At 68.4% G+C, this 57,671-nt stretch carries 30 protein-coding genes and 1 tRNA gene (2 of these 31 cut by a window edge); 16 read left to right on the plus strand and 15 right to left on the minus strand.

The features are described from left to right. The 5 genes from LLH23_13390 to LLH23_13410 all read left to right on the plus strand — a co-directional run. On the plus strand, window positions 1-213 hold the final stretch of the coding sequence (locus LLH23_13390; GenBank protein MCE5239464.1) for a DUF4838 domain-containing protein. Its footprint begins 3,261 nt before the window's first position; the window shows 213 of its 3,474 coding nt (coding positions 3,262-3,474); the start codon falls outside the window, past its left edge; the stop codon is at window positions 211-213. Between the two features lie 148 nt (window positions 214-361). After that, window positions 362-1,498, plus strand: coding sequence for a radical SAM family heme chaperone HemW (hemW, locus tag LLH23_13395; protein ID MCE5239465.1), 1,137 nt, complete (start codon window positions 362-364; stop codon window positions 1,496-1,498). A 143-nt stretch (window positions 1,499-1,641) separates the two neighbouring features. After that, window positions 1,642-2,853 carry a PKD domain-containing protein gene (locus LLH23_13400; protein ID MCE5239466.1) on the plus strand — a complete coding sequence of 404 codons (1,212 nt, stop codon included), beginning with the start codon at window positions 1,642-1,644 and terminating at the stop codon, window positions 2,851-2,853. A 72-nt stretch (window positions 2,854-2,925) separates the two neighbouring features. After that, complete coding sequence (locus LLH23_13405) at window positions 2,926-4,215, plus strand: dihydroorotase (GenBank protein MCE5239467.1); 1,290 nt, start codon at window positions 2,926-2,928, stop codon at window positions 4,213-4,215. 111 nt (window positions 4,216-4,326) lie between these two features. Further along, window positions 4,327-5,352: a rod shape-determining protein gene (locus tag LLH23_13410; GenBank protein ID MCE5239468.1), complete on the plus strand. Its 1,026-nt coding sequence runs from the start codon at window positions 4,327-4,329 to the stop codon at window positions 5,350-5,352. Window positions 5,353-5,473: 121 nt separating this feature from the next. On the opposite strand, the gene LLH23_13415 is transcribed toward LLH23_13410, so the two are convergent. The 3 genes from LLH23_13415 to LLH23_13425 all read right to left on the minus strand — a co-directional run bounded on the left by LLH23_13415 (window position 5,474) and on the right by LLH23_13425 (window position 13,188). Continuing rightward, window positions 5,474-7,141 (minus strand): alkaline phosphatase family protein, encoded by a 1,668-nt coding sequence (locus LLH23_13415; protein ID MCE5239469.1) that lies wholly within the window; start codon window positions 7,139-7,141, stop codon window positions 5,474-5,476. A gap of 274 nt (window positions 7,142-7,415) precedes the next feature. Next, window positions 7,416-9,803 carry a BNR repeat-containing protein gene (locus LLH23_13420; protein ID MCE5239470.1) on the minus strand — a complete coding sequence of 796 codons (2,388 nt, stop codon included), beginning with the start codon at window positions 9,801-9,803 and terminating at the stop codon, window positions 7,416-7,418. Between the two features lie 16 nt (window positions 9,804-9,819). Beyond that, window positions 9,820-13,188: a DUF6259 domain-containing protein gene (locus LLH23_13425; protein MCE5239471.1), complete on the minus strand. Its 3,369-nt coding sequence runs from the start codon at window positions 13,186-13,188 to the stop codon at window positions 9,820-9,822. A gap of 169 nt (window positions 13,189-13,357) precedes the next feature. Between LLH23_13425 and LLH23_13430 the strand changes: the two genes are divergently transcribed. Further along, the gene (locus LLH23_13430; GenBank protein MCE5239472.1) at window positions 13,358-17,293 is read left to right on the plus strand and encodes a hypothetical protein; all 3,936 of its coding nucleotides are present in this window, start codon (window positions 13,358-13,360) and stop codon (window positions 17,291-17,293) included. Window positions 17,294-17,388: 95 nt separating this feature from the next. Here LLH23_13430 and LLH23_13435 read toward each other — a convergent pair whose 3' ends face one another. The 3 genes from LLH23_13435 to LLH23_13445 all read right to left on the minus strand — a co-directional run bounded on the left by LLH23_13435 (window position 17,389) and on the right by LLH23_13445 (window position 23,884). Further along, entirely contained in the window at window positions 17,389-18,831 is a 1,443-nt protein-coding gene (locus LLH23_13435; protein ID MCE5239473.1) for a hypothetical protein, read from the minus strand. Between the two features lie 81 nt (window positions 18,832-18,912). Further along, entirely contained in the window at window positions 18,913-22,638 is a 3,726-nt protein-coding gene (locus LLH23_13440) for a beta-galactosidase (protein ID MCE5239474.1), read from the minus strand. 91 nt (window positions 22,639-22,729) lie between these two features. Next, entirely contained in the window at window positions 22,730-23,884 is a 1,155-nt protein-coding gene (locus LLH23_13445; GenBank protein ID MCE5239475.1) for a hypothetical protein, read from the minus strand. A 130-nt stretch (window positions 23,885-24,014) separates the two neighbouring features. On the opposite strand from LLH23_13445, the gene LLH23_13450 reads away from it, so the two are divergent. Next, window positions 24,015-26,612: a DUF4838 domain-containing protein gene (locus LLH23_13450; GenBank protein ID MCE5239476.1), complete on the plus strand. Its 2,598-nt coding sequence runs from the start codon at window positions 24,015-24,017 to the stop codon at window positions 26,610-26,612. A 292-nt stretch (window positions 26,613-26,904) separates the two neighbouring features. Beyond that, window positions 26,905-28,242, plus strand: coding sequence for a GDSL-type esterase/lipase family protein (locus tag LLH23_13455; GenBank protein ID MCE5239477.1), 1,338 nt, complete (start codon window positions 26,905-26,907; stop codon window positions 28,240-28,242). Between the two features lie 94 nt (window positions 28,243-28,336). Here LLH23_13455 and LLH23_13460 read toward each other — a convergent pair whose 3' ends face one another. The 3 genes from LLH23_13460 to LLH23_13470 all read right to left on the minus strand — a co-directional run bounded on the left by LLH23_13460 (window position 28,337) and on the right by LLH23_13470 (window position 37,326). Continuing rightward, window positions 28,337-29,935, minus strand: a complete 1,599-nt coding sequence (locus LLH23_13460; GenBank protein ID MCE5239478.1) for a DUF4091 domain-containing protein — start codon at window positions 29,933-29,935, stop codon at window positions 28,337-28,339. 191 nt (window positions 29,936-30,126) lie between these two features. Beyond that, complete coding sequence (locus LLH23_13465; GenBank protein MCE5239479.1) at window positions 30,127-33,522, minus strand: DUF5696 domain-containing protein; 3,396 nt, start codon at window positions 33,520-33,522, stop codon at window positions 30,127-30,129. 246 nt (window positions 33,523-33,768) lie between these two features. After that, the gene (locus LLH23_13470) at window positions 33,769-37,326 is read right to left on the minus strand and encodes a heparinase II/III family protein (GenBank protein MCE5239480.1); all 3,558 of its coding nucleotides are present in this window, start codon (window positions 37,324-37,326) and stop codon (window positions 33,769-33,771) included. Window positions 37,327-37,412: 86 nt separating this feature from the next. On the opposite strand from LLH23_13470, the gene LLH23_13475 reads away from it, so the two are divergent. After that, window positions 37,413-39,401, plus strand: coding sequence for a hypothetical protein (locus tag LLH23_13475; protein ID MCE5239481.1), 1,989 nt, complete (start codon window positions 37,413-37,415; stop codon window positions 39,399-39,401). Window positions 39,402-39,531: 130 nt separating this feature from the next. Here LLH23_13475 and LLH23_13480 read toward each other — a convergent pair. Further along, a tRNA-Leu gene (locus LLH23_13480) sits at window positions 39,532-39,617 on the minus strand. Window positions 39,618-39,685: 68 nt separating this feature from the next. Between LLH23_13480 and LLH23_13485 the strand changes: the two genes are divergently transcribed. Beyond that, window positions 39,686-40,783, plus strand: a complete 1,098-nt coding sequence (locus tag LLH23_13485) for a hypothetical protein (protein ID MCE5239482.1) — start codon at window positions 39,686-39,688, stop codon at window positions 40,781-40,783. A gap of 72 nt (window positions 40,784-40,855) precedes the next feature. Here LLH23_13485 and LLH23_13490 read toward each other — a convergent pair whose 3' ends face one another. The 5 genes from LLH23_13490 to LLH23_13510 all read right to left on the minus strand — a co-directional run bounded on the left by LLH23_13490 (window position 40,856) and on the right by LLH23_13510 (window position 50,192). Then, complete coding sequence (locus tag LLH23_13490) at window positions 40,856-42,616, minus strand: hypothetical protein (GenBank protein ID MCE5239483.1); 1,761 nt, start codon at window positions 42,614-42,616, stop codon at window positions 40,856-40,858. 208 nt (window positions 42,617-42,824) lie between these two features. Then, window positions 42,825-45,896, minus strand: a complete 3,072-nt coding sequence (locus tag LLH23_13495) for a PAS domain S-box protein (GenBank protein MCE5239484.1) — start codon at window positions 45,894-45,896, stop codon at window positions 42,825-42,827. 50 nt (window positions 45,897-45,946) lie between these two features. Next, the gene (locus tag LLH23_13500; protein MCE5239485.1) at window positions 45,947-46,147 is read right to left on the minus strand and encodes a hypothetical protein; all 201 of its coding nucleotides are present in this window, start codon (window positions 46,145-46,147) and stop codon (window positions 45,947-45,949) included. Window positions 46,148-46,157: 10 nt separating this feature from the next. Continuing rightward, window positions 46,158-48,305 carry a hypothetical protein gene (locus LLH23_13505; protein ID MCE5239486.1) on the minus strand — a complete coding sequence of 716 codons (2,148 nt, stop codon included), beginning with the start codon at window positions 48,303-48,305 and terminating at the stop codon, window positions 46,158-46,160. A gap of 18 nt (window positions 48,306-48,323) precedes the next feature. Beyond that, window positions 48,324-50,192, minus strand: coding sequence for a YihY/virulence factor BrkB family protein (locus LLH23_13510; GenBank protein MCE5239487.1), 1,869 nt, complete (start codon window positions 50,190-50,192; stop codon window positions 48,324-48,326). Window positions 50,193-50,300: 108 nt separating this feature from the next. Here LLH23_13510 and LLH23_13515 point away from each other — a divergent pair, with 108 nt between their 5' ends. From LLH23_13515 to LLH23_13540, 6 genes are all read left to right on the plus strand, one after another. Continuing rightward, the gene (locus tag LLH23_13515) at window positions 50,301-50,906 is read left to right on the plus strand and encodes a GyrI-like domain-containing protein (GenBank protein ID MCE5239488.1); all 606 of its coding nucleotides are present in this window, start codon (window positions 50,301-50,303) and stop codon (window positions 50,904-50,906) included. A 97-nt stretch (window positions 50,907-51,003) separates the two neighbouring features. Continuing rightward, on the plus strand, window positions 51,004-55,026 hold the full coding sequence (locus tag LLH23_13520) for a hypothetical protein (GenBank protein ID MCE5239489.1): 4,023 nt from the start codon (window positions 51,004-51,006) through the stop codon (window positions 55,024-55,026). Window positions 55,027-55,241: 215 nt separating this feature from the next. After that, on the plus strand, window positions 55,242-55,805 hold the full coding sequence (locus LLH23_13525) for a sigma-70 family RNA polymerase sigma factor (protein MCE5239490.1): 564 nt from the start codon (window positions 55,242-55,244) through the stop codon (window positions 55,803-55,805). Window positions 55,806-55,842: 37 nt separating this feature from the next. Then, the gene (locus tag LLH23_13530) at window positions 55,843-56,316 is read left to right on the plus strand and encodes a zf-HC2 domain-containing protein (protein ID MCE5239491.1); all 474 of its coding nucleotides are present in this window, start codon (window positions 55,843-55,845) and stop codon (window positions 56,314-56,316) included. Window position 56,317: 1 nt separating this feature from the next. Beyond that, the gene (locus LLH23_13535; GenBank protein ID MCE5239492.1) at window positions 56,318-57,454 is read left to right on the plus strand and encodes a hypothetical protein; all 1,137 of its coding nucleotides are present in this window, start codon (window positions 56,318-56,320) and stop codon (window positions 57,452-57,454) included. Between the two features lie 97 nt (window positions 57,455-57,551). Beyond that, window positions 57,552-57,671, plus strand: partial view of an SGNH/GDSL hydrolase family protein gene (locus tag LLH23_13540; protein ID MCE5239493.1) — the start only. 603 nt of this gene lie beyond the right edge of the window; 120 of the gene's 723 nt are visible here — the first part of the coding sequence; the start codon lies at window positions 57,552-57,554; its stop codon lies off the right edge, out of view.

A 57,671-nucleotide genomic window follows, 5' to 3' on the forward strand; every position in this document is an offset into this window, starting at 1 on the left:
GAGGACGAGATGCCGGCGGGCCAGTGGGAGATCGTGGATGCCGGCACGGGCCTGACGCTCATCAACCGGTTCGAGCGCGCGGACGTCGCTCAGGCGCTGCTCAACCGCGCCGGCCACCAGTCCCGCGTGAACCTGGAGCTGTTCGGCCGCGAAGTGACGCTCAAACCCCAGGAGAGTGTCAGCCTGCGCCAGAGCTTCGAGATCAGGAAGTAGGGGCGGCAAGCGGCAAGTGGATAGGCAAGGAGTGAAATAGCCAGAGCCGTGGGGTGTCCGCCGTAGCCCGTAGGGCCGAAGTGGATACCCCACGACTCCCATCGCGTCAGCGACTCATCGACTCAACGATCCGTCAACCCACCGCACCATGACCCCCACCTCCCTGTACATTCATCTCCCCTTCTGTCTCTCCAAGTGCGCGTATTGCGACTTCAACTCGATCGTCGCGGACGAGCGCCAGCGCGAAGACTACTATGTCGCGCTGCTGCGGGAGATACGGCGTTGCGGCGGGCACTACAACGAGCGCCTGTTTCACACCGTGTACCTGGGGGGCGGCACACCTACCGTGTACGACCCGGGGCACCTGGGCCAGTTGCTGGACACGGTGCGCCGCTCGTCCCATGTCGCTCCGGACGCGGAGATCAGCATCGAGGCCAACCCGGGCACCGTGACCGCCCAGGGGCTGCAGTTCCTGCGTGAGATGGGGTTCAACCGGCTGAGCCTGGGCGTGCAGTCCCTCGACGACGCCGAGTTGCGGCTGCTGGGGCGACGGCATAGCGCCGAGCAGGCGCGCGAGGCTGTGGCGGCCGCCCGGGCGGCGGGCTTTGACAACCTGTCACTCGACCTCATCAACTGTCTGCCCGGTCAGAGCCCCCAGGCCTGGCAGAAGACGCTGGATGAGGTCGTCTTCTGGGGCCCGGAACACGTGTCGTGCTACGGCCTGAGCATCGAGGAGGGCACGCCGCTGCAGCGGCAGGTGTCCCAGGACCACCTGGAGCCTGCCGGGGAGGCCGTGGCGACCGAGATGTACGAGCGCACCCACCGGACCCTCACGGCCGCGGGGTACGAGCACTACGAGATCTCCAACTACGCCCGGCCCGGCCGGCGCTGCCGGCACAGCGAGAACTACTGGCGCAACGGCGAGTACGCCGGCCTGGGCGCCGGGGCCACAAGCTACCTCAACGGCTTCCGCATCAAGAGCGAGCCCGATCCGCGGCGCTGGGCCGAGCGCGTGCTGGCGGGCCTGCCGCCCGCACTGGTGCAGCGAGAGGCGCTGGATGAGCGCCGTCGCGCCCTGGAAGTGCTGATGCTGGCCCTCCGGACCAGCGACGGGCTGGACCTGCACACTTTCTGCCACGACTTCGGGTTGGATCCCAGCCGCTACGAACTGCGGGTGCAGGCGCTCATCGAGGCGGGGCTCGTCGAGCCGGAGCGAGAGCGGCTGGTGCTCACCCCGGTCCAGGGGTTCCTACTCCACAGCGAGATCGTACAGATGTTCATGTGAGGTGCGTGGGGTGCATGGGGGGAGTGGGCAGGAGAACGAGGCAAGCCCGCGGAACAAACCAGGCTACCTCTGACTCTACAATCTTGACAGGTGTCGCCGATTCCGCCACACTACTTGTGATCCATCCCAAAGAGGGTGTCCACATGGTCATGCCACAGAAGCTCTGGGTCGTCGCCATCGCCATCGGTGCCATGGCGCTGGCCGCTGTCTGCTACGCCGACAGCGAACTCACCATCTACGGCGGCAGCCTTGACAAGGTGACTCTGGCCCCCTGGGGATCGGGGAAGATCAAGCAGGACAAGGCCGAGAAGCTCTTCTCCAAGGACAGCCTGCGTGTGGACACAACGGGCTACCACGAGGGCGGGTCACTGCGGCTCAAGGAAGCCTCGGACATCACCCCCTTCCTGGGCAACCGGGAGGGATCGTTCCTCGTCCTGACCGTCAAGCCGCACGAGACGCCCGTGGCGACCCAGCCGCTGCCCGGCGCTGGCGGCATGCCGGGGATGCCTGGCGCCGAGGGCATGCCGGGGATGCCGGGCGCTCCCGGAATGCCGGGGATGCCGGGGATGCCGGGGATGCCCGGAGCGCCGGGGATGCCCATGGAGCCAGGTATGCCGGGTGCCGGGATGCCCCCCGGAATGCCGGGTGCCCCTGGGATGCCGGGTGCCGGGATGCCCCCTGGAATGCCAGGAGCCCCCGGGATGCCCGGGGCGCCGGGGATGCCCATGGAGCCGGGTATGGCGGGGATGCCCGGGATGCCGGGAATGCCCGGGATGCCGGGAATGCCCGGAATGCCAGGCATGGAGGGGCAGATGCCCGGCATGGTCCAGCCCCAGGTCGAGACCAGCCCCGCGATCACCAAGGTCCGCGTCGTTCTGGTGACCGACAAGGGGCAGATCGCTTCCGAACTCGTGCCGATTGACACCACCCAGGAAGTCACCGACGGGTGGTACCGCGTAGCCATCCCGTTCGCGAAGATGGGCGGTCCCGGCGCTGCCGACGCCAAGGAGTTGCAGGCCGTGGCGATCTTCGGCGACGCGAAGGACTACATGTGGGTGGGGCGGGTGCAGATGCTGAGCGAGGCCCAGCCGCTGAAGGCCGAGATCGGCGAGAACCGCACGGTGAAGATGAAGGAGGAAGTCAGCTTCACCGCTGCCGACCAGCCGAACAACGCTCCCGCGCGCTACCGCTGGGATTTCGACGACTGGGACGGCATCCAGGATGACGCCACCGGCCGCACAGCGACCTGGAAGTTCATGGAAGAGGGGTTCTACACCGTGACCCTGACCGTCACCGACCCCGGCAACCAGAAGCTCACCCAAGTCGCCCATGTGGACATCCTGGTGAAGAAGTAGACAGAAGACCGCGGTCCCGGTAGACACCACTGAAGCCCTCCCTTCCCGGAGGGCTTTTGCTTGAGGCGCCCCATGCACGCACTCACGCTCACAGGCGGCTTCGTCGTGGATCCGGGCAGCGGCTTCGCCGCTCCGGCCGATGTGTTCATCGCCGACGGTCGTGTCGCCGCGGTGCGTCCGCCGGGCGAGCAGAGGCCAAACGGGGAGACGCTCGACGTCGCCGGGCGGGTCGTGGCTCCGGGGCTGGTGGACATCCATGTCCACCTGCGCGAGCCCGGTCAGACGCACAAGGAGACGATCGCCAGTGGCACCCGGGCCGCCGTTGCCGGGGGCTTCACCACGGTCTGTTGCATGCCGAACACTGACCCATCTCTGGACCGCCCCGAGCGCGTTCGGGAGGTGCAGGAGATCATCCGTCGCGATGCCGCCTGCCACGTCCACGTCATCGGGGCGATCAGCCTCGACAACGACCCCGACCGCCCCTCCGACGCCCTGGCCCTCAAAGCCGCCGGCTGCGTGGCGCTCACCGACGACGCCTTCCCGCTGCCCGAGCAGAAGCACCGCCGGCAGGCCCTGGCGGCCGCCGCTGCCGCCGGACTGCCCTTCATCGCCCACTGCGAGGACAAGTCCCTCAGCCGTGGCGCGCCGATGAACGAGGGCGCGGCGAGCCACCGCCTGGGCGTTGCCGGCCAGCCGGGACGCGCCGAGAGCCTCGCGGCCGAGAGCTGGTTGGAGCTCCACGACCTCGGTGCCCGCCTCCACCTGGCTCATGTCTCCACGGCAGAGACCGTCGCGGCGCTGCGCCGGGCCATGCCGCACTGGCAGGGGCGTCTCTCGGCCGAGACGGCCCCCCACTACTTCGCCCTGACCGATGAGGCAGTGCTTGAGCACGGGACCGACGCGAAGATGAACCCGCCGCTGCGGTCGGAAGCCGACCGCCAGGCTGTGGCGGCGGCTGTCGCCGAGGGCCTCCTGTCGGTGATCGCCACCGACCACGCCCCGCACACGCCGGCCGAGAAGGCCCTGGGGCTTGAGCGGGCGCCTTTCGGCGTGGTAGGCCTGGAGACGGCGCTGGCCGTGACCCTCACGGCCCTGCCGGAGGGCCTGGGGCTGCCGCAAAGGCTGCTGCCGCTGACAGCTACACCGGCGCGGGTGCTGGGGCTGCCCGCCGGAGGGCTGGTCCCGGGAGCTACTGCGGACCTGGTCATCATTGATCCGCACGCCTCCTGGACGGTCCAGCCCTCCGCTTTCCTGTCCCGCGGGCGGAACACACCGTTCGCCGGCGAGACCCTTACCGGCCGGGTCTGGGGCACGGTTGTGGGTGCATCGGTGGTGTACCACGACGGCAAGGCCGTGCCGTGATCCGGCCCCGAGGATTGCCTTTTGGGGGTGTCTTGTACTAAAATATCCGTCTAGCGGGGGCGTTCCCGGGGCCTGTGAGGTCGTAGCCTACCGAATTGCCTTGGAGGGTGCATGAATCTGCCGTGGGCTGAAGAGCTGGCCATAGACGTCGGCACCGCGAACCTCCACATATCCCTGAAGCAGGGGGGAGTGGTGGTGCGGGAGCCCGCTCTGGTGGCCTACGCTGAAGGCCGGCGGCGGCCGGTCGCGTTCGGTCTGGAGGCCCGGCGGCTGCAGGAGCGGGCAGTGGAGGGGGTGCGCGTCGTCCAGCCGATCCGGGAGGGCGTGATCGCGGACTTTGACGCCGCCGTCATGCTACTGCGGCACTTCATCCACCAGGCGTTGGGGCGGCGCCCGATGCTCAACCCCGTCGTCGTGACGGCCTGCCCCACGGGGGCGACGGCCGTGGAGCAGCGCGCCCTGCAGGACGCGATCCGCGCGGCCGGCGGAGGTCGTATCCTGGTCATCCAGAAGGCTCTGGCAGCGGCCATTGGCGCCGGCGTGTCATTGGACACGATTGAGACACAATTCGTCGTGGATATCGGCGCCGGGGCAACCGACATCGGCGCCGTCTCGATGGGGCTCTTGACGGCGGGCGCCTCGCCGCCGGTCGCCGGCGACCGGATTGACGAGGCCATCGTGCGGCACGTCAAGCGTACTCAGAGCATCCGCATCAGCACCACCACCGCCGAAGAGATGAAGATCCAGGTCGGCGCCGTGGACCCCCTGCTTAGCGGCAACAACAGCGGCTTCTCCACCTCAACCGACGAGCTGCAGGCGTACGACGTGAGCCTCGACGACATCCCCGCTGTGGTCGCAGCGACGCTGCAGCCGGTATACGACGAGATTGCCTGGCTCATCGAGGAACTGCCGCCCAAGCCGCGGGCCGAGCTGGGGGCCAATGGCATCGTCCTCACCGGTGGCACAGCGCTGCTGAAGGGCCTGGCTGAGCACATGGCCGAGTGGCTGGGGCTGCCTGTGCGTGTGGCTACCGACCCCATGTCCTGCACCGTCCTGGGGCTGCAGTCCATCGTCAATGACATGCAGGCCCTGTCGCTGGGCGGGCGTCGGTTCGGCACTGTCTCCTCGATGTTCTAGGTCATCGCTCCACTACCGCTGCAGCACCCCACCCCGCAGACAAGAGCCGCACCGGCAGCAAGGGCCGCGCACGTGCATCTACGCCTTCTGGCGGGTGCCATTGCGCTGAGCGGCAGGCCGCTCAGATGTACCCCAGCCCCGACAGGCGGCTCTCCACCCGCGCCAGCTCGGGCGACGTGTATCCGGAGTCCGTGGGCGCCGCAACCGAGGGTGGCGGCGGCGCATAGTGCTTGGGTGAGAGCGGAGCCAGGGCCTCGCTCAGAATCCGTCCCTCCATGTACCGCGGCACCGGTAGCCCCATGAGCGCCAGGGCAGTCGGGGCCAGGTCCCTCAGCGTGCCCGACACCGGTTCCGGGCGACAGGCAATCGCTGGGCCACAGGCGACAAGGGACCCATAGGGCCGGTGGAAGCCCTGCACGATCGGGGGCCTCAGGATGGGCGTGGGCTCGATCTCCCGCCCCTCGAAGCGCGTCCTCACCCCTTGCACCGGAGCATCCGCGTCGAACTGCACGTGCAGGTCGGCCATGATGTCAGCATGCGGGCCGTCGAACATTTCGTCGCGCCGCCATACCTGCGCCACGAGCGGCCGGCCCGTAGCAGTGTCGTGCAAGCCCACGAACATCTCGATGATGGCGTCTTCCAGTTCCTCCTGGGGTGCGCCCGGGGCGACCATGCCCAGCGGCTCGCGGCCCTGTAGGTTCAGCCAGACCTCGCCGCTAGGGTTCACCGTGTAGCTGAAGGCCCGACTGCGGGCGAAGTCTATCTGTGAGATATGCGACTGCGTGAACCCAAGCGACCAGGTGGCGGCGTCCAGAGGCCGGAAGCGACGGCGCAGGTGCCAGGGGATGCATCCGGCGACCGCGTTGCGCGCCCGTCGCCGCCAGCCGAGCGCCTGGGGTGGGGGCGCGGGCTGGCGGACCATGAGGCCCGCCTCCTCGAGGAGCGGCCGCAGATAGTCGGGCGCCTGCGGGTGGTCGCCCATGCCGTGGTCCGACACGATGAGCAGGTTGGCTCCCGGCGGCATGTGTTCGAGCATCTCGCCGAGGCGTCGGTCCACACGCTGGTAGACCTGCAGGATCGCTCCGGACAGCTCCTCGCCCAGGTCCGGGTCGCGCTCGTCGCGCCGACCCACCAGGTAATCCCAGAAGGCGTGGCCGGCGATGTCTGTCTCGCGGACGACCCCGAAGAACAGGTCGGCCTGCTCACGCGCGAGCAGGTAGTCGAAGAACTCGAAGTTCGTGTCCACGCTGTCGAGGAGGCCCTGGAGGATGTGGCGCTGACTGCGCGAATGCAGCAGGTCAACGGGCTCCAGCCAAAAGGCCGCGTTGTAGCGTCGCTGGAGATCGCGGGCGAGGGTGTCGGGGTAGGCGAAGCCGGGAGCGTGGGGAGACGGGGCCAGCCAGTCGGACACCTGCAGGCCGCGCACGGGGCGCACGGGGTAGCTCATCGGCACCCGGGCCGCAATGACGGTGCGCCCAGCCGCGCTCGCGGTCTCCCAGAAGGCAGGTAACGACCGGTCCAGAGCCGTCGGCAACCGCAGACGGTATTCGCCTGGCACCCGCTCCTGGAAGTTGTAGACGCCGTGGTGCGCGGGGCCGCAGCCGGTCGCGGCCGTGACCCACGCCGAAGACGTCAGTTGGTTGGGCGTCGACAGCAGACGACCGTGCGATCCCCGGCTCATGCACGAGGCGAGGGTAGGCAGATGCCCCTCCGCAGCCCAGCGCTGCAGGAGGGATGGTTCGAGACCGTCTAGGCCGATGATCCAGAGCGGATGATGATGGGCCGGCAAGGTGACACCTCGCGTCGTCCCCCAGCGCCTCCCGCCCCGAACAGGGCGGGCCCGATCTGTCACCAGCGGGGAACTTGGCGTGAGGCCCGGCGCAAGGTCACTTGCCTGCCGATACCACGACTGTGATCCTTGTCGCCTCGCCAGCGCTTACTGACAGGGAATGGAAGTACGTGCATAGCGACGAGGCGTGCTCCACCTATATTCCCCCTTTCTGGGGTCTCCGAAACCGGATTCTTGAGGAAAAAGATGGGGTCGTGTTGAGCCAATGCAGAGGCTACGGACGCAGGGGGGCGGCGAGGTCGTCGGTGGTGGCCAGCTTCCAGGTCTTGCCGCCGTCCGCCGACATGACGAGGGCGCGGTTGTGGTACAGGTCCGGCCAGTCTTCCTGGTACACATCGTTCGTCCAGTGGCTGTAGGAGAGGAACAGGCGTCCGCGCCGGTCTATCGTCAGCTTGTGGTAGTAGATCGAGTAGCCGGGCACGGGCGGCACGACCATGGGCTGCGCCGGCCCCCAGGGACCTTCCTTGGGTTTGCTCTGGACTGACAGGGCCGCGTAGATCTGATCGGGGTGGAACGGGTCCGCGTTGCGCCGCCACTGGCGGTAGGCGATGTACAGCGTGTCGTCGGGGCCGCAGACGAGCGAGCAGTAGGTTTGGCGTCCCTGCCCCTGCGGGCCCGTCTTGTCGTCTACGTAGCCGGCCGACAGCACCGGCTCCGGCTTCGTCCAGGCGCTGGCGTCGTTGGGGCGCAGCGACCGCACGTACTGGAAGGGCTGGCCGTGCGAGCCGAGGATGACGTGGATGTACCCCTGGCTGTCCTGGCAGATGGCGGGGACATTGTGGACGTCATTGACCGGCGGCGCGTACCCCAGGAGCACCTTCTCGCTGACCTTGCCCGTCGCCTGATCGTACGTGGCTACGTACGTCGGCACCCCCGGCGCGTCGTCGGGCGCGATCTCCCCCCACACGATGTGGGTCTTGCCGTCGCGGGTGGACGTCGAGGCGGGGCCGCCGGAGTGCTGGCACGACCCCACGCAGTTCTCCGCCACCTTGACCGGGTCGCCGAGCACGATCCTGCCGCCCTGCAGACGGGGTAGGTACAGGAACAGGTCGTGGTAGGCTGCGAACGTTGCCGGGTGTTCCTTGACGAACACATACGCCAGAACCGGCGGGGTCTGTTGCAGCGCGTTGTGGCCCGTGAACTGCTCGATGTCGAAGGCCGAGCCGGGCACCTCGGCGACCTGCCACGAGCGCCCCATGTCCGGCGTGGCCAGCAGCAGGAGGCGGTTGCCACCCTCGATGCCGATACGCAGCATGGTGTGGGCCCAGCCGGCGCCGTCGAAGGCCACCTTGGCGCCCAGGAAGCCGGACGCACCGTACATGCCCTTGTACGTGGGATAGGCGGCCTTGATCGCGTCCATGAAGGAGCGCTCGACGAAGCGCCCGTTCTCGAGCACCTGCAGGCCCGTGGACAGTGTGCGGTGCTCGGTGCGCTGGCGCATCACGGGGCTGTTGTGCAGGTCGAAGTACACCTCATTGGGCTCGAAGTCCGGGGCGTAGCCGAACTGGAAGCTCTCGTGCTCGTACGGCTGGAGGGCGATGGGGAGGGCGAGACTGCGCCCTACGGGGGACGCGCCAACGCGCACCTCCACTCCGGCGCTGGTGATGACCGCCGGGTTGGCCACAGCCTGCGCCGTAACGGTGACCGGGAACACTGCTCCGGCCTTGGCTTGTGGCGCCAGCGTGACCTGCAGCGTCACGGCACACTTGTCGCCCGGCTTGACCGTCACGGGCAGTGACGGCCCGGCAACGCTCACCTTGACCTCGGGCGGAGCCGACGCGCGGACGGCGAAGGCTGCCTCGGCGGCAGTGCTGTTGCGCAGGGCGACGGTGACGGCGGTGCTGCCGCCCGGCTGCAGGTAGCGGGCCTGGCGGTACGGGACCAGCATCCAGCGGGTTGCAGACGCCTCGAACCAGGCGCTGGTGTCGAGTGTCCACAGGAACGCCTTGCTGGGGACGATCTTCACGTGCATGTGCGCGATGTCGAGCCGCCACAGGCCGGTGCGCTCCCCGGCGGGCGCCTCGAAGACATCATCCACCCCGGTCTTGCCCAGGTCGAACGTCTTCAGCGTCTGTTGCCTGTCGTCGAGCAGGGGCATCTGCTGACGGCCGGGGTCGTGCAGCGCCTGGGCCTTGATCGTGAACTTGTCGGCCGGTGGCGCGAAGAGCAGCCGCCCGGCGATGGCCCCGTCGTTGAGCGTGATGTCGCCCTGCACGACGGCCCCCGGCGCGTTCGTGTCCAGGCCCCAGACACAGTCGCCGCTGCCGCTGATCTGCAGCCGGTAGACGCCGGGGGCTGCATCCGGCAGCTTGACCTCGGCGGACTGCAAGGCCTCCGCGGCCTTCCCGCGCGGCTGGGCGCCATCGGGCAGGTCCAGAGTGGCGACCATCCGTCGCTGCGGGTCATAGAGGGCGGCGTGTAGCGTGTCCTCGCCCTCGTAGATGTTCAGGTCGCGCTTGTAGAGCTTGAGTTGGAGCGCCCCCGCGTCCACGCGCAGCCATACGCCGTGCCCCCCGCGCACGACCGGCGGCAGTGTGGCCGCCACCGCGAAGGACGACAGCACCACCCCCAGGGTCAGGCAGACAACTGCTGTGGCTCGCATCGCAGGCTCCTGTTCTCTACTGTGGCGTGATGACCAGGGCCGTGGCCTCGGCGGGTCCGAGCTTGATCGGCAGGACGAACTTGCCCTGCTTGCTCAGGGTCTCGGCGACGCCGCCAGGCGTCATGCGCTCGATCCTCACCTGCGCGGTGGACTTCAGCCCATAGGCGGTGGGCTCGAAGCGCAGCGTGAGCGTCCGGTCCTGCTTGGGCAAGTTGACCAGCGCGATGAGCAGGCGACCGTCCTCCAGCCGCCAGGCCGTGGCCCATAGTTCGGGGGTGTGGATCGCGATGAGCGTGTTCCCCCACTGACGCCACGGGGTCTCCAGTGTGGGGATCGGCTCGGCGAACGCCGGCGGGGCGGCCATCTGCCCGTGGACGAAGAACTCGTTGACGCGCTGGCGCAATTGGGCGACGTCGCGCAGCCATCTGGTCGCCTGCTCGTTCTTGACGATGTTGGGGTCGCTCCACCACAGCTGTGCTCCGAACGCGAAGAGCTTGCCCTGCCGCACGGCCATCAGCGTCAGGTCCTGCCAGTCCGAGTTCGCCATGTACGTCCCGAACATGAGGATCTTGCCGCCATACACGGCCGGGAAGAGCGGCACGTCGTAGTCCGAGTTGTCATTGCACATCAGGTAGGCATCGAAGTACTTCGCATACGACTCGGCGTTGGACTCGGTGGTCAGCATCTTGTCGGGGTTGACGCGCGCGATCTCCTGCTGCAGGGCCCCGAGCATCTTCCAGTAACCGTCCACCCACCAGTGGCCTCCCGCCAGCGGGTGGCCGTGGCTCTTGTCGTAGCACAGCACGGCATGGGCGGCCGCCACCTGGTCTATGTAGACGGCATCCACGCCCTCTTCGCTCACGAGCTTCAGCACGATCTCCCGCACCTTGTCCTGCCAGTACGCCGTGTGGACGCACATCGGGGCCAACTCCTGCTTGGAGCCGTAGACCTCGATGTAGGGCTTGCCGTCCTCGCGCTTGGTGGCGTACTTGAAGGCCTCCGCCTTGAAGTCCTCAGTGTCAGTGTCCCACAGGCGGCCGTTGATGTACGGCATGACGCGAATCCCGGCCTGCTGCAGCTCCCGGACGCCCTCGCGGAAGCCGGGCTTGGTCGGGAAGTAGTGCGGGTAGTCGTTGTCAAACGGGATCTGGTGCCAGTTGTACCAGTGGATGGCCGTGGGGGTGCCCATCGCCTCGGCGAAGGCCTTGGTCTGCGGCACGGTCTTGTCCGCGTAGCCCGCGCCCCACTCCACCCAGGTCTGGATCTTCGTCAGCCATGTCGGGTAGTCCGAGCGGGAGAACTTGCCCGGCTCCGGCCACCACGGGGCGTTGCGGTCGAGCCAGCGGCGGTACAGGCGGCAGGCCGGGAAGTAGCCCCCGTCCACGACCGCGAGGACGAACTCGCCGGGCACGGTGAAGTTGTTGCCGGGCACGGTAGCGTTCGACGCCGGGACGATGATGCTCAGCGGCGTCCGCGGCTCCCCGGCCGTGCCCTGGGTGTCCAGGAACTTCGTGGACGCCGTCGCGTCGTGGGCGCCCACGTACAGGCCGCTGGCGCCGTCCGTGACGGCCATCCACTGCATGGCGCAGTTGCCGCTGGGGTAGTTGCCCCGGTAGCGGGTGCCGTTGAGCGTGGGGTAGGCGCGCCCGAAGCCGTTGGGCAGCAGCAGCCGGTCATCGCCCGGATCGCCGCCCAGGGCGCCGACTTCCACCACGGGTGACGTGACGCTCAGCAGGCTCCAGCCGGACGGTACTCTGTTCACCGCCAGCGACCAGGAGAGCCGGTCAGCGCCGAGCGTGGGCCGGATGACCACCTCCAGCCCCGGGAAGCTGTCGCGCTTGCAGCGGAAGCGCAGGTCGAGCGGCGCGGGCGGCAACTTCGGCGCCGTCGGCGGGAAGGGCTGCGGGACGGGCGCGGGGATCGCGAAGTCCATGCTGTCGAGGGTGCGCCTGGTCCCCTCGGCGTTGGCCAGCTCCAGACGGAACCACAGGGCCGGCGCCGACAGCAGTTCGCGCCCGTGGTCGAGGTCGTAGAGGCTGATGAGGTGGCTGTGGTCCGGCGCCGCGGCAAGGGCCAGACGCTGCCGGGCCGCCAGCAGCATGGAGCGGTCGCCCAGTGTCAGCGGCTCCCGCGCGTCCGCTTTGCGCACGAGAATCCCGTCTGCGGCCCGCTCCGCTTCGCTCAGCACGATGGCGTGCTGCCGCATCGCCCCTTCGAGCAGGGACAACATCCAGCCCAGGCGTGGTTGGGTCTGGCTGCGCTGGCGGATCGTCGCCACTTGCCCCAGCAGCTTCGCGGAGTAGACGGTGCCGCTGAGCAACGGCTGTCGGGCCTGCGCGGCGCTGGCGATGGCCCGGGCCGGGTCGTCGGCCGCGCCGATCCACAGGTCCAGGACAAAGGCCTCCGTGGACCTGTTCCAGCCCACCCACGGGCCGTGCAGGTAGCGCCCATAGTCGTTCTTGCCGTCGTAGATCCGGGGGAAGCCGAGCAGGGCGATGGCGTTCTTGCCGTCCACGAGCGCGCCCCACTGGGCACCCCCGTGGCTCTTGGCCTCGTCCTTGAACGGGGCCAGGGGCTCCGTGTCGCTGACATAGTGGGTGAACGAGTCGTCCTTGAAGAACAGCTCGAAGCAGTGCAGCTCGTTCCAGTCGAAGGTCTCATCCTGGGCGATGCTCGCCGTCAGGCGGATGTTGGGCAGGCCGGCGAAGTAGCTGTAGGTGTAGACGGCGCGGGCCTTGCCCGGCGGCTCCTTGGCGCCCTGGAGGTAACGGGCCTTGACCCGCATCTCTGCATACAGCGGCCCGGCGGCAGTGACGGTGACTTGTGGGGCCTTGTCATCCCCCAGGCGGAAGCCGCCCATCCCCGGCTGCTTGCTGTGCAGGCGGTCGTTGAGCTGGAAGCTGTCGAAGACCTTGCCGGTCTGCGGGAAGACGATCCGGGAGGGCAGGCCGCCGTTCTTGGCGGGATCGTGGGTGATGACGTAGGTGGCGTTGGTAATCGTCACAGCCTGGCCATCGCGGGTGACCTGTAGCGTCGCCTCCGTTGGCGTCGTCGGAGGCTTGACGGGGGCGAGACGGATGGTGCGTTCGCCCGCCGGCTGGGAGGGCAGCAGCAGTGCGATCTGCGCCTGCTGGCCGACGATGTCCAACTGCGCCGGGACGGCCCGCACTTGGTCACCGAGGCGCTCGGCCGCTCCGATCAGGCCGCTGCGAGGCTCCACGCCCCAGGCCCGGCGCGCATCCCCGAGCGGAACGGAGGCGATCACGGGAAGCACCGGGGCCGACACCCCCGAAGGCGCCTGCACACGCACGGCCAGGAACGGCTCCTGGGCGCAGGCGGCGGTGACGACGAGGAGCGCGAGGGCGGCGGGAGCCAGTCTCTGCATGGGGTCTTCTCCGTGCGGACGCGATGGCCCCATGTTCGCCCTCGCGGTGTGTAACGCCTGCCTCGCAGGTTGGCATCCGTCGAAGCGCGAACCTGATAGTGGCGCACACGCACGCCGCGACGCCGTGATCCTGGACGCCACCCAAGTCTCATCCCATAGGTGACACACCATGCGCACAGTGACCCTCGCCCTTTTGACTGCCCTGCTGGCCACCAGCCTCGCGCTGGCTGCCGACACCGACGGCGACGGCATCTCGGACGAGATCGAGACGCAACTGGGCCTGCTGCCCCAGGTCAAGCAGAACCTCGTGCTCATCCAGAGTAGTCCCGACCAGAAGCTCACCGACGAGCAGGCCAAGACGGCCGCGCCCGACATCCTCAGCCTCGAGGGCTGCCACGTCGGCGGCCAGCGGGTGCTGCTGAAGCTCACCTTCGCGCGCCCCGTGGACTTCATGGGCTGCACCTTCATCATCTATGCCGACCTGGACAACGACCCGAAGACCGGGCGCGTGGACCAGTACCACGGCGGCGTAGATACCATGTTCATCTTCGCTGACCGGAACCTCAGCTTCACCTTCTACGGCGGCCACGACAACGGCAACACCGGCGCCCGGATGGCCAGGGACGGCAATGTGCTCTACGTCGCCATTGACGCCCCCTTCAAGCAGGCGGCGGATGGCAAGCTCCCGGTCGGTCTGCATCTGCTGAGCCAACGCGAAGGCGGCCGAGGCGACGGCACACCCCATGTCGTCGCGCCGTTCGCGCTCTCCACGGCAACCGTGCCGAAGCTCGCGCTCGGACGTGGCGGCATCAGCCGCAGCCCGTCCGAGTACCGTTACTTCGGCGACAAGGTCTTCTACGAGAAGCTATCCGACAAGGGCCTGCGCGAGGACCAGGTCAAGCCTGTTACGCCCATCCAGTTCGGCCGCGAGCGCCCGCAGGTGCAGTATTTGAGCCAGGGCCGCCAGCCGGGCAAGCGGGGCAGCGTGGACATGCGGCGGGTGCCGGTGGAGCTGCTCGAAGAGGCCAACGTGGCGCGGCAGGCGGCCATCCTCAGCTTCGGCTTCCCCCTGCCGCAGGGCGCGCTGTTCAGTCTGGACAAGATCAAGCTGGTGGATGGCAACAAGGAGGTCCCGGCGCAGTTCACGGCGACGGGCTTCTGGCCCGATGACAGCCTCAAGTGGGTGCTGATTGATGCGACAGTGCCGCTGGCGGCGGGGGAGAGGAAGACGTTAGCGGTGGTCTGTGGCAGCAAGGTGGTGCGGTCGGATGAGACCAGCGGCAGAGGGCGGGTCGCCTTCGGGAATCCGTCCAGCATCGAGGCCTTCGTCTCGGCGCTGCCGACCGACGAGAAGACGATGCCCACCCTCCGGTTCAGCATCCCTACGGACAAGTTCCGCCCCTTCGCCGATGTCCAGCAGGGCGGCCTGATCAGCACATGGATCGTGGATGGCAATCCACTGCGAGCCACCATGGACCAGGCCGGCGCGAGCATCGTGGACGAGAGCGGCAAGACCTTCTCAATGGGCCTGAGCAAGCCCGACCGCGTCATCGTCGAGCAGAATGGTTGGCGGAAGGCCGTCATCCGCGCCGAGGGCGCCTACACCGCTGCCGATGGCTCGACATACATGCGGTATACCGCGCGGATGACGTTCCGGGCCGGCTCGCCGCTGGTGGAGACCGCGATCACGACGCTGAATGACTGGCAGAAGACGGAGTTCACCGACGTGACGTCCCTGAGCCTCGCGCTGAAGCCCACGGCGGGTGTCGGCCAGCTGACGACGTACCTCGAAGGGACGGCGAGCCGGCTAGTAGCCGGCCCCTCCGACAGCGTGACGCAGTGGGATGAGAACTCGGTCGCGGTCGGTGACCGCTCCCACGACGGCCGGGGCGCCGGGGTCGTGACGTGGAACGGCGGCGGCGCCGTCATCCACGACTTCTGGCAACGTTACCCCAAGGGTATCCGCCTGCAGGACGGGCAGGTGGTCTTCGATCTCCTGCCCCAGCAGCCCTCAGCCGACTATGGCAAGGACCTCCCCTACTGGGCCATGTTCAACCTGTGCGAGGGCAAGTACCGCTTCAAGTGGGGCATGGCCTTCACCGAGAAGATCAGCCTCGACTTCTCCGGCAAGTTGAAGCCGGAGGAGCTGTGGGCCGAGGCCCAGGTGCCCGTCGTCCCCGTCATCCCCGCCACATGGTACGCCGAGACCCGGGCCATCGGGCCCGTGGCCGTGCCGCGGGGCAAGCAGTTCGCCCAGTGGGACAAGTTCGTGACGGACAGCTACGCCAACTACATGGCCGAGAAGGCGCGCTCGCGCGAGTACGGCTTCCTCAACTACGGCGACTGGTTCGGCGAGCGCGGGCGCAACTGGGGTAACAACGAGTACGACCTGGCCCACGGACTCTTCATGCAGTTCGTCCGCACCGGCAACCGCGACCTGTTCCGCTGGGCCACCAAGACTGCTCAACACCGCGCCGACGTGGACACCATCTGGTTCTACCCGGACCTCCGCAACGTCGGCGCCAACCCTCCGCACTCCATTGGCCACACGGGCGCGTGGACGGAGATCACCGAGCGCAGCACCTGGTCGTGCCGCTACGACGGCATGTACACAGCCTCCAACGGGCACAACTGGTGCGACGGGCTGATGGATGACTGGATGCTCACCGGCAACCCGCGCGCGATGGAGTCGGGCCTGGCCTTCGGCGAGCACGTGGCCTGGGCGATGGCGCCCAGCTTCACCGCCCTGGGCACCCACGAGCGCTCGGCCGGGTGGTCGCTGCGCGCGATCATGGCGGTGTACAAGGCCACGTACGACCCGGTGTATCTCGACGCAGCCAAGAAGATCGTGGCCGTGGCGCTCAAGGAGCAGAAGCTCGATCAGGGCGGCGCGTGGCCGCATGTGCTGCCGAAGGACCATGCGGGCTGGGAGCAGGGCGCCGTGGGCAACAACCTGTTCCTGATCGGCATCCTGCTGGGCGGCCTGCAGGCCTACCACGAGGAGACCCAGGACCCGGCGGTGCTCAAGTCGCTGGAGGCGGGGGCCGCGTGGGTGGCCAAGTGCTTCGACGAGAAGGCGGGCGGCTGGCCGTACTCGTGCAAGGCCGACGGCACGCCGCTGTACAAGGCGTCCACCTCGCTGGACCAGCTCATCATCGGGGCGCTGGCGTACGTCGGGCGCGTGACCAAGAACGAGCAGTTGCTGCACATTGCCAGCGAGGCGATGGCGGCGGCGACCTCGTCGTCACCGGGCGGCAGCGGCAAGGGCATGGCGCAGTTCATCTTCTTCACCAGCGGCACGCTCGCCGAGTTGCAGCAGTACTACGCCCGGACACTGCCCGACAAGGGCGTGAACGTCCTGGATGGCAGCCCCGAGAGCATGGCGAGGCTGCTCATCCGCACCGCCACCAGCGACCGCCACAGCGTCCGCGCGCCGGACCAGAAGGTCTTCTACGTCGAGAACACGCTGGACATGGCGGAGCTGACGCTGCGGCGCACCCCGCATGGCGCGATGAACAAGCGCGCGGAGTTCGCGACCGTCCAGGTGCTGGGCCTCGGCAGGCAGGTCGTCTGGCAGAACAAGTGCAGCACCGACGAGGCCCACGAGTTCACCGTGCCGGTGACGGGGAAGGGCGCGGTGCAGTACAAGGTCATCATTGATGACGACCAGCGCGGCGTGTGGTCACTGTCAGGCGATCACGTGCAGATCGTGGCGCAGACGAGTGCCGACTTTCGCATCGGCGGGGTCGGCCGGTCGCGCTTCTACTTCATGGTGCCGCAGGGGACCAAGGAGTTCAGCCTCAGGCTCGTGGGCGTACACACGGGCCCATACGGGGCGGTGGTGCTCGACCCGGCCGAACAGGTCGCGGGGACCTTCCAGGGCAACAACCCCGGCGCGGCCCTGATCGTCGGCGCGGCTCCCGCGGCCGGTGGCCCGCCGCCCGGCCATCCCGAACTGGGCACACTGACGATCAAGCCCCCGGCCACCCAGACGGGCAAGATCTGGAGCGTGATCCTGACCGCGGCCGGCGACATCGGCATCAGCCTGGAGGGCGTGCCGCCGTACCTGGCGCTGTCGCCAGAGGCGTGGTTTGAGGTGGAGTAGGGTCGTGTAGGGCGGGAGCTCGTACCCCGCCCCGCATGGCACCAAGCGAACGACAGGGCGGGGTACGAGCCCCCGCCCTACAGCGCGTGCCTGCCCTATCGTCGCGCCACTGCCGGCCGGTAGCTCCACGCCTGCCACCGCAGCATCTCCCACAGCTTCTCGTGGCTCAGGCCCGCCGGGCTGCTGGTGGAGCCGAAGCGACGCTCCGTGATGGCCGGCTCGTCAACCACCTTCGGGTACAGCGGCATCGCCGGGATGCTCACCTCCAGCGGCATGTCGCCTTGCGCCTGGCTCTGGGCAATGAACTCCGCCAGCACGTGCAGGAACTCCGCGGGGCCTACGTCGGTGAAGCTGGCCTTCAGTCTCCCCGCCAGGCGCCGCTCGTCCATCATGATCGCATACTGTGCCGCGGCCCCGGCCACGATGTCCTCGCGCTTGATCGTCAGCGGCCGGTCCAGGTGCAGCGGGGGCTCCGTCGGCCCGAGCAGGCGCTGGACCGGAAGGCGGTCGGGCCAGCAGTGGTTGCGCCAGGCGTAGTCCACGGCGAAGCAGAACAGGCCCAGCATGTCGGCGCACGAGAAGCTCGTGCCGAAGGCCGTCGTGTAGTTGAAGTCCGCCAGCACCCGCTGCGCCAGCTCCCCGACCTGCTCCCACGTCAGCCACTGCACCGGGTCCTCTTCGTCGCGCTCGCACAGTTGCGTGTAGTTCGTCAGGTTCACCCCGCCGACGCCCTTGATCCACCGCAGGAGCTTGCGCACGAACGTGTACGCCGCCTCCTGGTCCTCGGGCGACCGGGGCTGCTGAGGCGCAAAGTGCGCCGGGCGGGGGAACGGGCCATGCACGCCCTTGCGGAAGAGCACCGCCCATTCGTCGAGCGCCCACTCGGACGTGACGAAGCAGACGGGATGGCCGGCGAAGCTGATGAAGCTCCTCGTCTGGGCCATCGCCTCGAACTGCTCCTGCACGGCGCGCAGGTCGGCCTCGGGGTCGGCGGGGGGCTTGAGGCGGTCGAAGTGCAGGTAGTCCACACGCTGCTGGCACGTGCCCTGGTTCGAGATCACGCAGTTGCTGCGCGGCCACGACAGCCAGTTCATGATCCAGCCGCGGGGCCCGCCCGCCCAACAGCGCACCCCGGCGAGCTTGAGTGCGTACTGCAGCGGGGCGGACTGCTGCGCCTGGTGGCAGCACCACGCGACGGGGAACTGGCCGGTCATCTCCGCCAGGTCGTGCAGGCCGGGCAGCTCGACGCTGAGGGCGTACTTGACCGCCTTGTCCCACGGCATCTCCTGCCCGTACACGAGTGCGGGGATGGGGAAGTCGGCCCAGTAGTTGCCATGGGTGCAGACCTCATGCTGACTGAGGGCTGCCAGCACATCCCGTCGCCCGCGCTGGCGCATGGTGCGCGCCTTCTCGCCCGCGATGAACATCGAGCAGGGGACTTCCTCCTCGGTGAAGATCTGCGACAGGCGCAGGGCAGCATCATCCGAAGCGGGATTGACGACATCCTCGACATCAAAGGCGAAGACGACGTCTATCATGGCAGCCTCCTGCAGAGGCGGCGGACCCCGCCGCTGGCCGTGGGGCCCGCCGCACACGACGCGGCACCCACGGCCTTGTGTCTACGGTAGCTTGAACATCGCCGCGGCCGTCTTGTGGCTGATGGTATCGCGGGCGACGATCTTCCACTGCCCGGGCGGGTCATTGAGGGCGAACTGTATCTGGCAGGTCGCCGTCCCGTCCTCCTTGGGCTGGCTGGAGCCCTTGGTCCACACGTTGCGCCCGTACTCGCGTCGCTCCTGGCCGTCCGGCCCGAAGACCTGTACCTGGATCACTTGCGCCCCTGCCGAGCCCGTCTGGACAAGCTGCATGGCGCAGTCCACCGTCGGCCCGACTTGACCGCCTGGGGCGGGACGTCCCGGACCGCCCGCTGTCACGCGGGCGCTGGCCGTGAGACCCTTCACCTCGTACGGCAGCCGGGCGAAGAGCTTGGCCCGCGCCGGCGTGAACTGTGTCTGCCACTCCGACACGTAGCCCAGGTACTGCCCGGTCCGCATATCATAGGTGTGTTGCTTCCGGTCCATCGTGACGGTCGCCGTTACGGGCTGCTCCGCGGCGCTGTTGCGGTACTTGAGGAACGCCACATACTCGGTGGCGAGGCCGTGGAAGACCACGGTCTCGACATGACGCAGCGGGTCGCCATTCGCCACGACGAAGGCCGGCGGCTTGACGCCCTTGGTGGCCAGCAGGTCGCACAGCACCTGCCAGTGGGGCAGCGCTTCCGGGGACAGGCGCAGGCTGTAGGGCGCTGCGAAGCCGTAGTTGAGCAGCACCGCGCGGCCCTTCCCGGTGGTCTTCGTGATGACAAGGGGCGTCTCTCCGGCCTGGCCGAACGCCCTGCCGTCGGCCACCTGCACCGCCTCATCCACGTCCAGGCGGGTCAACTCCAGACGCTTGCCGTTGCTCTCGACGGACCCGGTCTGGTTCTTGAGCACGCCCTTGCCGGCGATGCGCTTGACGCCGAAGAGGTCATCGAGCATCCCGGGGCTCTGGGGCTTGCCGTGCTGGTCGCACACGCCCGGGCGGACGTCGGCGATGAGCAAGCCGCCTTCCGTCACGTACGTGCGCAGGGCCGCCGCTTCGCGGGGCGAGAGGGCCTGCGAGTAGGGCAGGATGAAGACCGGGAAGCGCTTGGGGTCAATCCCCCGCTGCTCGATCTGCTCGTAGGCATAGCACGTGTACTGCAGCCCCATGTCCTCGAGGGCGCCGAAGGTCTGCAGCCAGATCCCGTCCAGCCGCCCCCACGATGGGTCCCAGGTCGAGGCGTGCAGGGACGCCTGCGAGTAGTGGACGCCGATGCCGCTGTCCTCGCGCTTGGCCGCCATGAGCGCCTGGCCCTCGCCGGCGCGCAGTTCCTTCATCTCCTCGCTGGCCCAGCGGAACGCGGGGTACACGGTGCCGCTGGGGGTGATGGCATCCATCGGGCAGACCGACCGGCTGCCATGCTGCACCGCATACCACCACATGCTGTTGAAGCCGTTGAGGATGCCCTTCCACGGCCACATGCGCTCCTCGTCCTCGGTGCGGTGCTCGAAGTAGCCGCCATACCACAGGCCCAGGAGCGTGTTAGGCTTGGCGAAGGAACGCAGGAACTCCCACTGGGTCGGCTGGTGGAAGTAGACGTTGCACATGGTGAAGGCCCGCATGAGCTGCCACCAATCGTTGCCCGAGCAACTGTCAGTGGAGAAGGGCCCGTCGAAGCCAACCTCGGCCTGTGGGTCGCCCTGGCGGATGGCCTGCCTGGCCCGCTCCATCATGCGCGCGTAGACGAACTCCATGTGCCGCCGATGGTCCACCCACCGCGCCGGCTGGTTGAGCTTACGGGCGTCCGCCAGCGTGATCGGCTCGGCCTCGTCCATGCTCTGATAGCTCGTCCCCCACGAGGCATTCAGGGCCGCCACGTTGGGGTACTGCGTCTTGAGCCACTCGCGTAGATCGGCCGTGCACGAGGGCGAGAAGCAGACGTCCACCGCGTCGCGCGCCAGGAAGCACTCATCGCCCAGCGTATAGGCGCGCGGACCGTACGGGGCCAGCTCCGCGCCGGTCTTGGTGAGGCTCTCCAGGTGGCCCGTGAGGAACTTGGGGTCGGTCAGGCACGGCTTGCGCACCAGTTCCTTGCCGTCGTACGAGTAGCGGGTCGCGTAGGGGATGTTGTCCACGTTGTGCCGCTGTAGCCAGGTCTGCCCCGGCGTCTTCGTCGGCCCGTTGGTGTGCATGTCCACGCCGCAGGCGTCGAGTTGACGCATCTGAAGGGCGCGCATGAAGGAGTTGTAGTTGCTGGCGGCGCTCCACACGGCATGGGCGTAGTTGCCCCGACTGCGCTGCAGGGGCACATACAGGTCGGCATCCGCCCGGGCGATGGCGGCCTCCGCGATCGGCTGCTTGCCGGTGGCGGCGGGTGCGAGGTAGGCCGTGACGCGGGCATACTCCGAGACGGGGGCCACCAGGGAGAAGGGCAGTTGCAGCGCGTCGCGGCCCACGGGGACGGCTGCTACCTGGCGCACGATCTCGCGGCCGTAGGTATCCACCGCCGAGAGCACGACTTTCGTATTCGCCGGCGCCGGCGCGGAGAGCTTGACCTCCGCCGTCACGACCTCCCCGTCCTTCGCGGCAGGCTTGTCGAGCGTCAGGGAGGCGATGTTGAGCGCCGACGTGACCTCGAAGGCCGTCGAGGCCCAGTTGGCCGTGGCACTGCCCAGGCGGACGATGACATCGGCGAAGTACTTCCCGGCCGGCAGCAGCGGCAGGGCCGCCTGCGCCGCTCCGCCCTTCACCGGCCGTGTCGCGGTCAGGAAGACATGGTTGTCCAGGTTGCGGACGGTGAACGTGGCTTGCAGGTCGCCGGGGGCCCCCTGCACACTCAGCTTCAGCGGTGTCTTCGGCAGCGCCTCACGCTCGACGGAGGTCGCCCCGGGCCCGAACGCCGTGAGGGTGACCTTCGGCTCCTTCCTGGCTGCCCACTGGATCGCGCGGATAGCCAGCGACTGGTAGTAGTCGTAGTGCAGTTCCCGCCACGAGGTCTGGTCGGAGTCGGGTAGCACGGGGGTGATGAACTCGTAGATGGGACGGCCGGGGTAGTTGAGGAGGGCCAGTCGCCCCTCGCGGAACTGGCGGAGTTCGAGGATCTCCTCGGGCTTCATCTGGTCGAGGACGGGGAGCGCCGCGAGGGGGACGCCGCCGAGGACCGCCTGGGCCGGCGAGACGCCGGCACTGGGCGGTGTTGTCGTCGCGGTAGAGGGCGTTGTTGTGGCGGCGGCACTGGGCGGTGTGGTGGTGCCTACGAGCGGCTTGGCGAACAGCCGGTCCACGAGCTTGTTGCGCCCGAACTTGTGGTAGCCCACCACGAGCCCGGTGCCGTTGCGGACCTTCTCCATGAGCGTGTACAGATGCTCGCGGGGGAGCTTGTCCCAGGTCATCATCCCGGCCACGATGACGTCGTAGTCGCCCTGGAGCTTGCGGCCGAGGTCGGCCGCCGTCTCCTCATACGAGGCGCCGTCGGCAGGGGCGTACGGGCCGCTGCCGGACGTCCAGCCGAGGTCGTCCTGCGACAGGCACTCGACCACCTGGTAGTCCAGGTCCATGCGCTCGGCCAACTCGATGACCTCGCGCACGGAGTAGCGGGGCACGATGAACAGGGCGCGCACCTTGCCGCCGGCGTAGGGCTTGGCCCACGCGATGTGCGGGGAGACGTACTCCTCGGTGATCTGGAAGAAGTCCGGCTCCATGCGATACGCAAAGAGCGGCGTGACCAGCAGCAGGGCGAGTGCGACGGCGAGCAAGCGGTTCATCGGTCGGCTCCTCGTGGACCGCGGGCTTTCCAGCCCGCGTTGGCGTGTACCGAACGGCTGAAGGCGCGGGCTGGAAAGCCCGCGCTCCTCGTCAGTCCGTCAACAGCGCATCGAACTTCAGGTCCCACAGGGCCTCGCGGTACTTGGCGATGGCCTCGGCCGCCCGTTGCTCGGCGACGAAGTCCCCGCCCCTGTAGGCCTCTGCGGCCGTCGCGATCGCCTCGAACATGGGCACCAGCGCCTGCTTCCACTTGGCCGGGTCGCTGGAGTGGGCGATCAGGTCGTCCAGCTTGGCCCGCTCCCCGCGGACGTTGAAGCCCGAGACGCCCGTGTCATTGAAGTCGAGCTTGCGCAAGCGGTCGGCCACTTGCGGGGCGATCGCGCGCAGGTGCTGCAGGGACGGGGCGTTGGCCTGGCGGTAGAAGTCCCAGAACGCCAGCCGCACCGAGCGCAGGCCGGGCTTGTACGTGAGGCCCGTGCTCACGGGGTAGCTCCCCACGGTCACGCGGGCGCTCTGGGCCTGCTCGGGGAGCATCAGCACCGCGCACGGACCGGCACTATCGGCGTTCGTGGCGAAGTCAAAGACCGTGTCCTGATAGAAGAGCCACCAGTCCTGTGCAGGCTGCAGCGTGGCGTCCTTGCCCTGCTCGATCGTGCCCGAGGGGCCGATGACCTGGCGCCAGCCGTCGCGCTTGTTCCAACTGGTGAAGTAGCTGGGGAAGCAGCGCAACTGGAGGCTGAGCGAGGTCAGGGGGGCGTTGGCGGCAACCTCGCAGGCGAGGTAGTCGGTGTCGGGCTCCAGCAGGAAGCGCAGGCGCACAGGCGTAGGCTGGGCGGGGAAGAGCACCTCGATCAGGCCGCGCTCGCCGCGCTCAACCACCCGCAGCGGCAGCGGGCGCGTGTTGCCCAGGGACTTGCCGTTGGCCACGACATCCATGAACCCGCCGCCATACCAGTTGGTGCTGCCGGGCACGGGCATGCCCAGGTAGCCCTCGGCGGTCGCCTTCGCGCCGCCTTGCTGGTCCCAGTAGCCGTTGTAGCTGATGCCGTAGCGGACGGCGCCGTTGCTCAGGATCAGGCTGTGGCCCACCTGATCGCTCCCGGCGGCGGGCCCCTCGGTCACCGGCCTGATTTGCTGCCCGCCGTCAGCGACCTGCACGCCGGTAGGCGCCGCGGCGGCCGCCCCCGCCAACGCGCACATCCCCATGAGTACGAGCCACAGGCCCGTGGCGAGTATCCGCTTCATGTGCGCCTCCCTTGCCGTGCACCCGGCCGACAGGGGACTGCTTCGGCGGGGGCGTTCCCATTTCCTCCGCCGGCAAGGAACCACGGCCCCCGGCGCCGAAACCTCCCGCACCTCACGGAGGAAGACTGCCATGCGTGTGCTCTGTGCGCTGCTCGTTTTCGTCGCGGTCGTGCCGGCGGCGGCCGCCTCGTTCCCGGTGCTCAGTGATGCCGGCCAGGCAGTGATCGTCGTCCAGAAGGACGCCGACAAGGAAGCCAAACAGGCCGTCGAAGACCTGGCCCTGTACCTCAAGCGCGCCACCGGCAAGGACTTCCGGACGGTGTCCGAACGCGCGTATGACGTGAACATGGGCCTGCCGATCTACGTCGGCTGGACCGTGGCCACCAACCGCGCCCTGGGGACGAAGCTACGCCGGCTGGACCGCGATGCCTACCTCGTCTCCATCACGCCCGAGCGGATCATGCTGGCCGGGCCGCAGCCCTGGAGCACGTACTGGGCCGTCTGCCAGTTCCTCGAGGACGTCGTCGGCGTGCGCTGGCTCATCCCCGGGCCGCTGGGTGAGGATGTGCCGCAGTGCCAGACGATCCTGGCCCCGGTGGGGGAGAGGACCTACACCCCCGTCGTGCTCTCCCGCCTGTGGAGCGGGGCGCACCACGGCGGCGTGTGGAACCTCCGCCAGCGCATCCACGGCCGCTACAACTTCCACCACAACCTGCTGAACATCTTCACCGTTGAGAAGTACTGGGCCATGCACCCGGAGTACTTCCCGATCCACGGCACGGAGCGCTACAAGCCCGGCGGCAAGGACGACAATAGCTGGCAGCCGTGCATGGGCATCGAGGGCACCGTGCAGGTGGCCGCCGACGCCGCCCGCGAGGCCTTCCGCAACGATCCGAGCCTCGAGTCGTTCTCGTACGGGATGAACGACGGCGGCGGCTGGTGCGAATGCCCCGCCTGCAAGGCCATTGACAAGCCCATGCCCTCCTGGCACGGCTTCTCGGGCGACAAGTCCGTGCTCTTCTATACCTGGCTCAACCGCATCGCGGCGAACCTGGAGCAGGACTACCCGGACAAGAAGCTCGGCTGCCTGGCGTACTCCGCGGCCATTCTACCCCCGCCGGGCATGAAGCTGCACCGCAACATCATCCCGTACTTCACCAGCAACCGCGCCGACTACTTCGACCCGGCTTTCCGCGCCCAGGACCAGCAACTCGTCAAGTGGTGGTCGCAGCACACCACGCAGATGGGCATCTATGACTACGCCTACGGCGTGGGCTTCGCGGTCCCGCGCATCTACAACCACCTCTTCCAGCAGGCGGTACAGTATGCCGTGGCCCACAAGGTCCGCGGCTTCTACGCCGAGGTCTACCCCAACTGGGGCCTGGACGGGCCCAAGCTATATGTCATGTCGCGGATCGTCTGGAACCCCAAGGTCAGCGTGGACGCCCTGACCGCCGACTGGAATGAGCGCATGTTCCGCGAAGCGGCCGCGCCCATGAAGCGGTACTTCAAGCTGGCCGAGGACGCCTGGGCCCACCAGCAGGGCCACGGCGCGTGGGCCTATCGCCTCGCCGGCGACCCGGCGCAGTTCGCCATCTTCCCCCCGAAGATCATGGCCGAGATGACCGCCTGCCTGGACGAGGCGGCGAAGCTCGCCCAGAGCGACCTGGTCAAGCAGCGGATCCAGTTCTTCCGCAAGACGTGGGAACTCACGCTGATCCTCGGGACGAACTACTGGGCCGGGGCGCAGGTGCAGGAGCTGATCGAGAAGCAGGCGCCGATGGAGCAGATCGCTCAGGCCATGCGCGAGATGGCCGATCATGTCTCCACCGTGGATGGCGACAAGGTCATGCGCGAACTCACCGCCAAGGACCCCGTCGCCTACTTCCCGCCCCTCGCCGGCTGGTTTGAGCCGCTCAAGGGCGGCGCCGAGACCAACGCCACCCGCTACTTCGCCTGCACGGTGGCCAATGACGCGGTGGCGCTCGCCCGCAAGGAGGGCAAGCTCAACGGACCGCAGATCCGCGCCAACGTGGATCGCCGGGTGTCGGATATCTTCGGCCAGGGCGGCTCGGAGAAGTACCGGGCCACGGTGGCCCGGCTCCGCGACATGGCCCTGAAGGTCGGCTGCGCGGCGAAGGCTGACGGCCCGATGAAGGTGGACGGGGTGCTGGACGAACCCATCTGGCAGCGGGCCGATGTGCTGACCGACTTTATTGTCTGGGGCAGCAGCCAGCCCTCCGAGTTCGTCACGAAGGTCCGCCTCGTGCACGACGGCAAGAGCCTGGTCGTGGGCCTGGAATGCCCGCAGGACACCAGCAGCCTGGTCGTCCAGGCGGCCCCGCGCGACGGCAACACCTGGAAGGACGACTCCGTCGAGATCTTCGTCAACAAGGGCATGGAGGCCCAGCCGTACGCCCAGTTCATCCTCAACGCCGCCGGGGCGTTCTTCGACCAGTACGACACCGACGGCAGCGGGGACTACGCCGCCCATCTCGCCAAGAACTTCAACGCCTCCTGGGCTGCGAAGGTCTACCCCGACAAGTGGACCGGCGAGGTGCGCATTCCGCTGGACGAACTGGGCATCAAGCCCGCGCCGGACACGCTGATCCGCATGAACTTCGTCCGCAACGCGCACCAGGGCAAGGAGACCCGCATCTCCGCCTGGTTCTCCAGCCTCCGCGCCCACGCCGACCCGCTGAGCCGGGGGTGGATACTGTTTGAGTGATGAGTGCGGAATGATGAGTGATGAATGGGGATTGGATGGGATGGGGATGGGGATGGCTGGAGGCGGGGCCGTTGAGCGCCGGAGGCGCGGCTTAGCCTAGGCGGGGGCGGAAGCCCCCGTCCTGCGGCATCCCCCCTCCTGATCTTGCCTTTGCCGGCGTCCGCCGGACGCCTGGCGGCCCGCAGGGCCGCACCACAGCCGGGCACTTCAGTGCCCGGTCCCAAGAGCCCCTCCCTCCTCAGATCGGCGGGGAGAGGGCACACCTACGTAATGGGAGCAGATGATGCATCCTATGCTGACACTCACAGTCCTCCTCCTCGTCCTGGCGACCGTGGCCTGCGCCATGCCCGCTCACAAGGGCATGCCCGTCGAGGTCGCTGGCGACTGGCAAGTCAAGGTTGGTCCCGGGCAAGTGACGCTCGGCGGCCGCCAGATCACGCTGGCCGAACCCGTTACCGTCGCCATCGCCCCTGTGGCCGTCGTCTCCGTGCGCGATGAGGAGACGCCGCGCCTGCCGATGTACGACGAGAAGACCGGCCCGTGGCGGCGCGGGCTGCACCCGAAGGCTCTGCTGGCCCAGGAGTGCGTGTGCACCGGGTTGCTCGTGGCGGGGAGCCTGAAGGTCAAAGCCGGGCCCGGCGCGGCGCAGATCTTCGAGCCCGGCAAGGACGTCCGCGTGGAGGAGTACTGGACGGGCGTTGGCCGCGTCGAGGGCGGCCCGCTTGGCGATAGCCAGAAGGTGTGGCTCGACTACGATTACGTCCCCTGCCGGCTCGACAGCATCGTCGTGGACGCGGCCGGCCAGGTGAAGGTCGTCCCCGGCACGCCCGCCCCGAACATGGCCCGGCCCCCGACCCTCGCCGAGGGCGAGACAGCCATCGCCCGCGTCTGGCTACAGGGCCCGACGGCCAAGCTGGCTGACATCAACCTGTACCCCATCGAGCCGGAGGCGCCGGTCGTCGCCGCCCCCGTCGCTGACAAGCTTCTGCCCAAGACGCTCGCTAAGCTACGCAACGGGCAGAAGGTGCTGATCGTCGCCTGGGGCGATAGCGTCACGGCCGGCTCGGGCTGCGGCGGCCAGCCGCAGTACTGGTACCAGAACCGCTTCGGCGTCGAGCTGCACGAGCGCTTTCCACAGTCCGAGGTCGAGGTCAGGACAGCCGGCTGGGGCGGGCGCAACAGCAGGACCTACATGGACCAGCCGCGCGGGGCGCAGTTCGACTTCGTCCGCGATGTGCTGGAGCCCAAGCCCGACCTCGTCGTCATCGAGTTCGTCAATGACTCGTATCTGAGCGGCGAGGCGCTGGTCAAGCAGTATGACGAGATTGTCCAGAAGATCGGCGGCAACGGCAGTGAGATCATCTTCCTGACGCCCCACCTGGTGCGGCCGGACTGGATGAAGCTCGACGACCCGCGCGTGGACGACGACCCCCGGCCATACGTCCGCGACCTGCGCCAGTACGCTGCCGACCACAGCATCGCGCTGGCCGACGGCTCGGCCCGCTGGTGCCGCCTGTGGCGCCAGGGCCTCCCGTACATCATCTACGAGGCGAACTGGATCAACCACCCGGAGGCGAAGGGGCTGCAGCTCTTCGTGGACGCGCTCATGGCGTTGTTCCCGGAGAAGTAGCCGGGGTCTGTCCCCGGCGGCGGCCGGCGTAGCCGGTCGCAGAGGGGGCTGACCCCGCCGGCATACAATGTCGGCAGGGCCAGCCCCCTCGGTGTCAGTGGATGAGCTTCGCGATCTCCTCCCGCGCCGCCATGTACGCCTCGGGGTTCTGCTCCCAGTCCTCGAAGGAGCGCGTGAGGCCCGCCACGATCGCATCCACCCTCGTCTTGTGCCCCTGCTTGGCCGCGAGTGTCATGGTCTCGTAGTCCTCCATCGCCTCGCGGATGAGCTTCAGGCGGATCGAGGGGGCCGGGCCGCTGATCCCTGCCTCCGGGCCGGGATAGACCAGCATCCCCTCACCCCAGTACTTGTCGCGGAAATGCGGCTTGCTCCACACGTCCTCATACGGCCCCCAGTAGACGCTCGACCAGTACAGGAAGCCCTGAATGCCATAGCGCCAACTGATCCAGAACGGGGCGCGGAAGCTGACCGGGGCGAAGTCCACCTGCCAAAACGGCGGGTTCTTGCCCTGGCACAGGGCCGTGTAGCTCCACAGCGTCTCGCCGGCGGCCTGGCGCTCCGCGGCGGTCTTCTCATCGAACAGGCCCCACAGCGGGCACCAGACGTCCACCGCGCCATACAACGTACCCCACGCCGGGTTGGAGGAGACGGTCTGCTCGGTGCACATGCGGCGGATGCCCGGATCGGCCTCCTTGATCAGCGCCCCCTGCTGCCGCACAGTCTCGTACTCCTCGGCGTTGTTCGGTTCGTCGCGCAGGTAGATGTACGCGAGCTTCAGCCAACCCTTCTGGCGCAGATAGCCTGCCAGCGCCCTGAGTGTCGCCTTGCACTTCTCGGGACCGCTGCCCCATGGGAAGGGCATGCGGAGCGAGTTGACATGCTTCTCCTCGATGAGCTGGCGCAGCCGCTCCCCGGTCTGGCTGTCATCCACCGTCCCGTCTTCCTTGACCGTGGGCCAGATGTTGCCCAGGCTCGCGGGCATGCAGCGATGTGCCAGGAAGAAGTCAATGTACTGGTCCTGCACGGCGGCGAACTCCGGTGAGGCGGGGTCCAGGCCGAGCTTCTTGGCCACCCCGCCGAAGCTCCCGAAGTCCGACTCCATGGCGATGGTGTCCGGCAGCGCGAAGCGGCGCACGGTCAGCGTGACCGGGACCTTCGCCAGGGCCTTGCCGGCCGACGTGACGGTCACTTCGCCCCGGTAGGCGCCCGCCGGCGTGCCCTTCGGCACATACACGTCAATCCAGTAGCCCTGGTTGCTGTTGGTCTCGATGGTGTAGGGCGCGGCATCATACTTGGCGCCTTGCAGCTCTTTCCCGGTGAGCGGGTCCACGAAGGGGATCAGCGCATCCGGGTACCAGCCGGTCGGCGCCTTGGAGCGGTAGCTGGGCTCGAAGACGTTCAGGTAGTGCTCACGGTAGGCCATGAGCCTCGTGGCCGGGATGCTGGCCTTGCTGCCGCGGAGGGCCGGGAGCGTCAGGTTCACGTCCGGCAGCGCCTGCGCCCCCGCGCGCACAATGATCCGGAAGGGCTCGTACTCGTTGGCCGCGGCCGTCAGCGTCACCCGCGTCGCGGTGCCCGGGTCAGTGGTCTTGAGTACGTGCTGCCACGGCGAAGCGACCCAGACGACCGGCGTCTGCGCGAGCGCGCCCGTCATCGCGCAGAGCATCAGCAGCGGCAGAGCAATCCTGAGCATCATCGTTCTCCTTGTGTCGGTAGCGGACGGCACCTTCGTATCAGTAGCGCGGGCGGCCTCGTCCGCGCTGTCGGGGCCGGGTGCCCCGTCGGGCGGGGTCCCCGTCGGCTGCGCCAACACCCCGCCCTGAGTGGCCGGGCAGGCGGGGCCGCCTGCCCTACTGGTTCTGTCGGTTGTGCCTGGGTCCGCAGCTACCACGTCACGACATACCGTCCCACGCCCTTGCCGCCACACTGCCACGTGAGGCGGCCCCGGTCCAGCTTCGCTTCGACCTTCCCCATGTCCGTCTGTGTTCCGGCTGCCAGCGCCCGGACCTGCACGTTGCGCCAGTCGCTCTTGGCGCCGGGCGCCAATGCCGGCAGGAAGAGCGTCACTGTGAACTGCCGCTCGCGCGGGTAGGGGAACACCGCCAGGCGGGTCTTCTCCCGGTTCACCTTGACCGCTCCGTCGGTGGCGATCTTGCCGAAGTCCACCATCGTGCCGGGCGGGTTCATGTGCGCGGTGAAGTCCAGCGCTGTCACCGTGAGTTGTCGCATGCGCTCGGCGCTGTCGGCCAGGCGCACCGAGGTAGCCTTCTCGCCCTCGCGGGTCACGTCCAGGGCGCCCAGGAGGATGCGCTGCCCCCCGGCGTTCGGACCTTTGAGGCTCACCCGGTGCTGTTTGTACAGGCCGATGTTGATGTCGAACTGGGTGAGGGGCCCATCGGGGACAGCGACCTCGTACGGCCCGTCCACGATCCGTTCGCCCGGCTGCCACTGGCTGGTCGGCTTCGGCGGGGCATGGTCGCCCTGGAAGGCGATGTCGGCGTTGCCGCTCGTCGTCTTCTCATTCGTGAAATGCACGAAGCAGTGGTAGTCATCTTCCAGCTTGGCGTTGACGATCCACTCATAGGTGATGGCGAAGCGGTTGCCGCCGAGGGGCTTGAGCTCCTTGAGCCTCGGCTCCACGTCCACCGCCGCCCGGCGGTAGGGCATGTCGAAGCTCGTGCGGGCATCGGCGAAGACATACTCGGGGCAATCGGCGTAGTCTGCCAGCTTCCCGTCGTACAGCGCCGTCCAGACGTTCGTCTGCGGCCCGTCGGCCCAGAAGCCCCACTGCGGGAGCGTCACGGGGCCGATCTTCCACGGCTCGGCCCGCCAGTTCACCCACAGCTTCAGCCCGCTGTCGTACTTGATGCACTGGCGCGAGGTATCCCCGACCGCGAGCGCGATGCTCGCCGGCACGATCTGTCCCTCGACCTCATAGCCGATGGCCACGGGCTTCGCCGTACCGTAGAGAGCCTGGATCGGGTGGCAGAGGTGGTGCTCCTTGGCGACCCACTGCACGTTGTCGGTCGAGATGCTGCCGATGAACCCCGCATGCCCGTACGCCAGCTCCTGGGCGCGGTACTTGTCCACGTCCTCGACGTTGCCGACCGTGTGCCCCCAGCCCGAGTTGCGGCCCTCGGCGAACCACCGCTCGTAGTAGCCCATGCCGTGGTTGACCATCTGGGGGTGCAGCTTCAGCAGGTCCAGCTCCAGCAGCGGCCGGTGGTCCTCGCCCCCGGCGACCTGCGCTTCGACACCATCGCACCGCCCGGCCCAGTAGAGGTGGTTCGCCCCCTCGCCGAACATCGGGCCGCCGTGCGTGTCGCGCATGTACTGGAACAGCTCGCCATCATACTTCACCTTGGCCTGGCACATCGCCGCCATGGGCTGGTCGGCCTGATGGTCGAGCTGGTGCCACGGCGGCACGCAGGTGTGCACATCCAGGTACCCCGCCGTCGTGCCATACGTCTTGTGGATGACGGGCGAGTTCTGTTCCGCGAAGCCCCGGGCGCGGTTGCACTTGAGGCCAAAGCTCTGCACCTTCGTGCCGGGGTTGTACCAGGCGAGGCTCTTGGTCCCATTGGCCCGCAGGACGCACGCCGTCTCGTCATACGACGGCGCATCGGGATACAGGTCAATGTAGTTCTCGTGGACTGACCACACGTAGCCGCAGTCGTTGGCCGCCTTGCCGAAGGCGATCATGCCCTCATCGCCGCCGAGCTTGGGGTTGGCGGGCACGTGGTCCGGCAGCTTCACATCGTAGCCGAACCGCTGCCAGACGTGGTTGATGATCGCCACGTGGTCCACGCCGTTGTCCTTCAGATCGCGCAGGTTGTCGGCGCTGCCCTCGAAGGTGCCCTTGTGGTGGCCCCACACGTCCAGCATGATACGGTCGCCCAGGAGCTTCAGATAGGGCGAGGGCTGCCAGGGGATGTTCGGGAGCACCTCGCCGACGGTGGGCGAGACTGCGACGTAGCCCTCTTCGAGCAGCGGGTTGCGCGTGCCGTCGGTCTTCGGGTCATAGTTCGCCTCGCCGCCTGGGCAGGTCGAGGCGTGAGTGGTCTTCCAGTTCAGATAGCGGCACACGTAGACTCCCGGGGAGGGCAGATAGAAGAGCGCCCCGCCATAGGGAAGGTAGGGGACAGGCACGGTGCGGCGCAGCGGCGCCTGCGTCACCCGCCCCAGCGACAGCCCCACCAGCACCGGCTGGTCGCACTGCGCCCTGACCGTCAGCGCCTTGCCCACCATGCCGAAGGTCCATCGCACGGCCACCGTCTGGCCCGCGAGGGGGTACTCACAGGCGACCTGCAGCGCGCTGCCTTGCAGCACGGGTGTCTGCTTCCCGCCGGTCAGCAGCACACGCTTGACGCGATCGCCCTCCTTCGTCTCGGCGAACACGCCGCCCTCGGACGCCGGGACGAAGGCTGGGCCCTCGTCCACGACGCACGTGAAGTCCGACAGCGTGCCGGTCTGCGGGCGGTACTGGAGGACGACCTTCGCGTCCGCACCCTCGTAGATGAAGTCATAGCCCGTCCCGCTCTTCACGATGCGGTTGGTGCACTTGAGCAAGTTGCTGGGTGTGACCCCGGCGGCCGGGTTGTTCGACAGGGCGCGCAGGTCCGCGTCGGCAGTGGCACGGTAGGCCTTCTGCGCCAGGAGGCTGCGCAGCAGTTCGGCGCGCGAGGTCTGTGGCGAGCCGGCCACGACCTTCGGGTCGCCCCAGTACGAGTAGTCGAAGGAGGGGCTTTTCGCCGGTCCCGGCTCCACCTGTAGTCGGAGCACGATCTTCTGCCCGGCATAGGCCGACAGGTCGAACGTCTTGTCGTCCCACCTGGCCTCGGCCTGGTGCTGGCGGAACAGCTCCGTCTCCTTGTCGCCGGTGATGACGAAGGCGCTGAAGGTCACGCCGTCGCTCTTGTCGGGCGCGGCGACATCGGGTCGCATGGCGATGCCGAACCTGAGCGCCAGGGGCTTGAGATCCGGCAGCTCCAGGGGGTAGTCAGCGAAGGTGCGGCCGGGGGGTATGTGCCAGGGGGAATGGAGCAGGAGCGACTTGCGCCCCAGTACCGTGTCGCCGGGCAGGTAGGAGATGCCGGCGACGGGCTCAAAGTGCCCGACCCACGAGTCGGGCATCATCACGACTTCCCCGCCATAGGATTGGTAGCCCACGCGGTAGATGCCGATGTCCAGCAGCGAGGTCTCACCCGGCGGGATGGGAACAACCGGTGCGGCCAGCGCGGGCGCGGTCACGGCCAGCAACAGCAGGATAGCGGCACGCATGGAAGCCTCCTGTGAGATGGCGTGTGCATGCGGCAGAACGGCAACGGCGTCCTCACCCCCAGCCCCTCTCCCTCACTTCGCTTCGCTTCGTTCCGGAGAGGGGAGCCAAGTGTTGCGTTGTGGCTGCGAAGACGCACTGCGTCGGCGGTCGCAATGGCTGCCCCAAGCCTTGCCCCCTCTCCGGAGCCTGCCGTAGCCCGCAGGGCGAAGGCAGGCGAGGGAGAGGGGCCGGGGGTGAGGATGTCGTTACTCCTGACTCCTCACTCCCAACTCCACCTCCGTCATCATCTGCACCCGGTACTGCCCCGGCCCGATGCGTTCGACGTAGGTCGTGGCCGGGAGGCGGAAGGTGTCACCAGGGCCGATGTCGCTGACCCAGAAGCGCTTCAGGCCGTCCCCGTCCCTATCGCTGAAGATCGTCGCCAGATCGCCTGTCACCTGCTCCAGCTTGAAGGCCGTGCCGTCGAACTTCGCGATGCGGAAGCCCTGGGACTTGTCCTCGTTGTACAGCCAGCGCCCCTGGTGCCGGCCGCCGTCCACGCGGCCATACCCCGACAGCGTCGTGTCGGTGCTGACCGTCCCCGCCTTCTGGTCCACGGCCGTGACCTTGCCCATGCCCACCAGGCAGAGCACATCGCCGAACTGCAGCTCGGTCTGCGTGCCCTTCACGACCGCCTGCTTGATCGTGTAGCTGGTCTGGTGGAGCTCGTTGCCCAGGATGACGACGCGGTCGCGGCAGGCTTCCGGGCTGCGCACGGCGGTGTCCACGGTGATGCTGTTGTGGGCATGGTCCACGGCCACCACTTGCCCGGCGGGGGAGGGGGCGGCCTTGAGCGCGAAGTCGCCGATCTGCAGTTGCGTCCCGTTGACCAGGTACGCCGAGCGAACCCCCTCCGCGTCGAGACGCACCAGCGCGAACTCCGCGGCCACCCGGAACGTGGTCTTGCCGTCCTGCCAGGCGACCGGTTCACCGGGGTTGAGTGACGAGTGGATGAGATCGCGGCCCTCCTGCAACTCCACCGCCAGGCCCACCGTCCCCGGCTCCACCTGCGGCGCCTGCAGGCGCCGGACCGTCTGGACCTGCGCCGCGCCCTGGTGTGGCTCAGACACCGTCACGAACGTCGAGGCCAGGCCATCCTCCTCGCCGGTGTTGCGTGCCAGGACGTATTGGAGGCTCTTGGGCGCGCCCGGCTGCAGTTCCGGCTCGGCATCGGCCAGGATCATCTCCTGGGCGGTCTGCTCGGGCATCGTCATGGTCAGCGCCAGGTTGTCCTCCGGGTTGCGCCAAGTGGCCGACCACGCGCCCGCCGGCTTCATCCGCCGCACGTTGTACAGGTACTGGAAGCCGCTGTCGGCCGGGTCCCAGATGCGAGGCTCCTCGGCCTGCAGGTCCGTCGTGGCCGTCAGCCCCTCGAGCAGGATGTAGCTCTGACCGACCTCGCGGGCCGTCAGCGTGATCTTGTCCACCGGCTGCGCGAAGTCATAGACCTGGGAGACCCAGACGTAGCCCACGCGCCCCGACGGCTCCCACTTGAAGGCCCGGGTCTGCCCCCCGGCGGTGATGTCCACGACGTTCGTCCCGGCGTTGTAGTCATACGCGCGCAGGAAGAGCTTGGTCTTGCCGGCCGGGAGCGCCGCCTTGACGGACATGACGGCCCCCACCTTGCGGCACAGCGCCTCCGGGCCCGAGTAGTACGTGGACCAGCCCTCGAGCGACCGCGCGCCGTAGTCGCGCTTGTCGTTGAGGACCCCCTCGCCGCTGCGCAGCACGAAAGTGGCGGTACCCGTCGAGGCGGGTTGGGGCTTCTCCCCGAAGGCCACGTCCTCGCCGGCCAGCGTGCCCTTGGCCTGCACAGGCCCCGGCTGGCCGCCGCTGACCGAGAAATCCGGGAACGCCGGGCCATGGAAGCTGTAGTCGTGCTCCCAGCCGCCCTTGACGCGGAAGATGTCCAGCACGTAGGAGCTGTCGGGGGAGAGGTCAATCAGGCCCAGAGTGCGCCGATAGAGGCTGGTCGCGCTCGGGTACGCCACCTGATCGGCCGAGGCGTCCGCCAGTTGCAGCCCGGGGGCCGAGGCCAGCGTGTTCAGGCTGCCGGCGTACATCGTCTGCTGCCCGCTCTGGTTGACGACCACGTCATAGTGGCTGACGGTGTTGCTGGTCCAGTACGTGTTCTTGGTGAGCCAGTGGGCCGGGTAGCCCATGTCATTGAGTACCGGCGCCTTGAAGCGGCTGTCCTGCATCTCGATGGTCAGGCGGTCGCGGTGGCCGTGGCCGCCGCCGGCGTGGCCGTAGTACATCGACACCCCCCGCCGGTGGCCCTCCTCGCCGCTCTCCAGGATGGCGAGGCCGTAACCCCCCAGGTTGCGGGTCTTCAGGCCCAGGTCGGTCCCCTCCTTCGCGACCACTGCGTCAACCTGCTCGGGGTCGAACTGGCTCTCCCACAGGCCCTCGCTCTGGGCGCCGATGAGCTTGAGCGCCTTGGCGAAGCGCGGGTCGCCGTACTGGGTGAATGCGGGCCCCTGGATGCTCGCCGCCCAGGCCACCTTGCCCGCGCCCATGATCGAGCCCGCATCGCCGATGGCCGGCGACCGGATGCCCGCCACCGTCAGATCAATCCCGATGTCGGCCATCTTCTTCAGCTTCGGGTTGGCCCAGATGTCCACCCCCAGCTTCGGCATGAGTTCGGCCACGGTGTAGTAGTTCGACACCCACCCGCTCGAGTAGCCGGGCGAGCTCTCGCCGCCGTGGCCATCGCGGTAGAAACCGTTCCACAGCAGGTACTCCGAGTCGCCCTTGCCGGTCATGATCCAGTCGGCCATCTGCTTGGTGGTCGGGCCCCTGGTCTCTTCCTGGTTGTCGAACACGATGGCGAGGGTCGCCAGGGCCTGCTGGTGCATACCCATGTTGCCCTGGATGAACCCCCGCATGATGTCTGCGGCCATGACCCGCAGCATCTTCTGTTCCATGAAGTCGCGGGCATTCTCGATCTGCTTGCCCTTCAGGAACGCCACCGTATCGGGGTCGGTCAGGGCCGGGTAGATGGCGTCATAGGCCTTCGCCAGGTTGCCGACGGTCCCGGTGGACCAGATGTAGTCCAGGATGCGGCCGTTGATCCGCGCGGGCCACTGACCGTTGTGGTAGGCCTGGGTGGGGTAGTCGTACTTCTCCCAATCCTGGGCGATGTGCCCCAGCAACACGGCGCACTTGTGGGCGTAGATGGGCTTGCCGCTCAGCAGATAGGCCTGCGCCAGCGCCGGGATGGCCGGCAGCACTTCCCGCTGCCACCGGTGCCAGAACACATAGGTGCCGACGAACCAGTAGCGTCGCCCCTTGTCATCCACCCACCCGGCCCCGTTGTCCACGTAGCCCGGTCCCCGCTCCGGCTCGTCGGTGATGCTGTGGTCATTCCAGGGCTGGAAGTCGTTGGAGGGGTACTCCTCGCCGCCCACCGGGCACTTGACCTTGAACGGCCGGTCGCTGGACATGGTCCACGGGTAGTGGCCGCCCTTGCGGAAGATCTCGGCGCCATGGACCGGGCAGTCCACGCCAAACGAGACATTCAGCGCGCGCAACTGCCCCGGCGGGGGCACGAAGTTCCAGAGGTCCTCGTCGGACATGCTGACCCAGCGCTGGGCCCCGGCTTCGGCAGAACGCGCGATGCTCTGGGCCCACGGGTACTTCTGCACCTTCTCCAGGGCCGCTTTGACCTCGGCCTCGGTGTAGTAGGTGCGGCCCTGCTTGGCCGGCGCGACACTGCAGAGCGTCACGGCCAGCAGAGAAGAGATGAGTATGGTTCGCATCATGACTACCTTCGTACAGCATTGCCCCACCCGCGAGGTTTCTCGCCGTGCAGGAGACCCTCCTCCGTCCGTCGAAGACTCGACCCCTCATGAGTTCCTCCCCGCCCTCGCCCGCATCCCCGACTCCTGCCCGGCCCAGCTACACCCTCCGCGCTGTCGTGGTTGGCCTGCTGAGCGTCATCATCCTGGCGGTGGCCACGCAGTTCGCCGAACTGTGGGTCCACGGCACGCAGGTCACGCAGTCCACGCCGCCCATCAACAGCTTCTTCGTCTGGCTGGTCATCGTGGTGGTGGTGAACACCCTCCTGCGGGTGATCTCGCGGCGGCTGACGCTCTCGCGCGGCGAGCTGCTGCTCATCTACGCCATGCTGATCGTGTCGGGCGGCGTGGTCGGCATCGGGTTCACACACTTCATCCCAGCGCTGGTCACCGCGCCGTTCTACTACGGGACGCCCGACCAGCCCTGGACGGAGCTGCTGCAGCCCTACGTGCCCCAGTCGCCGTGGTTCGCCCCGCGCGACGAGCTGGTCATCAAGTACGCCTTTGAGGGCATGCCGCCGACCTGGACCGTGCCCTGGCAGCCGTGGGTCCGGCCGCTGGCGATGTGGTCGCTGCTGGGCTTGCTGATGGCCTGGTGCACGATCTGCATCTGCGTCGTGCTGCGCCGCCAGTGGGTTGAGAACGAGCGCCTGATCTTCCCGCTCAACTACGTCCCCCTCGCCATGACGGACCCGGCAAGCGGACGGGCACCCACGGCGCTGCATCCCTTCTTCCGCGATCGGCTGATGTGGCTGGGCTTCGCCATCCCCACCCTCCTGCACGCCTGCAACAGTCTGCACCAGTACTGGCCGACTGTGCCCGAGCTGAAGATCCGCGACGTCCGCCTCGACGCCAACCTGACCGCCAAGCCCTGGAACGCCGCGCGGCCGCTGGGGTTGTGGTTCTACCCGATGGCTGTGGGGTTGGCCTACCTGCTCTCCCGTGACATCTCCTTCGGGCTCTGGTTCTTCTACTTCATCGGCAAGGCGGAGGCGGTGCTGGGGACGGCGTTGGGGCTCGGGGGCGGCGGTTCAGCGTCCCTGGCGGGCTTCCCGTTCCTGGAGGAGCAGAGCAGCGGGGCGCTGCTGGCGCTGGCCCTGGGGTCGCTGTGGGTGGGGCGGCGGCATCTGCGGCGCCTGTGGGAGCGGGCGCTGGCCGGGCAGCGGGACGATCCTCACGATCCCCTGCCGCCGGGTGTGGCGATCTTCGGCCTGCTGGTCGGTCTCGCCCTCATCGTCGCCTGGTGGCAGCTCTTCGGCATGTCGCCCAAGGCCACGCTGCTGTACTTCGGCCTGTGGTTCCTGTACTCGATCGGGCTGTCGCGACTGGTGTGTGAGGGCGGGACGGTGTGGATCGGGACGCCGCTGGACCCGCGGATGGTCATCCGCAACGCCCTGGGCGTGGGTGGCCTGGGCGCGCGCGACTGGCACATGATGGGCTATCTGCGGTTCCTGACGATGGACTGGCGCTGCCTGATGATGCCCAACGTGATGAGTTCCCTCAAGTTCCTGGAGACCCGGGAACTGCAGCCACGGGGCGTGGTGGGCTCGATGATGTGGGGCGTGGCGCTCAGCGTCATCACCTCCTTCATCACCATCACCGCCATGTCGTACCTGACGCCGGGCGGAGGGATCGGGCTGAGCACCTGGCGCTGGGTGGGCGTGCCGCAAGAGCCGCTGCGCGTCACCGGCCAGTTCCTGATGAACCCCACCGGCCCGGTCACGATGAAAGTCGCCTTCATGGGCGTCGGGGCGGCCGGCATGGTCGCCCTGCAGGCCCTGCGGGGCCGCTTCCTGTGGTGGCCGCTGCACCCCCTCGGCTACCCTATGGCCGCCACCTTCGCCATGCGCAACATGTGGTTCTCGACCCTAGTGGCCTGGGCCGTCAAGAGCGTGGTCTTGCGCTACGGCGGCATCCCGGTCTATGAGAAGAGCCGCCCGTTCTTCCTGGGCCTGATCCTGGGCGACTTCTTCAACATCGCGCTGTGGCTGGTTATCGAGGCCTTCACGGGCCTGCAGGACCACTTCCTGTACCCGTAGGCCGTAGGAGGCCGTGCCGTAGGAGCGCCGGCTTCCAGCCGGCATGCCGTCCCTGCCAGCAGGATGCTGGCGCTCCTACCGAAACGCAAAAGCGGCTGTCCCTTGCGAGACAGCCGCTCCAATGTTCAGATGGTGCCGAAGGCCGGACTCGAACCGGCACGGGCAGTGCCCACAGCCTCCTGAGGACTGCGTGTCTACCAGTTCCACCACTTCGGCAGGTCGAACGTGCACATTATAGGGAAACTCCGGCCTCGTGTCAAAAAGATTCGGACAGGGAGCCAACCATGACCGGACGTGAGCGCGCTCTTACCGCTCTGTGCTTCGGGGAGACCGACCGCGTGCCGATGCTGGGGGGCTTCATTGCCCATGCTGAGGCCCTGCGGAAGCTCTCGGGGCTGGACCCGTTGGCGGAGCCGCGCCGCGCGGCGGTCGAGGCCGCTCGCGCGCTGCACGTGGACCTCATCATTCAGATCGTCACCCCGAAGGCCGCCGAGGTCAGCACCGACATGGGCGGCGGTCGCGAGAGCCTCTTCACTCAGCGCGATCGCCCGGCGTACGCCAGCCCGGAGCAGGTGCGTGACTACGCCGAGGGGCTGCCGACGCCTGAGGAAGTGCGCCGTAGCTTCGACCTCCCCGGGTATCTGGACGCGGTCCGAGCCGACTGGCTCCAGTGCCAGGCGGATGGGGGAGAGGACATCCTGATTCTGCCGTACGCCAAGGCCCGCGACTGCCCCTTCATGTACTACTCGGAGTTCGGCTACGAGAACTACTACCAGGCCCTGGCGCTGTACCCCGAGAGCATGAGCAAGCTGTTCCGCTGCGCTGCCGAGACCAGCCGTTGCTGCAATGAGGCCTTCGTGGCGTCCCAGGGCCAGGGCGGGCCACCCCCCTTCGTCTACATCGGCCAGGACATCTGCGACAACGCCGGGCCGATGGTCAGCCCGCTCCTGCTGGACGAGATCTACTTCCCGCACCTGCGCTACTGCCTCGAGCCGCTCAACGATGCCGGAGTCAAGAAGATCTGGCATTCCGACGGCAACATCAACCCGATCATCGGGCGGCTGCTGGAAGCCGGGATCAACGGCTTCCAGGGCCTGCAGGAGGACAGCTACCTGCCCCCGCACCAACACGTGCGGCTGGAGGAGCTAGCCGCCATGCAGGACCGTTGGGGCGAGCCGCTGATCCTGTACGGCAGCGTCTCGGTGCGTGACGTGCTGCCGCACGGGACGGTGGAGGACGTCAAGCGTGAGGTGGAGCGGTGCATAGACGCCTGTCGGGGCCGCAGTGGCTTCTTCCTGGGCCCGACGAGCACGGTGGGACCGGACATCCCCGTCGAGAACATCGTAGCGCTCTACGAGTACGGACGCACCTACGGCGGGTAGGGAGGGCCGGGCTCCCGCAACAGAAAGAGCCCGCCAGGATGGCGGGCTCTTCGGTTCGGTGTCGCGTGGCTCTCAGAAGCCGACGGTCAACTGCGTCTGCAGCAGGCGATTGGTCGCCGTGTCAGCCGGGTTGTGTCCCGAAGCGCGCTCTTCGGCATAGGTGAGCGCCACATTCGCCCCGTGGGCCAGGGCCTTGTGGATGTTGATGGCCCACAGCAAGTCGTAATCCACCGCGGCGTACTGCGACTCCCACCACCACTCGCTGGTCTTCTTCACTTTGTACAGGCACAGCTCGAACGGGATGTCGCCGACATGGCTGGACAGCGTCCCGCCATAGACCTCGAAGTTCGTCAGCGTGATCGGGTTGCGCAGCCACCGCTCCCAGGAGATGTGGTTGCTCAGCGCGCCGCCCTCGATCAACTCGAAGTACGGGTGGATGCTGGAGTAGACGACGTCGTACTCCGGGTCCACCGTGGAGTAGAAGCCCGTAAGGGCGAAGTCGCGCGTCTTGAGCAGGTCCACCGAGATGGCCAGGGCGTCCGGCGGCGTGTGGCCCTTGTAGCGCCAGCGGTTCACGTGGTGCCGCTGCTGGGCGTACTCGACGTAGATGTTGCGGTCGTCGCCCAGGTTGATCCACACATCGGCGCCGTAGACGATCTCGTCGCCGGCACCGTCGGGCATGAAGTTGGCGGCGACAGACCAGCGCGGCCGGCGGTACTCCAGGCGGCCGCTCAGGTAGACATCGCTGTCGCTCATGTCCGGCTCGAACGGCAGGAAGTCGTAGCTCCCGCCGCCGAAGAAGGTGTCCAGGTTCAGGTTGCGGTTGAAGAGCCCCTGCTTGCGGAAGCGGATGCCCTGCTGGGAACGCCGCTCATTGTTGACCATCAGGCCCATGCCGTACGACTGGAACTGCCGGCCGATGGTCCACTGGCCGGCGCACCAGCCCCCGGCGCGGATGTCCACCAGGGCCTCGTCCAGCCAGATGTCGTTGTTGCCGTAGCCGTGGGGACGCTGGCCGGGCAGGTTCGTGTATCCCGGGCCCTCGCCGGTCTCCACGCCCAGCACTGACAGCGGCACCCAGGAATCGGCGAACTTGAAGGTGACACGGGCGGAGATGCGGTCGTTGAGGTTCGCCTGCACACCGATCTTGGCGGTCAGGGCGTCGTAGGTGTTGTCGAAGTCCACGCTGCCGTCCTGCCCGCCGACGCCGGCGGTCCGGACGCCAGAGGTGCTGAGCGAAGCCGCGGCGGAGTTCTGCAGACCGATGCGGTAATCCAGCCAGCCGAACGGCTCGACCTTCGCCTGCTTGCGTTCCAGCACGTCCACACGCACGTCGAGGTCCTCGACCTTCTGCTCGATCAGGTCGAGGTCCATCTGGATCTGCTCGATCTCGTTCTTGAACTCGCGCTGTAGATCATTGACGAGAGTCGCGATGCGCGTCTCATCCAGAGGCGCCTCACCCGGCTTGCCCTGCGGCCCCTCGGGCCCGGGCGGTCCCTCGGGTCCCGGCATGCCCGCCGGTCCCCGCGGTCCGCGCGGCCCCGGAGGCCCGGGCGGCCCGTCCTTGCCTTGCCTGGGGGCGCCCTGGGCGTAGAAGAGATCAGTCAGGCGGGTGACGGCCATGGCGAACTCATAGCGCGTCAGTGGCCGGTCGCCACGCCACGTGCCGTCAGGATAGCCGATGATGATGCCGTACTTGGAGATCTGCTCGCACGCATCGTAGGCCCAGTGCGTGAACGGGACTGTCTGCTCGGGACGGACCCCCTGCTGTGCACACAGCAGCGCCGGACACAGCACTCCGATCAGCGCGCACAGGATCAGCCGCTTGTGCACCAGCGTTCACCTTCCCCGGGTTCGGCGTGTGCGGCTATGCCCACGACCAAAGCGGCGGCTGGCAACGGCATCGGCCGGGTCAACCGCCACTCAGACGAACTAAGCATATTACGCCGTCGCGTGTTCGTCAACACCGTCTCGGCGAAATCTCCCCGGATGGCGCCCAGCCCGGTAGGGGACCGGCCGCCAGGGCTTTCCCCGAGCAGCCTCAGCCGGCGGTGGTGTCGGGAGGGTCGCCCTGGCCCAGCAACGCGGACATGGCCAGGCCCAACTCCCGCACCTGGTACGGTTTGGTGAGAACGCCGTCGAACCCACAGTCAGCGAAGTGCGCCATCACCGGGTCATCGTGGTAGCCGCTGCAGGCCAGGGCCCGGAAGTCGGGGCTCAGCTCGCGCAGCCGCTGCAGCACCTCGGCCCCGCCCTCGCCGCCCTTGATCGTCAGATCAAGAATGCCCGCCAGGTGCGGGCGCCCCTCGGCGATGGCCGCCACCACCCGGGCCACAGCCGCTTCGGCATTGGCCACAATGTCGGCCTCGTAGCCCAGATGCCGCAGCATCGGCCCCACCACCTTGCGCACATACGGGTCGTCATCCATGACCAGGATGCGCCCCGTTCCGGTCACCGCGTGCTGCGGGGGGCACTCCGCGGGCTCGGGTACTCCGTTGCTGGCCGGCAGGTGGATCGTGACCGTCGCTCCCTCGCCCGGCCGCCCGGTGATGGCCAGGTGCCCCTGGTGGCGGCTAACGACCGAGTAGGCGATCGTCAGCCCCAGTCCGCTGCCCGAGGGCTTGGTAGTGAAGTAGGGGTCGAAGATGCGCGGCAGGACTTCCGGGTCAATCCCGGGTCCCTGGTCGGTCACGGAGAGACGCACGTACCGCCCCGGCGCCAGGCTGCCGTGCTCCCCGGGCCCCAGCGCCACGTTCTGGGCCTCCAGACGCACGATGCCCCCTGCGGGCATGGCCTGCACGGCGTTGAGGAGGATGTTGCTCAGCCCCTGGGTCAACTGCGCGGGGTCCCCGTCTACCGGCCACAGGTCTTCAGGCAGGGCGATCTCGGCCGTGCAGCGGGTGCCGCTGAGAGTCATGTCGGTGCTGCCGCGAACGACCTCCTCAAGCCACAGGGGGCGCTTCACGGGCTCGCCACCGCGGCTGAAGGTCAGGAGCTGCTGGCTCAGGTAGCGGGCATGCAGGGCCGCCTTTTCGGCGGTCTGCAGGCCGGCCAGGGCCTCGGGCGGCAGGGAGGGCTCGATCCGCCCGAGGTTGATCCCACCGAGGATGGAGGTCAGCAGGTTGTTGAAGTCGTGCGCGATCCCGCCGGCGAGCACCCCGAGCGATTCCAGCCTGTGGGCCTGGTAGGCCTCCTGGCGCATGTGCTCCTGCTCAGTGATGTCGCGGAAGGCAACCACCACGCCGTGAAGCTGCCCCGCGGTATCGTGCATGGGTGCGGCCGCCCCCGCGACGCGCCGCTCGGCGCCGGTGCGCGCCACCAGCACCAGCCGCGGATCAGCCTCCGCAGCGGCGCCGGTCCGCAGCACCGACTGGATGAGGCACGGCGGCTGTGGGCCCTCCGTCACGGTGGTCTCGAGGACCTCCGCGACGGGTCGCCCCCAGGCCTGGTCCTCGCGCCACCCGGTCAGCGCCTCGGCGACCGGGTTCATCAGCGAGACCCGCGCCTCGGCATCGGTGGCGATCACGGCGTCAGCAATGCTGCGGAGAGTCACTGCCAGGCGTTCCTTCTGCTCGGCCAGTTGGGCCATGATCTCGTGGAGGTCGCTGATGTCCACGATGCTGGCAGCCCAGAGGGGGCCGTCAGCGCCGGCGCCCGGGATGCGGCTGATGCTGAGCAGCCCGGGGAAGCAGGAGCCGTCCTGGCGTTGGCTGAACACCTCCCGGGCGGCCACCTTCCCCTGTCTGCGCAGTTCCTCGACCATTCGGCGGATGTAGGGCAACTGCTGCTCGCTCTGCACGATGCGGATCGGCTGCCCGAGCAGTTCGGACACCGCATACTGGTGCATCCGCGCGAAGGCCTCGTTGCAGTAGCGGATCCTGGTGGTGCCGTCCACGATGACATTGCCATAGCTGGCGGTGTCACTGATCGTTTTGAACCGTGCCAGTTCCTTCTCGGCCCGCGTGCGTCGGGTGATGTCCTTGAGCGCAGCGACCATGCACAGCGGACGCCCGGTCTCATCCTGGACCACGGTGGCAGCGACGTGGAGCACCAGGTCGGTGCCGTCGCGGCGTTGCGTCTGCCCCGAGCCTTCCCAGCCCCCGGCCCGCACCGCCTCCAGGATCCGGCCGGCCACCGAGAGCGGGATGAACTCCATGACGCTGTGCCCGATGACCTCCTCCGGCGAGGAGAGACGCCAGAACCTCAGGTAGGCCTGATTGACCCAGATCATGCGGCCCTCCAGGTCGCAGACGCCGATGGCATCCGGCGCGCTCTCCACGGCTGCTTCGAGGATGCGCAGGCGTTCGTCGGTCCGGCGCCGGTCGGTGATGTCGTGCCCCACCGCCTGCACCCCGGCAAACTCACCGCGGCTGTCATACAGGGGGGTGACCATCCACGAGACCCAGACGTGCCGACCGTCCTGTGTCTCGTGCTCGCCCTCGACCTGTCGGTAGGGCTCGGGGTCCTCGCGGATGGCCGCGATGGCCTCGGCCAGACTGCGTTCCCCGCGCCTGGCGGAGGGCACGAACAGACCCAGGCCTTCCTCGCCGATCAGCTCGGCCATGGGGTACCCGAAGAAGCTCTCGGTGGAGCTGTTGCAGAAAGTGATGCGGCCCTCGCGATCCAGCCGCACGATGAGGGCGCTGGTGTTCTCGACCAGGTCGCGGTACTGGTGCTCACTGTCCGCCAGTGCCTGCTGGGCCTCGTCTAGCTCGGTGACGTCCAGGACCACGGTCACAACGCCGGTGATCTCGGTACTGCCGGGCGGGCGATAGGGCGCCTTGCGCATCAGGAGACGGTGGAGTGTGCCATCGGGGAACACGTACGAGGTCACATACGAGTGGGGAGCGCCGGTGGTGAGGACCCGCTCGTCGGCGGCCAGGGCCTCGACCCCGATCTCCGGGCTCTGCGCCGTCTCCCGCACCGTCTTGCCGAGCAGACCCTCGGCTGAGGCGCCGAAGGCCTGCCCGTAGTCCTCGCGGAAGGCGGCGTTGACCCAGGCGTAACGACCGTCCCGGGTCGTGAGGAACAGGGGAGCCGGAATGCTATCCAGGATACTGCTCAGCTCGGCCCCCGCGTCGCTGAGCGGCGGGGAACTGTGCGTCTCACCCATGGGGTACCCCTGCGCCCGGAGTGCCCGGCGCGCCGCCCCCCGGTCGGGGCCTACTGGGTCTTCTCATCCTTTTCGTCCTCAACCTCGACCCACACCTTGCCCAGCCCGCCACAGAACGAGCAGCGCACCGTGGCCCAGTCGCGTGGGCCGCGCCCGGCGGCGCGCCGGCATATGTCGCAGCTGCGCCCGCCGCTACGCGTGCACTGCTTCTTGCCCTTGCAGTGCTCACATTCCTGAAGCTGTCTCGCCATGAGTACTCCCTCACTTCCAGTAATCGGCATCCAGTTCCGGCATCGCGGCACCCACTGACTCGCCCCGCCCCAGCGTCTGACGCGCCTGCTGCCAGGGCACGAGTGCCGCGGCCGACTGCAGCCACAGCCGGCCCCGCCCCTGGTCGTTGCGGATGGTCAGCACCTCGGCATGCGGAACGCCGGCCTGCGCCCCGGCTACTGGCGGTCTCGCCGTCGGCGGCGTCTCCGGCGCCGCGGTCAGCGCCCGTCGCGCCGCTGCCAGCATGTCCCGCAGGGCGCCCGGGGCTCCGTCAGTGACCGTTGCTCCCTCCACCGCCGCCCGCAGGGCCACGAACGCCTCCAACGCTGCCCCGGACGGCCCCTCGGCTTCCAGCACCGCCGCCTGCCAGCAGTTCGGCTCGCCGGTGTCGGGCGCGTCGCTGGTCGCTAGGAGGCACAGGCGCTGACGCTCGCCGCCTGGGCTCCGACCGTGCAGCGTGGCCACGACACCGGACGGGTTCTCCCCACCGGCCATCCCGGCCACGGCCGGCGAGACGTTCATCTCGTCCAGAACGACGCTGCCCAGGCGGTTCGCGATGTCCCGGAGCCAGTACAGCGTCAGGAAATCCTGCGGCTTCAGGCGCGCCAGGATCTTGAGATCACTGTCCTTGGCATTCGCCGGATAGCGGTCGCCCTCCTGCCAGCCGAGGTTGCGCAGGACCGGCGTGAAGTCGCGGAAGAGCGGCTGCACCGGCTGGCGCCACCGACACCACATGCGCCCGTCGCTGCTGCTCAGGTCGAGTTGGATGCGCCAGCCCTCGCCGCGCCGCCGCACCTGCCCCTCGATCCGCCAGCCGTCCGGGACCGGCACGCGCAGGCGGTCCTCGACGGGGTCCTGCCACGCGCCCCCGCCGCCGCTGGGGACATCAGCCCACCACGGGCCGCCGCTGAAGGTGCCAAGCACGTGGAGCAGACCGGGCAGGGCGCCAGCGAAGTCCTCGGGGCGGGCCACCAGGGCCGTCAGCAGCCCCTGGTCGCGCTGCACGAAGGAACATGCCACGAGCTGACAGGGCGCCTCCGGAGGGCCCACCTCACCGGCAAGCACTGCAACTCCCTCGTCGGTACGGGCCCGCAGGTCAGCCGCCCGGTCGCCCACCAGGGCGATCTGCGCCAGCAGGTCTCGACCCAGCGCCGCCGGGTCCTGGCCAGCCTGCAACTGGGCCAGGGGCCAGATGAGCGCCATGGCGGCTGGGGCCTCGGACCCCGCCGCGCCGGGCACAGTGATCTCAATATGCCCCTTGACCACCGCCACGGGCCAGTTGGCCGGATGCTCCAGCGTGAATCCCAGGGGTGAGGCGTAGCGCACCATCGCCGCCTGTGGCGGCGGGGTGGGCTTCTGTTCCGGCAGTTGGGGGAGCGGAGCGGCCGGGGTCGGCGCAGGTGCCGCAGTCGGCGTTGGTGCCGGCGGCTGAGGCGGCGTCAGCACCGGCTCCGCCGGCGGCGGGGCAGTCGGCAGGGGTGCTGGCGGCGTCGTCGGTAGCGGAGCCGTAGGGCCTGGCGTGGGGGCCGCCGGCGTCGTCACGGGCTGAGCCTGGGGCCCAACGGGCACCGGTTGTACTGCCACGGCAGTGCCGTTGGCAGGGGGTCTGGGCTCAGGCGCGACCGGAGAAGCGAGTTCGGCCCGCGCCAGCATGTCGCCCAACGCCGGGTCCGTCTCGCCCTCCCCCGGGGCGGTCTGGAGGCCAAAGACGAAGTACCGCTCGCCACCGGCGAAGGCCGCGAACACCGTGCGAACCGTGCGTCCGTCTTCCTGCAGCATCAGCCCCGTGACCAGGAGGCCGTCCTGCCCGCCGCCCGGCTTCACGGGAGTGGCCGAGACGCGGCGGTACGGCAGGCGCTCGAACAGCGCGCTCTCATGGGCCGCCGCCGCCGCCCGCGCCGAGGCCTCGGCCCCGCGCGGAATAGGCCACGACAGCACCTCGACCGGCTCGCCCCGTGGCGGCGTGAGGATGAGCGTCTGGTCGTCAGCCTCGCGCGCTTGCCAGTCCGCCGGCAGGCGCAGACACAGCGCGCCCCCGAAGTAGGACCGGCCCTCGGGAGCGGGAGGGGCCTGTCCGGGAGCGCTTCCGGCGGCGAGCAGGAGCAGCCAGGCGGTGATGAGCAACGGGCAGTTCTTCATTGCAGTCAGCAGTCGGTCCTACGCTTCGGGCGGCGGCTCCAGCGAGGGGCGCCACTTCCCCAGGCCCCGCTCCCGCTCCATGAACGCCTCAATCTCCTCGACATCGCTGGGCTTGTCAATGTCCAGCGCGATCTCGGGGTAGTCCAGAACAATGCCCTGGCACTTGCGGGCGCCGGTGATCGCCTCGATTTGGTGGGCGATGTCGCCGATGTGGTAGCGCAAGAACGGGAAATACCAGCCCAGGAAGAAGCGGAACATGAACGCGATCCCGATGGTCCCGGCCGCGCCCCACAGGTCCTTGCGGTTGCTGAGGAACCGCTCCACGAAGTCCTGGTTCTTGAGCACCAACCGCGGATCGAACAGGATATTGCAGGTGTGCGTGATCCAGCCCTCGCGTAGCGGCAGGAACACCCACAGCCGACGCCCGAAGACGCTCCGGGTGGGCTGGCGTCGCGTCACAGGATAGCACAAATCGGCCTCGGGGTCACATGCCTTCAGGAACGCGCACAACGCCTCGCCGGTCAGCAGGGGCGTATCGGCGGTGGACAGCAGCACCCGCCGGTCGCCCTGCAGGTAGCGGAGGGCTCGCATCAGGTTGTGCCAGATGTCCGGTCCCTCATCAATGATCCCGTCCAGATGCTCGGCGACCGGGTGGTGGACGAAGGCGGCCTTGTCCCCGACGAGCACGATCTTCTGGATCCCCGGCGCCTGCCGCATCGCCGCCACGACGTATTCGACCGCCGCGTGACCGCCGATGGGGATGAGCCCCTTGATGTCGGTCCCGACGTTCTCGGCGAATGACGTCGGAATGCGCCCCCCGGCCAGAACGATGCCGTTGATCAGCTCATGGCCCTCCGGGCTGAACTCACAGGCCGGGGCCGTGCGGTCCAGGCCCAACTCCTCGATGATCTTCTCGGCCTCAGCGTCACGGTCGCCCAGGTAGGTGTGGATGCGCCGCCGCGAGGCGTCAATGAGCAGGTCATCCTCGCCGCGGGGCCGCCGCGAGATGAACACGTGCTCATAGGCCGCGGCCAGCTGGCCGCCGGCGAGCATGACCTGCGCCCCCATGAACGCCCACAGGCCGAAGATGATGACCCAGCCCAGGTTGCCGAACAGTGGCACGACGATGAAGCGTGTGAAGATGGGGGAGATGGCCTGCCAGATCAGGGCTGCGAAGACGGCGCCCACCAGCGCCGCCTGGGCCGCGACCCGCCGCCCCGGCATGAACTTGTACAACAGGAAATAGGCGACCGCCGACAGCCCCACCCCGATGGCGAAAGTGACCAGGCCATGGGGGAGGGGCACCTGCACGTCCAGTTGCGGCAGGTGCCGCATCCAGTGCAGGGCCGCGCCGCGCAGGCTCAGCAACACCACCAGCAGCACGAACAGCAGTCCCGAGGCGATCAGCATGACCAGCGAGATCAGCTTGCGCATGAGGTAGACGCGCAGCGGCCGCCCCGGCCAGATGAAGGCCAGACTGGCCTGCACGATGTCGAACAGGCGCAACCCCGCCCAGACCAGCGCGCCGACGCTGACCAGCCGCGCCACGAGCGTCCCGCTGGCCCCCAGGACCTGGGGCTGGGAGATCATCTGGTCAATCAGCGCCATGATCTGGTCGGCGGCGCTGCCCGCCTGCTCGTGGACGAAAGTGGACAGCGCCCGGTACGACTCCGGGTCAATCATGGCGCTGTGCACGATGTGCTGCAGCAGCGCCGCCAGCAGGATGCCCACCGGCGCCAGGCAGATCAGGCAGTAGAACGCGATGGCCGCCGCCATGAACGGCGTGCCACTGGACAGATAGCGCAGATAGGAGATCTTCAGCACGCGCCACCAGAGCTGGGAGTAGTACCAGCCGTCATGACGCGATGCATTCGGGGCCGAAGGCATGCGTGTAGTTTCCCCGCCGGCTCCCTGTTCCCTTCGCCGCCGCGGGCAGGTCTGCCGCCGACCGTGACGAAGCAGCATCTGAGCCGACCCCACCCGCGAGGCATGGCCATGCCCAAGCTGGACGCGCGCAAGCTCTTCAAGGACGCCTACACAGCCACTGCGGCCCCGAAGCTGGTGCAGACGCCGCCCCTGGCGGCCTCCATGGTGGACGGCCAGGGCGACCCGAACACCGCCCCAGAGTTCCAGGCCGCCGTGGAGATGCTCTACACCCTCTCGTACACCCTCAAGTTCGAGCAGAAGAAGGCCGAACCGGAGCAGGACTACGCCGTCATGCCCCTGGAAGGCCTGTGGTGGGCCGAAGACCTCGAGGACTTCCTGAGCCTGAACAAGGCGAACTGGCTCTGGACGGTCCTGATCGTGCAACCTCCGCGCCTGAACCAGGATGAGTTCGCGGCGCTCTGTGAGCGCGCCGCCGCGAAGAAGGACCTGCCCTTCGAGCGGGTGCGTCTGGCCGAGCTCGACGAGGGCCTCTGCGCGCAGGTCATGCACGTGGGGCCCTTCGCCGAGGAGGGGCCGGTCATCCAGCGGCTCCATGACTTCATTGCCGCCCAGGGCCATGCACCGGTCGGCAAGCACCACGAGATCTACCTGAGCGACCCGCGCCGGGTGCCGGAGGAGAAGTGGAAGACGATCCTCCGGCAGCCCTGCCGCTGAGGCGTCTGTCCCCGGCGGGGTCTGTCCCCGAAGGGCGGCGCAGCCGCCCGCAGGGGGCTGACCCCGCCAACACATGCGGACACATTCGGAGGCTCCCATGCGCACCCTCATGCCGCTGCTGATGCTCGCTCTCGCCGCTGCCGCCTCGGCGGCCACTCTCACGACATCGGACGGCCTCGCGCTGGATCTGTCGGCCCAGGGCCGCGTCACCGCGGCCCGGATGGGGAAGACCGCCCTTCCACTCAAGGGCGAGGGCGGCTTCTCCGTCTGCGACTTCGCCATCAAGCCGGAACTGGTCAGCCTGGTGCCCAACGGCGGGTTCGAGGAGGGCACGAAGGGCTGGAGCCTGGGCAAGGGCCAGAGCCTGGACACCACCATGGCCCATTCCGGCACGGCCTCGGCGAAGCTGGAAGTTCCCGGCCCCGAGCCGGCCAAGTCCAACCTGGAAGTCGTCGTCCCCGTGAAGCCGAACACGACCTATGTCGCCGAGCTGTGGGTGCGACGGCACGGGGTCGGCGTGTGCGGGGCGTACGTCTCCGAGCGCGATGACGCCAACAAGCTCACCGGCCCGGTCACGCAGATGGGCGTGGGCATCCCCAAACAGGACGATACCTGGCTACAGCTCAAGTGGAAGCTGACGACCCAGCCGGCTACGACCAAGCTGTCCTTCCGGGGCGACATCTACAACTCCACGGGCACCCTGTGGATCGACGACTTCCTGCTGGCCGAGGCCAATGAGGGCAAGTACACGCCTGTCCCGGGCAGGGTGACCACCGCGGGCAACGTCGCGAACTTCGCGGGGAGCCTTGCCGACGCGGGGCTGGAGGTCCAGGCGAGGCTGACCGGCGACAAGGAATGCCTGCGGGTGGAAGGCGTACTGCAGGACACCACCGGCCGCGACCGCGCGATCGGCCTGCGGTTCAGCCTGCCTCTGGACGCGGCAGGCTGGACCTGGTGGGATGACGCCGGTGACCGGCGGGAGATCAAGCCGGCGACCATCTACCGCAACACATACAACTGCGTCTCGGGCACAGGGGAGTGCTCGATCTACCCCTGGTCGGCGGTCAGCGCCCCCTCCCAGAGCGGGGTGTCGCCGCAGGCGACGAGGACCCCGCCGCCCGGCCTGTCCCTGGCCCTCCCGCTCTCGCAGGGCCCCCGCGTGTTCATCATCCAGCACGACCAGGGCGCCACGGACCTGTCCCTGACCTTCTTCTTCGGCTTGAGCAAGCTGGCCGGGACCAACCCCGGCAAAGCCCCGTTCTCCTTTGTCCTCTACGGCCACGACGGGACCTGGGGGATGCGCTCGGCTATGGAGCGCTACTACCGGCTCTTCCCCGAGAGCTTCGTCAAGCGCCCGACGTTTGAGGGCTACCTCAACTACGCCAACCTCGAGACCTTCAACCCCACCGACCACACCTTGCGCATCAGCCGGTCCTCGCTTGACGACTATGGCGACTTCGGTGAGGGATACAAGTTCGTCTCCCATGTACACGGTTGCTACGACTACCGGCAGATCCCCTGGCCCAGCCCCAAGATGATGACCGACGACGAGGTGCTGGCCGAGCTGCAGAAGATGGTCGCCGCCGAGGGGGACAAGGGCCGCGGCTATGTGCCCACCGCTGAGACGATCAAGAAGATCTGTCGGGGGCCGGACGGGCAGCTCCTGTACATCGGCGACACGAAGTACTGGCGCGCCCAGGAGGGGTACAACCACACCGACCAGCCGGGCTGGGGTCTGAACTTCCGCGTCAACGAGGACCCGGGCGTCTCGCCCTACCTGACGAACGTCTCCCGTGACCGGGCGAAGGCCTTCAGTGAAGCCAATCCCCGGCCATGGTGCGGGACGTTCACTGCTGACGCCATCGAGGGCTACATGTCCAACACCTCAGCCCTGGACTACAGCCCCGAGCACCTCAAGACGACTCTGGCGCCGCTGACCTTCGGCAAAGACACGCTTCGTCCGGCGCTGGTCAACACCATCTGGGACTTCCTGAGCCGGGCCTGGTGGCCAGTCACCAACGAGTTCAAGATCGCCACCTACGGCAACGCGAACTGCTATGAACAGGCCTTCACGCTGCCGTACTGCGATGTGCCGATGACCGAGGGGAGCTGGGACCCGCGCCGCCCGGCGCGCCTGGACCGGTACCTGCGCGGCATGGCCCACCACAAGATCTGGCGCTACTGGCACGCCTGGGACGAGGGCGGCGGCTACGGCGACAAGGACCCCAAGAACGTCATCGGACAGATGAACCGGGGTCTGGCCTCGGGCATCTACCCCTCCGTCTACTGCGTGGAGGAGAGCACGGGCAACCTGGAGCAGTACCGCGCACTGTTCCGCCAGCACATCCCGGCGCTGGAGGAACTGAACTACGCCGGCTGGGAGCCCGTGCCGTATGCCTCGGCCGGGGAGGCCCTCGCCGTCGAACGCTTCGGCAGCGTCGCCGCCGGGGAGCTACATTTCACCCTCCGCAACTGGGGTGACCAGCCCGCCGAGGGGACGCTGCAGCTCGACCGCCCCGGCCTCGGCCTCCCGGCGAGCGCGGCACTGCTGTACCTGGACATCGTGCCAGGCACGGCGACCTTCCAGCCCCTGCCGGCGGCCGGCCTGCCGGTGAAGCTGGCCCCGGGTGAGACGATGGCCCTGTGGGTCGGCACCAAGCCCCAGGCCATCCAGCATGGCTTCCGGCTGGCGGGCAGGACGCTGGAGAAGCTGGAGCGCCTCTTTAGCACCGAGATGGACGACAACGCGAAGGCCCTGTGGCAGCAGGCCCTGGGTCTGGCGCAACAGGGCGCCAAGAGCGACGGCCAGCAGGCCCTGATCCTCGCCGAGGGTCTCCAGAACGCCCTCGGGAACCTGCAGGATGGCGTGAAGACCAAGGCGCCGGTGGACCTGGCGAAGCTCATCTACCGCGCCCGGGTCTACACGAGCATGGCGCCGGCGGCGGAACTGGGCGCCTCGCTGACGGCCCCGCGCGTCGTGCCGAACGCCCCCCGCGGGGGCACGGTACAGGTGCAGGCGAAGCTCACCTCGCCGACCGACACGGCGCCCGAAGGCTCTGTCCTGTCGCCCTGGGATGACCTCCGCAACCAGAGCCGCTGGGGAGTGGCCTTGCCGGCGCAACTGCTCGTCCCGGCTGAGCCGCCCCGTCGCCTGCTGCCCTATCTGCTGGCAGCCCGAGGGGCAGCGAAGGGGACGCAGTTCCAGCTCTTCGCCCCCGTGGACGTGGTTCCCGGGACCCCGGTCACGCTCACCGTCCAGCCCCGCCGCGCCTTCCGGGGGCAGGACCGCAACCTGGCGTTCACCGTCACGAATGCGCTCAACGAGGCCGGCACGGTCAAGGTGAAGCTGACTGCACCCGCCAAGACCAGCCTGCAGCCGGCGGAGTTCACCGTGCAGCTACCCGCGCGGGGCAGTGTGGTCCAGCCGGTGACGATGAAGCTGGACCCCCTGGCCCGCCTAGGCGAAGCGCGCCTCGGCTACACGGTCACCGGCGACAAGCCCCAGTTCAGCACCGTCGGCAGCCTGGACCTCACCATTAGCGACCCGGTGCCGCAGTTGCCGGTCCAGCAGACCGCGACGCCGCCTACCATAGACGGGAAGCTCGCGGAGACCCTGTGGCAGCAGGCCCCGCTGATCCCCGAGTTGAGGCTCCTCGCCGACGGGAGCGCGGCCACGGAGAAGACAGCCGTGTGGATGGGGTATGACAGGCAGGGCATCTACGTGGCGCTGCGTTGCCGGGAGTCGCAGATGAGTAAGCTGGTGGCCAAGTACAGCCAGCGGGGCGATCCGCTGTACCTGGACGACGATGTGGAGCTGTTCATCATGCCCTCGGAGCTGTCGCGGGTCTACCAGTTCGCCATCAACGCCCTGGGAACGCAGAGCGACAACTTCGGGAACAAGGCCGACTGGAAGGCGGCAGCCCAGCGAGCAGCGGACGAGTGGACCCTGGAGGTCTTCATCCCCTTCGCGGCGCTGGGCCTGACGGGGCCGCCTGCCGGCGGCCTGGGGTGGGGCATGCAGTTCGGCCGCCAGCAGAAGGCGAAGCGTGAGACGACCTCGTGGACGCCCGGAGCGTCCTTCATCAGCAAGGAGAGCCTGGGCGAGGTCGTGTTCCGGTGACGCTTGTAGGGCGGGGGCTTGTACCCCGCCCCGCATGGCACGATGCGAACGGCTGGGCGGGGTACAAGCCCCCTGAGACCGCAAGCGGTCTCTACGCCCTACAGCGACAGGGAGCACCGGGAGCCTGTCGCCGCCTCACATGGCAGTTCCCATGCGGCAACCGACGGAATATACTGTCAGAGGGGTACGTCTATTCTGCTAATGGCACAAGCCCGATGATGAATGCGGATGCGGCGCTGGTACAGCGGGCGCGGCAGGGCGACACACAGGCCTTCGCAGCGCTGTATGCCAGACACCAGCGAACCATATACAGCCTCATCAGGCATCTGACCGCCGACTCGGAGGCGGCGGCCGATCTCACGCAGGAGACTTTTGTGAAAGCGTGGCACGGCCTGCCGCGCTTGCGGGCCGAAGTGGCGTTCGGGGGCTGGTTGCGCATCATCGCCACCAACCTCGTGCGGGATCGGAGCCGCCGTCGCAAGCCTGAGATCTTGATGACCGACAGCGCCAATGACGAGGGGGTCGTACCGGAAGCCGCTGACGGTGACCCGCCCATGGCCGAACAGTACATCCTGAGCCAGGAGCAACGCACCATCCGCCAGGCGGTGAGCCGTCTGCCCGAGCCGCAGCGCCTGGTCGTCGTGATGCACCATTTTGAGGACAGGCCTGTCGCCGAGATCGCGACGGAGTTGGGGATCCCGCTGGGGACGGTGCTGTCGAGACTGGCGCGAGGGCGTGAAGCCTTGAGGCGGCGCCTGGGCGCCGCAGTCGAAGCTTGAGCCAACGCACAGAAACGTGATGAACATGAGATGCCGAATGAACCGAAAGCTGGCCGACTACCAGGTGGGCCTGCTGAGTCCGTATGAGCGTGCCCAGGTGGCCCATCACCTGGCGAGTTGCGCTGCGTGCCGCGCCGAGCTGGCGGCCCTGGAGCGGACCGTGTCGTTGCTGCGGCCGATGCCGACGGCCGATGCCCCGCCGCAGGTGTGGGCACACGTGGCGCAGCAACTGACGCCGCGACATGCTGTCCGCCGCGCTGTCGCGCCCCAGCGGCGGTACTGGGTGCCGGCCCTGGCCGCCGCCGTGCTGCTGCTGGTTGTGGGCCTGGCCGTCGTGCTGCCGCTGGTCCAGGGCCACGGGGTGGGCGTGCCGTCGCAGGTCGCCTATGCCGACCTGCAGGTGGCTGCCTCCTGGCACACGCCCCTGGCCGACAAGGCGGCCCTGGGGCTGGTGTTGATAGCCGATGAGGACACAGACCCCTTGCCGGGGGTTCAGGAGACTGTGGACTGACGTGCGTCTGTCACGCTGGTGGCTGCTGGGCTTGGCGCTGGTGACCCTGGCCGGCTGTGAGCGGAAGCTCACGCCAGACCAGGGCCATCGCGTGTTGCAGCGGGTGCAGCAGGCCCGCCGCACGCTGTGCTTGCAGGGCAAGCTTATCACCTATGTGCGCGTGCCCGATCAGGAACTCAGGGCGGATGGCGAGATGTACCGGGGCCCCGGTGTCATCCGCCTGAAGTACACCTCGGGGCGCTTTGCGGGCTGGCAGATCATCGAGCAGGATGGCCTGGTCTGGCGGGTCGGCCCCGACGGCAGGCCGAGTCCATCGCCCATCGGCCCGGAGGCGGGCCTCAGCCTGCCCGCGGAGGGTGATCTGGACGTGTCCTACCTGGGGCTGACCCGCGTCGCCGGACGCTGGGCGCGACGGTACGTGGTGTACCCCCGGGGGGGGCAACTGGCGCGGCTGGTCGTCGCCGTGGACGCCGGGACCTCGTACCCCTTGCGGATGCAGCGGTATGGCCCGGCCGGCCGGCTTGTGTCCGAGACGACCTACCGCGACATCCGCTATAATGTCGCTCCGCCGCCCAAGGTAGCGCCCCCGCCTGTTGCCGAGCAGCACCGCCCGGGCGACCGTCTGTCCCGTGGCACACAGAAGACCGAGAAGGAGCTCGTCAAGCTGCTGGGCGGGCCGCTGCTGAAGCCGAGCTACATCCCCCGCGGCCTGCAACTGCGGGGCTTCTACTCCCGTGAGACGCGCCGTGGCACGCTGGCGGAGATCCGCTACTCGGATGGCCTGCGTACGCTGGTTGTGGCACAGATGAAGGCGCCGGCCCGGCGCCCGGGGGCTCAGCCGAACGGCCGGAGAGCGGGTAGCCGCGACGGCAGGCAGCCGCCACCGTCGGCCGCGCCACGCCCGCCGGGTGGCGCTGAAGGCCGGCGAGGCGGCTGGTGGCAGCGCTTTGGCGGGGGAGGGGGCCAGGGAGGCGCTAACGGTAGCCGAGAGGCTAGCCACGGCGGCCGCAACATGCTGCACGAGCGGCGTGGCGACCGTGTCGTCATCGTCAGCGGCGATGTGGGCGCCGACGAGGTGCGCAAGGTTCTCGACAGCGTGCCCTACCCGGCCGGCCAGAAGCCCGGGACGAAGTTCTGACACGCCGACAGAGCAGCCGCGCTCCCACGGCCTCAGGCAGGCCTCCTCCCTCCGGGCGGCGAACTTCCCCGCATTGCTTCATGACAGAGGTGTCACCGTGAGCGATGCAGCCTGCAGTTCCCCCGATGACAAGTGCGTGGTGTGTTTCGGCGATTCCGTCACCCAGGGCGTGCCCATCGTGGCCCCGGACGACACGTTCGTGGCCCTGCTTGGGCGT

It is taken from the genome of bacterium (assembly GCA_021372615.1).
Lineage (GTDB): Bacteria > Armatimonadota > Zipacnadia > Zipacnadales > UBA11051 > JAJFUB01.

Coding starts and splice junctions, on each gene's coding strand:
- hemW (MCE5239465.1), top strand. CDS start 362: ATGACCCCCACCTCCCTGTACATTCATCTCCCCTTCTGTCTCTCCAAG.
- LLH23_13400 (MCE5239466.1), top strand. CDS start 1,642: ATGGTCATGCCACAGAAGCTCTGGGTCGTCGCCATCGCCATCGGTGCC.
- LLH23_13405 (MCE5239467.1), top strand. CDS start 2,926: ATGCACGCACTCACGCTCACAGGCGGCTTCGTCGTGGATCCGGGCAGC.
- LLH23_13410 (MCE5239468.1), top strand. CDS start 4,327: ATGAATCTGCCGTGGGCTGAAGAGCTGGCCATAGACGTCGGCACCGCG.
- LLH23_13420 (MCE5239470.1), bottom strand. CDS start 9,803: ATGCGAGCCACAGCAGTTGTCTGCCTGACCCTGGGGGTGGTGCTGTCG.
- LLH23_13425 (MCE5239471.1), bottom strand. CDS start 13,188: ATGCAGAGACTGGCTCCCGCCGCCCTCGCGCTCCTCGTCGTCACCGCC.
- LLH23_13430 (MCE5239472.1), top strand. CDS start 13,358: ATGCGCACAGTGACCCTCGCCCTTTTGACTGCCCTGCTGGCCACCAGC.
- LLH23_13435 (MCE5239473.1), bottom strand. CDS start 18,831: ATGATAGACGTCGTCTTCGCCTTTGATGTCGAGGATGTCGTCAATCCC.
- LLH23_13440 (MCE5239474.1), bottom strand. CDS start 22,638: ATGAACCGCTTGCTCGCCGTCGCACTCGCCCTGCTGCTGGTCACGCCG.
- LLH23_13445 (MCE5239475.1), bottom strand. CDS start 23,884: ATGAAGCGGATACTCGCCACGGGCCTGTGGCTCGTACTCATGGGGATG.
- LLH23_13450 (MCE5239476.1), top strand. CDS start 24,015: ATGCGTGTGCTCTGTGCGCTGCTCGTTTTCGTCGCGGTCGTGCCGGCG.
- LLH23_13455 (MCE5239477.1), top strand. CDS start 26,905: ATGCTGACACTCACAGTCCTCCTCCTCGTCCTGGCGACCGTGGCCTGC.
- LLH23_13460 (MCE5239478.1), bottom strand. CDS start 29,935: ATGCTCAGGATTGCTCTGCCGCTGCTGATGCTCTGCGCGATGACGGGC.
- LLH23_13465 (MCE5239479.1), bottom strand. CDS start 33,522: ATGCGTGCCGCTATCCTGCTGTTGCTGGCCGTGACCGCGCCCGCGCTG.
- LLH23_13470 (MCE5239480.1), bottom strand. CDS start 37,326: ATGATGCGAACCATACTCATCTCTTCTCTGCTGGCCGTGACGCTCTGC.
- LLH23_13475 (MCE5239481.1), top strand. CDS start 37,413: ATGAGTTCCTCCCCGCCCTCGCCCGCATCCCCGACTCCTGCCCGGCCC.
- LLH23_13485 (MCE5239482.1), top strand. CDS start 39,686: ATGACCGGACGTGAGCGCGCTCTTACCGCTCTGTGCTTCGGGGAGACC.
- LLH23_13495 (MCE5239484.1), bottom strand. CDS start 45,896: ATGGGTGAGACGCACAGTTCCCCGCCGCTCAGCGACGCGGGGGCCGAG.
- LLH23_13500 (MCE5239485.1), bottom strand. CDS start 46,147: ATGGCGAGACAGCTTCAGGAATGTGAGCACTGCAAGGGCAAGAAGCAG.
- LLH23_13505 (MCE5239486.1), bottom strand. CDS start 48,305: ATGAAGAACTGCCCGTTGCTCATCACCGCCTGGCTGCTCCTGCTCGCC.
- LLH23_13510 (MCE5239487.1), bottom strand. CDS start 50,192: ATGCCTTCGGCCCCGAATGCATCGCGTCATGACGGCTGGTACTACTCC.
- LLH23_13515 (MCE5239488.1), top strand. CDS start 50,301: ATGCCCAAGCTGGACGCGCGCAAGCTCTTCAAGGACGCCTACACAGCC.
- LLH23_13520 (MCE5239489.1), top strand. CDS start 51,004: ATGCGCACCCTCATGCCGCTGCTGATGCTCGCTCTCGCCGCTGCCGCC.
- LLH23_13525 (MCE5239490.1), top strand. CDS start 55,242: ATGATGAATGCGGATGCGGCGCTGGTACAGCGGGCGCGGCAGGGCGAC.
- LLH23_13530 (MCE5239491.1), top strand. CDS start 55,843: ATGAACCGAAAGCTGGCCGACTACCAGGTGGGCCTGCTGAGTCCGTAT.